Origin of the sequence: Afipia birgiae 34632 (assembly GCF_000308295.2) — a bacterium.
GTDB lineage: Bacteria > Pseudomonadota > Alphaproteobacteria > Rhizobiales > Xanthobacteraceae > Afipia > Afipia birgiae.
The window spans coordinates 733762-789915 of record NZ_HG326652.1 but is presented as its reverse complement, the minus strand read 5'-3'; the positions used below and the strand labels follow the sequence as shown (position 1 = coordinate 789915).

Sequence of the window (56154 nt, the reverse complement as noted above, 5' to 3'; positions counted from 1 at the left end):
TTACCCCTGCCGCCGGCAAGTACGTCGCCAAGCGACACGGCGCAACGTTCGATCTCGCCAGGTTGAAAGCCGATCCCGCATACAACGCCGCATTTGGCGCCGCCGAACTCGGCGGCCTGATCGAAGACTATCGCGGCTCCTACATCATGACCTTTGCCGGCTACAACGCCGGACGCGGCAGCGTACGCAAATGGATCGAGCGTTACGGCGATCCCCGCGATCCCAAAGTAGACGCGGTTGATTGGGTCGAGAAAATCCCGTTCTCCGAGACCCGCAACTACGTCCAGCGCATCATGGAAAACGTCCAAGTGTACCGCTCACGGTTCGGCGGCGGCAGCAAGCTGCTGATCGAGGCCGATTTGCGCCGGGGCGCGGGTGTGGAATAGGTTTGGGCCGGTACTTTCCACTCCGTCATCCTGAGGCGCGAGCCGCATTTGCGGTGAGCCTCGAGGGATGAACGTTCAAATCCATCTCAGCATGGCGCGCCGCCCTTAGAGGCCTTCACTGCGCCAAGGCTCCTCAGGGTGACGGCAAATGCTCCAATCATTCCGCGACGTCTACTGCCAGTCGGCCGACGGGCTGAAACTCCATGCCAAGATCATCGGCCCTGACGACAGCACGGCGTTGCCGGTGCTTTGCCTCCCCGGCCTGACGCGAACCACCGACGATTTCGATGACATCGCCCGCGCCATTGCCACCGATCCCGCCAAACCACGCAAGGTCGTGGCCGTGGATTATCGCGGGCGTGGCCTGTCGGACTACGATCCTGATCCCGCCAAATACGCAGTCCCCGTCGAACTTGGCGACGTGCTGACAATCGCGGCCTCACTCGGAATCTCCCGTGCGATTCTGCTTGGCACATCGCGGGGCGGCCTCATCTCGATGGCGCTGGCGGCGGCGCAGCCGCAGCTTCTGGCCGGCGTCATCCTGAACGACATCGGTCCTTCGCTGGAGATGGGCGGATTGATGAAGATCAAGGGCTACATCGCCAACCCGCCGCCGAGACAAACGTGGGATGAGGCCGCACGCGGCCTGAAGGAGTTGTTTGCCAGTGCGTTTCCGTCGCTCAGGGACGCCGAATGGATGGCGTGGGCGCGCCGCGCGTTCCGGGAAAAGGCAGGTGGCGGGTTGGAGCGAACCTACGACCTGAAACTCTCGCATACGCTCGACGGATTCGATCCGGCCACTCCGCTGCCGCAGGACTGGGAGCTTTTCGACAAACTCGCGGGCGTTCCGCTGATGCTGATTCATGGCGGACTGTCCGACCTGCTCTCACGGCAGGGCGTTCAGGACATGGTCGCGCGGCGGCCAGACATCGATCTCGTCACGGTCGCAGATCAGGGCCACGCGCCGCTGCTGGCGGACAAGCCCACCATGGACCGCATCGTCGCGTTCTGCGCGCGGTGTGATGGGGCTAAAACCTAACCCCATCACCATTCTCGACGGTAGCTGGCAGCTGCTCCGCTCGTCCCCGCGAAAGCGGGGACCCATTCCTGAGGTGCTGGATTCCCGCTTTCGCGGGAATGAGCGGAGAGAACGTCCTGCACTTCAGACAAAAAAAACCCCCGGCAGTTTCCTGCCGGGGGTTCTTTTAGTTCAGGTCGTAATCGCCATTAGGCGATTGCGATTACCAGGTGCGGCGAACGCGGAGGTTGCCGGACCAGATGCCCTGATCCTTGTAGTCGTACGTGCCGGCTGGCTTGAACACAGCGGAGGTGCCAGCAAAGTTACCGGCAACCAAACCCTGCGAACCGGTGTTCGACTGGTCGAGGTTGGTGTACATCACTTCGCCCGAGAACGTCAGGTTGCGAACGGGGGTCCAGGCGGTACGGGTACCAACCTGCCAGATCGCGAAGTCAGGATTACAGGTGTAACCGTTGAGCTTCGCAGACTGAAGAGCCTGGGCCGCGCAAATACCGGCCGAAGCGTTGGTGTTGTAATCGATGCGCGTGTAGCTGCCGAACACGCTGGTTTCCCAATTCGGGGTCCAGTTGTGAACGTAAGCACCGCGGAAACCCCAACCGGTGGTCTTCTCGAGCTTGCTGCCGGTGGTATAGACCGCGTCAGCGAGCGTCAAAACAGCGAGGCTCTGATAGCTGCCAGCGAACGACGCGCTGCCGAACTTGTCGAAGTTGTTGCCGGTCACGCCGCCGATGAGGTACTTCATCGCACCGTCAGCATAGGTCGCATCCAACGACAGCTTGTCGCCAGGTCCGGTCGGCAGGTTCTTCAACTGAAGGCCGCCCGAAATCGCGAAGCCCCAAGCATCTTGCGGAGCGCCATTCGGCTCGACCGGAGCAGCGCCGCCAAGACCAGCGTAGTAGTTGGCATGGACGTTGTGCACAGCACCCGACAGCTGAGCGGTGAACGCAGCCTGGTCGATCTTAACGTTACCGACGAAGTCTGGCGCCACGTTTCCGCCGTACGAGTTGGTGTACGCACCGGTGATGGCGGTAGTGCCAACAGCCGCGTTCGCAGCGAGCGAAGCGTTGATCAACTGAGCGCGGTTAATGACGCGGTTGTCTTCAACACCCAACTGAGCTGACACGCCGTTGCCGAACTGCCACGTGTAGGCGATCTGGTTGATGCCAGTCGCGTTGTCGTAGCCGCCGAGCAGGAACGCGGTGTTGTTGTTGGCGGCGTAAGCACCCCATGGGGTCTGGAAGCCTGAGACAGCCTTACCGAAGGTGAAGCCGGCGAACTGAACGAAGCCGTAGTCGACGGTCAGGTTACCCGCCGACGGACCGGTGCCGGTCGAATGTTCGAAGTTGCTCGACCAGTAGGTACGAACAACACCGTATTCGGTGGCAGTGCGGGTGTCGAGGTTCAGCTGAATGCGGGAGCGGGTCGTGAAGTAGTCCGAATTGCGGCTGCCCGAACCAAACACACCAGAACCAGCGGCGTTAGCGCCCGCAGGGCCGGTGCCTTCATTCCAATTTGGCCCATTGTAGTTGTTGGAGTTGATGTTCGCGTCAACCTGGACGTAGCCGCCCAGCTTGATGCAGGTGTCAGTGCCGGGGATGTAGTAGAAACCGGCGCCGTAAAGGGAGCAGATCTTCACGTACTGAACGGCTTTCGCCTTGACGGGAAGATCGGCTGCCTGTGCCCCGGCGGACGCTGCGATGATCGCAGCCGAACCCAGGATAAGGCTCTTAATGTTGCTCATAAAACCTCCAAGTTTTGCTCTTTAGGGAAGGTTCCGGGCCGGTGGTGTAAGTCACACCACTTGGTTGGTTCCCTTAATCCCCGCTAACCGCCCGGTCGCCTCGCGCTTTCGGACACTCCCGCTGAACGCGAGCGACTTAAGCGAAACTCCCAAACGGGACGACCTCGGGATGCCCCCCTCCGTCGCTTCGACGACCATTGCCCAACAGTCGTGAACACACAACAAAAGACCGCCTTGAAACGGTACGGTTCCGGCCGTTTTTAAAGAGGTGTTGCACAAATGGCACGCAACCTGTTGCTGGCATCCCACACAAGCTGTTGATATTATTTGTTTTTTACAGAAGCCTCGGAATGTTCCGCGAGATGGCCATTGTGGCAGCGCACACGTCACCGGGTGCGATGCCGCTGTGAATTGCGCGAATCGGAAGCGCCTGAGAACGACCTTCGATGCCCTGTGTTTAGGCACTCGATTCCGGCGAAACCGGCGCCTGAATGAGCTCTTGTTCCCGCACTTGAGGGCGAGAATGGCCGTTCTTCGCTGCGGCGGATGCCTCACCGGCGTCAATTAAGGCACAACCGCGACGGGACACGCCTGCCGAGCGCGACGGTCGCGACATATAAAGGCAGAAAGAACATAAAGGCAGAAAGAACGATCCGAAGGCGCCTGAGGCAAACACAGGCTTTATAAAAGTCAGCAGCGACTTGCGGCGCGTCATCGTGTGAGGCATATCGAGCCTGTGGAGACGTGGCCGAGCGGCTGAAGGCACTCGTTTGCTAAATGAGCATACCTTGAAAAGGGTATCGAGGGTTCGAATCCCTCCGTCTCCGCCACCTCGAAATAAAATCGGGAACGCCGCCGCGCTGCCGTTTGCTGCAAGCAGCCTGAGCAGGTTCCGGGATTTGAGTTGGAGGGCCGCACGTAAGCACCGCGTCGAGCGCGGGCATCATGGCCCGCGTCTCCGGGTGGCTCCGGCATCAAAAATGAAGAAAAGTTAGATCCTCTGCTATATTCTGTTCTCGCGGGCGATTTTGGAAAACCGCCAAGGAGAGAAGTTGGTGGATACTCCGAGCACTTCACGTTGGGCAGGGCGCAGCATTACGGGATTGGTCGTTCTCTACCTGTTATTCGACAGCATGATCCGGATCGCGAAAATGGAGGCCGCCGTGCAAGGCGCCGAGCGGCTAGGGTTTCCGAACAGTCTCATCGTATCGATCGGAGCGATCGAACTCGTTTGCATTGTGCTCTACGTGGTCCCGCGCACTGCGGTGCTCGGTGCAATTCTGCTCACAGGCTATCTCGGTGGCGCAACCGCAACCATCTTGCGTTTGGAGAACTGGTGGTTTCTCCTGCCGATCGGCCTTGGCGTGATGGTCTGGGGCGGATTGTACTTTCGAGAGCCGAGATTGCGTGCACTCATTCCCTTGTGCACCCGAGTCTAATAATAAGATCCCAATCACCGTCCTGCCGCGGAGATTAAACCAACCGGGAAGCTTAGTGCATCGCCATCCACGCCCGTGCTTCACGCTGAGCGGTTGCGATCTCGACATCGGACATCAGCCCGGCGACTTCCCGGCGCAGTGAGATGGCATCTACCCTGCCCTTGAGCGCGGCCAAATTGAACCATTTGTGTGCGGCGACGAGATCGATCAGGCCGTTTCGCCCGCTCGAATAGATCATGCCGAGGTCAAACAGGACGTCCCCGTTCGCCGCCTCCTCGACCGGCAGCGCGGTGCCGGTATCGATCGTTCCCTGAAACATCCTGGCTCTCCGATTTCCCACCGCGGCGAGCGCGGCTCCTGTCGATATTCTGTTTGACGCAACCGTTGCTTTTTCTGGCGCGTATTCCGCAAAACCGGTTTGCCAATTCTGCGGAATACGCGTTCGCCGTTTGCCGGCTTGTTGGGATGATATGACCCGTAAAATTTGAATGGCAGTTTAAGCATCGCGATGAATCGAACGTGAACGCAGCGATCGGGCGCGGCGCCGCGAATCGCAAAAACCAGCTATTTTCAAGCGTTACTCGGCAATCGAGACAATCGATTCACCTTCGTCTTTGGCGAAGCGATAACCATTGCACGCGGACAAGAGTCAGGGTGGCTCGCACAGTCGCGCTGGCGCAGGATGCGAACCGAAGCGGTCGCCGGGGTGTTCGCAGCCGGGACTCTTGGCGACCGAGACTCACGTCGAATGCGGACCTTGCCCACGCGGACAACGTCACGTCAGAGAGTCGGGATTGTTTTTCTGGTCTTGGGAGAGATCACCGCCGGATGCGCTCGAAAGAGGCAACGGCCGAGCGGCTCAAAAAAACGAGGGCGTCGGTGAACACGTCAGGACTGAGATTTCACCGGACCGCCTGCCGAGGCAGACCGCCGGGAAACTGCGAGGTCATCCCCCGCAACGAACGAAGAGTTCTTGAACTCTTCTGCCTGACCGTCTGGTCAGACCGTCTCGCCTGATGTCTCGCCGACACCCTCTTTCGTCGACTGGAGCCGCCGGTTCAAACTCGTTCTTGCGAACAGATCAGCCTGGCGGCTCTTGTGACGATGCCGGCATCATGTGCCGACAATTCCATAAGGCGTAGCCTTACTTCTTCTTCTTGGCGACCTTGCGGGTCTTCTTGGCAGTCTTCTTCACTGCCGACTTCGCCTTCTTCGCCTTCTTCGCTTTCTTGGCCATGTTGCCCTCCTAAGTTCGTGAGATGGCTTAATCGCTGTGTGCACTCGGGAATCGAAATGCACTTCATCTGGATTACACCAACGCACTCAAAAAAACAGTGTCCCGCTTAAGGAAGTGTTTACGCACAAGGCGCAGCGCGCGCTGCAAACACGAAACGGAAGCATCGCGACGCCTCTGCGTAACACTGCATCACGCGCAACAAACGCCTGAGAGACGCAGCATCGCGCATGAAAGAAGTGCCTGTGCCGCAGTCGTTTCTTTTATCGCGACACAACGCGCGTCATAACGCCTTTAAAACCGCGGATAACTCTGCGACTGAAAAAAAGTGCGTTCCGCGGACTCTGAGTCGCGATTTTTGGCAACAAAAATATTTTCTGGAAAATTTGGTTTTGGCGCGATCATCGCTCGCACCGGAGAACTTTTTCCGACTTTTTGCGAATCTGATTCGCAAATCGATTCCACGCCGCGAGAGGTTTTCATCGTCGTTGCGACGATGCCGAGCGCGCGTCGCAGCATCGAAACGAAAACCGAAACGCCCCGATGACGACACGCGGAAGCGACGTCGTGCGCGCCCGGCATCCTCGCGTTAACGATGTTCAGATGCCGAGCTTGGCCTTCAGCAGGTCGTTCACTGCCTGCGGGTTCACCTTGCCGCCGGACGACTTCATCACCTGGCCGACGAACCAGCCCATGAGCTGCGGCTTGGCGCGCGCCTGCTCCGCCTTGTCCGGATTGGCGGCGATGATGTCATCGACCAGCTTCTCGATGGCGCCGAGATCGGTGACCTGCTTCATGCCGAGGCTGTCCACCAGCGCACGCGGGTCGCCGCCTTTGGTCCAGACGATCTCAAACAGGTCCTTGGCGATCTTTCCGGAGATGGTTTCTTCTCCGATCAGGCCGATGATCGCGGCCATCTGCTCTGCCGAAACGGGCGAGGCGGAAATGTCCTGCCCTTCCTTGTTAAGGCGGCCGAACAGTTCATTGATGACCCAATTGGCGGCCAGCTTGCCGTCGCGGGCCTTGTCGGCAAGCTTGCCCAGCACCGCCTCGTAGAAGTCGGCGCTTTCGCGCTCGGCGACCAGCACGCTGGCGTCGTAAGGCGTCAGCGCGAAGTCGGCGATGAAACGTTCGCGCTTCTCGTCGGGCAGTTCGGGCAGTTTCGCTTTCAGTGCGTCCACATAGGCCGCGGTGAATTCCAGCGGCAGCAGGTCGGGATCCGGGAAATAGCGATAGTCGTGCGCTTCCTCCTTGGAGCGCATCGACCGGGTTTCACCCCTGTTCGGATCGTACAGCCGGGTTTCCTGATCGATGCTGCCGCCGTCCTCCAGGATACCGATCTGGCGGCGGGCTTCATAATGGATAGCCTGCCCGATGAAGCGGATCGAGTTCATGTTTTTGATTTCGCAGCGCGTGCCTAACGGCTCGCCGGGCCGCCGCACCGAGACGTTGACGTCCGCGCGCAGATTTCCTTTCTCCATATCGCCGTCGCACGTGCCCAGATAGCGCAGGATCGAGCGCAGCTTGGCGACATAGCCCTGCGCTTCTTCGGCCGAGCGGATGTCCGGCTTGGACACGATTTCCATCAGCGCTACGCCGCAGCGGTTTAGATCGACAAGCGTCATCGTCGGATTCTGGTCGTGCAGCAGCTTGCCGGCGTCCTGCTCCAGATGCAGCCGCTCGATGCCAACGGTCACGCTCTCGCCGCCGGGAAGATCGACGACCACCTCGCCCTCGCCGACGATCGGCGACTTGTACTGGCTGATCTGATAGCCCTGCGGTGAATCCGGATAGAAATAGTTTTTCCGGTCAAACACCGAGCGCAGATTGATCTGCGCGTTCAGCCCGAGCCCAGTGCGTACCGCCTGTGCCACGCACTCCTCGTTGATGACGGGCAGCATGCCGGGCATGGCCGCGTCCACCAGCGAGACATGATCGTTCGGCGCACCGCCGAATTCGGTCGAGGCGCCCGAGAACAATTTGGAATTGGAGGTCACCTGGGCGTGGATTTCGAGCCCGATAACCATTTCCCAGTCGCCGGTGGCGCCTTTGATGAGCTTTGAAGGTTTGACAGGTGCGTTCATGGGAGGGCTCTGGGTAGGGTCGCGTTCTCAGGTGGCGGTTCATATCGAAAAGCGTTGAAATATTTGAGCTTTTCTTCGTGGAACGAGAGTTTTTAGCAGCCCTGTGGCACCGCGTCGAGAGAGGCTCCGCCCGGTCTCGATCTCGCCAACCGATCCCGCGAGCGACACGAGTGAAGCGAACTTCGGACTCGGAACACTAGAACGACCCGAACACCGACCCCAAAGCGATAACCGCGGCCAGCGCAATCAGCGCACCAGCGATGCCGACCATGACGATATCGAGATAGCTTTCGCGATGCGTCGATCCGCAAACGGCAAGCAATGTCACCACCGCACCGTTGTGCGGCAAACTGTCAAGCGTGCCAGAGCCAATTGCCGCCACCCGGTGCATCAGCGCCGGATCGATGCCCTGTTCCGCCGCTATGCGCATGTACGTACTGCCGAGCGCATCGAGCGCAATCGTCATGCCGCCCGACGCAGAGCCGGTGAGAGCTGCAAGTATGTTGGTCGCAACGGCAAGCGAAACCAGCGGCCCGCCTCCAATTGAAAGGACCCAGTCGCGCACCGCCGCAAACGCGGGCAGCATTGCGACAACGGCTCCGAAACCCACAAGGCTGGCCACACTGAAGGCCGGCAGGACGGACGCATTGGCCCCGGCATCCATGCTGAGCCGCAGGGCCGGCAACCGCCGGCGATTAACCGCGATCAGCGTCGCGATCGCAGCCGCAAGCGCGACCGCGACCGACCAAACGCCGGCCACCGCAGACAATGAAGAGCTGCCCCAGCGCTCTTCCCCCAGAAAGGAAAAGTCGAGCCGTGGCAGAATGACCAGCGACATGAGAAGATTGACGCTCACCACCACAGCGAGCGGAAGCACAGCCACACCGATCGGCACCACGGCATCGGTATGGTGGCCGTGACCGATTTCCGCAGGGTCGAATTCCCGCGCAGTCGTCGCTCGCTCGCGAATCTTCTGATCGTCGGCGGCCAGCTTTGGAGCCGTATCGGCACCGGCGCCGTAGCCCTCGCCGGACCGGCGCGCAGCCGCCTCGGCACGGGCGAGCCACCACAAGCCAAACCCCAGCATGATGGCCGAGGCAATGATACCGAGTCCCGGCGCGGCAAACGGCGTGGTGCCGAAGAACGGCATCGGAATCGCGTTCTGAATCGCAGGCGTGCCCGGGAATGCCGTCATCGTGAATGTCGAGGTGCCGAGTGCGATCGCGGCCGGCATCAATCGCCGTGGAATGTTGGCCGCGCGGAAAAGTGCCTGTGCCATCGGCGCCAGCACGAAGAACGCGACGAACAAGCTTACGCCCCCATAAGTAACAATCGCGCCTGCAAGCACCACCGCCAGCATGGCGCGGCGCGGACCCAGCTTCTCTGTCATGAAGCGAGCAATCGCCTCGACCGAACCACTGTCGTCCATCAGTTTTCCGAACAACGCGCCAAGAAGGAACAGCGGAAAAAACTGTGCGAGAAACTGCGCCGCACTGCCCATGAAGGTCTGGGTCCAATGGGCCAGCAACGGCTCTCGTGACACCGCTGCCGCGACAAGCGCCGCCGCAGGCGCCAGCAGGAGCACACTCCAGCCGCGATAGGCGAGCCAGATCAGCAATCCGAGCGCGACGAAAATTCCCAGGAGGCCCATGGTTCAGACCTCGTCCAGCAGACGATCCAGATCGAGCGTGGATCGCTTGCCTACATCCGGGCCATGGGTCGCAAGGAAGGCTTCGGCAGCACGTCTTCCCTCGTCACGCAGCATCGTCAGGAAATCCCATTCCGCGTTGAATTTCGATGATGCGCCAAGCTTGTCGATGGCTGTGCTCGAGATCAGGTGGATGCGCATTCCTGCCCACAATGCCCCTTCCCCGGTGCCGGCATCGACGACCTGCCGCAGCAGGGCGATCATGCGCAGTTCCTTCAACAGCGTGGCGTTGAAGGAGACCTCGTTCAGCCGATCGAGAATCTCGCGTGCCGAGCGTGGTGTGCCCTCCCGTTCGACCGGGTTCACCGCGACGAGTAACGTATCCTGCGATTTGCATTCCCGCACCAATGGGGTGATGGTTGGATTGCCCGAGTAGCCGCCATCCCAATAGGCCTCACCGTCGATCTCGATCGCCTGAAACAGCGTCGGCAGACAGGCCGACGCGAGCAGGACGTCAGGGGTCATCTCGGCATTGCGAAAGACACGTCCGCGCCCCGTGCGAACATTGGTTGCCGTGACGAACAGGCGAATGGACGACTTCGCCACGCGTTCGAAATCAACGCACTCGGCCAGAATTTCCCTGAGCGGATTGGCGCCTCGCGGGTTCAGGTCGTAAGGCGAGAACAGCCGCGCCGCCATATCGAAGGCGACAAAGAATGGCGAGTTGTCGAGTGTCCATCTGCCCAGCAGAATATCCAGAGGGCTGCGCCGAATGGGACTGAACCGGGCGGCGTAGGAGACACGTTGCCAGAACAGTTCGAGGGCAGTACGCGCGCCTTCCGCTCCGCCTGCGGCGTACCCGTCCGCTAGGACCACTGCATTCATCGCACCGGCGGAGGTCCGGAAATGCCGTCGATCCGGAGCCATGGTTCCTTGAGGAGCCGGTCGAGCACGCCCCAGGTGAAGGCGCCATGAGAACCGCCGCCCTGGAGCGCAAGGTCGACCAGAAGTGTATCGCGAACGGTATCAGCGGAAGCCTTAGAGGGGTCCAGCGACATCTGTCCTCCTGCACGAAGTACGACGTCCATCGCTCAGCCGCGTCTTGCACGCTCAGCTTGCAATGAAACGGTCCCGCAGCCTACCTCGAAAAGTTGAACGTCGCCGGACTGACCTTCCTACAAACCCGCCGCAAAACTGCGGAATGTCGGACTCGCCCGCAGCGCATCGCGCCCCGCCTCGATGACGCTATCGACTTGCTCCGGCGGCAGTTGGAAGCGCGTCGGGACCCGTTCAAGCTCGGCGGCGCGAGACTGATCGAGTTGATCGAAGCCGATCCGGCCGACATAGAATTTGACATCGCGGCAATTCCAGCCTGGGCCTACTCCGTATTTTGCGCGATCCGCGGCCGACAATCCACAGCGCCACCGCACCAGCGCGGCCTGCCAATCGGTCATGGTGGCGCTGAACGCCGTGAAACTGCCAGCGACGCTGGCATCGATAGCAGTGTCGGCGGCGGCCTTGACGAGATCCGCTCCGGTCGGCCCCTCGACGGTATTGATCCAGTTGCCGGACAAACCGGTCTTGGCGTCGACCACCAGAATCAGAGCACGCCGCAGTTTCACCGCCTGTCGCGGGCTAAGCGGTCCATACGGCGTATCCGACGACAGCCGTGCGATAGTCATGCCGGCCAGGCCATAGTTGTCGACCAGGCCGCCATCAAGCAGCTTGATGTAAGGCATCGAACCATCGTGATAGCGGCTGATCGCCTTGGCGAACGAGTTCAGCATCGGAGGGGCGTTGGAATTGTCCCGTGCCCGCACGACCCACGGCGGCAGCCGGTCATTACACTTTCCGGGGAACGTCTGGATCACGACCGGCGCGAACGCCACCGGGACCGCCGCCGAAGCCGCAACCGCGTTCGCGAGCGGATACTCCGACAGATTGCTGCACATGGCGCCGAATGCCACCGCACCGAACACGAATGGTGTCCTGTTATAAATGTCGGAGGCATTGATCCAGACCTGCGGCCGGCTCGTGAGGCCCAGGTCTCGAAATGTTGCCCCCTGAAACAGATTGGCGTCGAGCCAGCGCGGAAATCCCGTGGAGTCGTTGATGCCGCCGGCAACCGCGCGGGAGAGAGTCGCGAGAGTGAGATTTGTCTGCAGTCCCTCCTCCGCATTGCGCAGCAGGAACCGCTCGCGAAAATCGGCAAGAGCAGCCCGCTTCCGCAAGCCGTAATAAGCCGCCGTGACCGAACCGCCTGATACACCGGAGATGAACTCGACCCGATCAATCATCGATCCCTGCGCGCCGCGGACCGGAATACGCTCCATCTCCTGCAGCACGCCAAAGGAAAACGCGGCGGCGCGGGTTCCGCCGCCTGAAAAGGACAGCCCAACGACCGTGTCCTCAGGGCTTGTCGTCTCGCCGAAGCCGATATTTCCTCTGTCCGCGAGGTTGTCGGATCCGGGCAGATTGACCGGAGCATTCTGAATCGACGCGCAGCCGAGCAATATGCCCGACACAAACATCACACTGACAAGAGGCCGCACCCAACGCATCGATCACCGATCCCACCGGCCGTTATGGCCCCCGGCGGTTAATGAAGACATACCGCCGCCGATCAGGCATTGGCCACCACAACGGTGAAATCAAGGCGACGGTATCCGGTCTGCCACCGAAGCGTTACGTCCACCACTTCCTGGCGGTGAAGTGTCCCGCCGACTGCTCGATAACTTCGCCGAGCGAGAACAGCGTTTCCTCGTCGAACGGCCGGCCGATCAACTGCAGCCCAAGCGGCAGCCCTTGCACGTCCTTGCCCGCAGGCACGGCGATGCCAGGCAATCCCGCCATATTCACGGTCACCGTGAAGATGTCATTGAGATACATCTCGATCGGATCGGCCTTGCCCTTTTCGCCGATGCCGAATGCCGCGGATGGCGTCGCCGGCGTCAGGATGGCATGAACGCCCTTGGCGAACACATCCTCGAAATCCTTTTTGATCAGCGTGCGGACCTTCTGCGCGCGTAGATAGTATGCGTCGTAATAACCGGCTGAGAGCACGTAGGTGCCGATCATGATGCGGCGGCGAACTTCCGCTCCGAAACCTTCGGCACGGGTATTCTCATACATCTCGACGATGTTGCGGCCGTTGACACGCGCGCCGTAACGCACGCCGTCATAGCGAGCGAGGTTGCTTGAGGCTTCGGCTGGCGCAACAACATAGTAGGCCGGCAGCGCGTACTTGGTGTACGGCAGGGAGACCTCGACCAATTCTGCACCTGCTGCTTTCAACCAATCGGCGCCCTGCGCCCACAGCTTGTCGATTTCGCCGGACATGCCGTCGAGACGATATTCCTTCGGAATACCGATCTTCATCCCCTTCACCGACTTGCCGATGGCGGCCTCATAGTCCGGCACGGGATGATCGACGGACGTCGTGTCCTTCGGATCGTGACCGGCCATCGACCGCATCAGGATCGCTGTGTCGCGCACCGTACGCGCAAATGGTCCAGCCTGATCGAGCGACGAGGCAAACGCCACGGTGCCCCAGCGCGAGCAGCGGCCGTAGGTCGGCTTGATGCCCACGATGCCGGTGAACGCCGCTGGCTGACGGATCGAACCGCCGGTGTCGGTGCCGGTCGCGCCGAGACACAGATTGGCCGCGACCGCCGAAGCCGAGCCGCCCGACGAGCCGCCAGGAACGAGGTTGGTATCGGAGCCTTCGCGCCGCCACGGATTGATTACCGGCCCGAACGCCGAAGTCTCGTTAGACGAGCCCATCGCGAACTCGTCGCAGTTCAGCTTGCCGAGCATCACCGCGCCATCGCGCCAGAGCTGCGAGGTGACAGTGGATTCGTAAGGGGGGATGAAGTTGCCGAGAATCTTCGAGCACGCCGTCGCCCGCACATTCGTAGTGGCAAACAGGTCCTTCACGCCGAGCGGGATACCGGCGAGCGGACCCGCGTCACCCTTGGCGATGGTCGCATCCGCGGCACGCGCCTGCGTGCGCGCCTGCTCCGGTGTCTCAAGCACATAGGCATTGAGCACGCGGGCCTTTTCCATCGCGGCCAGATGCGCGTCGGTCAACTCAAGCGCAGTGAAGGATTTCTGCGTCAGCCCTTCGCGGGCATCGGCGAGGGTCAGCGAAGTTAGGTCAGTCATTCATTCTTCAATCGGGTCGCAGTGAAAAGGAGACTTGTTCTTTTTGGCTTTGGATGCCTCGGCTTCGAGCATGTCGATCACCGCGTCGATGGCCTTGTCGGGATCGACATTCTTTCCCTGCCGTTCCATCTCATCAAGATAGGTCATGTAGGCCGCATAAGCCTTCTCGTCGCTGCACAGCAGGCACATGGCATTTGCCTCGGGGTTATTCGACGACTTTTGGCACCAGGAAGAAGTGATCCTCGGTCGCAGGCGCATTGGCGAGAATCTTCCCAGGAATCTCGCCGTCGCTGACAACGTCCGCGCGCTTCTTCATCTCCATCGGCATCACAGAGGTCATAGGCTCGACGCCTTCAATATCGACCTCGGTCAACTGCTCGACGAAGGCCAGCATCGCATTCAATTCGCCTTGCAGATGCGAAACCTCGTCTTCCTTGACGGCGATGCGTGCAAGGTGCGCAATCCGGCGGACGGTGGCGGCATCGACTGACATATTTCTGGAGACTCCGGACGGCTCTATTCAGCCGCCCTCATAGAACATTCGGCGCGGATCGCCAACGTCAAATAAGTCGCGAGGGCAATGCCCTCAATAAATTAGTGAAACAATGTCAATAGCTTGCAGAATTCGCCGACGCGAATACCATAACGCTCACGTCACCCGCGCCCCCCTCCCGCATCACATCGAACGGAGAATGGTTTTCCTCCGCGAACAAGGTAATCGCGCACTGGATGTGTTCGACGCCCTGCCCGGTCGTGGTGAACGGCAACAGCAGACGCTCGTAATGCACAGTCTCGCCGCCCGCATTCTGGACCGGCGTCGATGTGAATGCCGGAATGCGCTGGTCCACCACCGTCCGGTACGCCCTCAGGCCGCGTTCGCGCACAGCAGGCGCCATCACCTCGTCGAGGAACAGACCGGTGCAATCGCGGTTGTGCATCTTGCTGAAATCCGCGCCCTGAAACCGGATCAGGTAGGAGGGCTTGCCGTCGCGCCAGACCACATCCAGCATCATCAGCTTGTCGCGGACGCGCTCGAGATCGTAGCCTTGTCCGGCTGCGATGTCAGGCAGTTCGGCAGCACCCTTCCAGCGCTCCCACAACTTGAGCATTCCTATCTGCTGGACGCAGCGAATATGACTGCGGCCTTCGAAATCTGGCAAACCTTGATGATCCAACGGAAGTTCCAGCGAGCAGGATACGAATGGCGCGGCGGCGCGTGACTAGCAAGCGCCGTGGGCATTAACAGTCCGCCTTTGGCTCTATTTCGATAGAGCCCGCAGGCGGTCGAGCGCTTCGGCAGCCAGCGTGCGCGTGAGGTCCGCCGCACCGAGCTGGCGCCCGAGCGCCACAGACTGGCCGGCCCAGAGATTGGTGAAATCCACCCGTCCGAGTTTCTCGGCTGCCGCCTTTAGCGGGCCCAGCGCCGTAGCGGCGTGCGGAAACACCGGTGCGTCCGGGGATACCGGGCCGACCTCGCGCATCACCCGATTGACGACGCCACGTGCGGGACGCCCGGTCATGACGTTGGTGATGACAGTGGACTCATCCGCAGCTCCCGCAAGCGCTGCCCGGCCACCGGCGCTGACCTTGGATTCGGGCGTTTGAAGGTAGGCTGTACCGATCTGTACCCCCGCAGCCCCCAGCGCGAGCGCCGCAGCGATCCCTCGCCCGTCAGCGATCCCGCCTGCGGCGATGACCGGCACCTTCACCGCATCCACGACCTGCGGCACCAATGACATCGTGCCCGGCTGCGAAGCGATGTTCTCGGTCAGAAACATTCCGCGATGACCGCCAGCCTCGGCGCCCTGCGCAATGACGGCATCGGCGCCGTTCTGTTCGAGCCAGACTGCTTCCTTGACGATAGTCGCGGAGCCGATGACGATGGACCCCGCCGCCTTGACGCGTTTCAACAGCGCCTTGTCCGGCAGACCGAAATGAAAGCTCACGACCTCGGGCTTCAACTCCTCGACCAGTTCGCACATCTGCGCATCGAACGGAGCGCGATTGGCCGCTTGAATGGTCATACCGGGATCAAGCCCGAGTTCCTTGTAGTAAGCCTCGAGCCGTCTGCGCCACCCGGCTTCGCGGGCCGCGTCGGCATCGACCGCCGTGTGGCAAAAGAAATTCAGGTTTAGCGGCGCGCCGATGCGCTGGCGGAAAATGCTGACCTGCTCGCGCGCTTTCTCGACCGAGATCATCGCGCAGGGCAAGGATCCGAGCGCCCCACCCTCCGCGGCGCCGATCATGACATCGACGTCCTGGACTCCGGCCATAGGCGCCTGGATAATCGGAACATCGATCTTGAAAAGGTCGAGAAGTCTGCGGTCGGGCCACATGGTTTCGCTCCCTTATCCAAACACCGCGCCATAGTGATAGGGCGGAATTTCAACCAGATCAGCGAGCTTCAACCCGCTCGTTTCGACCGCCTCGGTAGTCTGTTCCGGAGACAATCTCAATTCACCTTTCGGCCCGCGCGGTTCACCCAGGACCACGGTTTCTTCGCGCGGGCGCCGATGCCAGTTGACGATCGCAAAACGACCGCCAGGATTCAGGACCGCGCGAACAGCACGGGACAAACGCGGCCGATCGGGAACGCCGTGAAAGGCATTCGCCATGAATACAAAGTCAGTTCCACCCGAAACCAGACCGGCAAGTTCGTAGGCGTCGCCTGTTACAAAGTCACAGTTGGTCACGCCGCTTTCGGCCAGGCGACGACGCGCCACTTCCAGCAGGTCGCGGTCGATATCGATGGCGACCACCTGATGCGCAATCTTCGCAATTTGCAGCGTGAACCAGCCGTCGCCAGAACACAGATCGATCACCTTCATGCCTGGTTTGACCCCGACTGCGGTCAACACGCCGACGGGATCGGGCCACAGCGCCTCCCACCAGCCGGCGTCCGGCATTTCGGTGCCTGTGAAAAATCCGGGAGGGTTGTCTGTCATCTCAAGCACCCGCTCCCTGCCTGAACTGCCCGCGCCGCAAGGCGACCACCGCCCAGATCGCCTCGACCACCCCATGCGCCCAGCAAAAAGCCGTAAGCCGAGCCGAGCGCACAGGCCGCTGCGAAGCCGAGCACGAACCACGGACTGCGGTCCTCAAATGCATAACAGACCAGCATTGTCGTGACGGCGAACAATCCGAATAACGTGAGCCCGACCATCTCTTCATCCTATTCCCGCTTTGCAACGCTTGTATCCTGCGTGATAAGCGAAGCAATGCCTGCATCCATTTTACCGCTGATCGAGGCCGCCGCACTCTGGCCCGCACGAGGGGCCCTGATCGGGCTCGATCTCGGCACCAAGACCATTGGCGTTGCCGTGTCCGATCCCGACCGAAAGCTCGCCACCGGCATCGAGACGATTCAGCGCAAGACCTTCACCGCCGACGCCGCGCGGCTGCTAGCGCTGTCCGGCGAGCGCCATGTCGTGGGCTTCATTCTCGGGCTCCCGATCAACATGGATGGCAGCGAAGGACCGCGCGCGCAGTCGACGCGCGCGTTCGCTCGGAATTTCTCCAGACTGACGGAGCTTGCCATCGGCCTGTGGGACGAACGCCTGTCCACCGTCGCGGTGGAGCGCGAACTGATCGACATGGACATGAGCCGCGCCAAGCGCGCCAAGGTGATCGACGAGCACGCGGCGATCTTCATCCTGCAGGGTGCGCTGGATCGGCTCGCAACGTTGCGCAAGGCATCGGGAGAGCATTGACCGATGCTGACAATTATTGCGGCAATCGTGCCGATCTTCCTGCTGATCGTGACGGGCTTCGTTCTGCGGCGCGTTCTTATTAAAGAAGAATCTCATTGGGTCGGCACTGAGCAACTCGTCTACTATGTGCTGTTCCCGGCACTTCTGTTTCGGACACTCAGCCGTGCAAAGCTTGCGGAGGTTCCGCTGCTCGGTGTCGGCGGCGCGCTGCTGATTGCCGTACTGTTGATGGCGGCGCTTTGCCTCATGTTGCGGCCGGTCCTGATGAGGCGGCTTGGCGTGAGCGGCCCGTCGTTCACCTCGATCTTCCAGTGCTCCTGCCGGTGGCAAACCTATGTCGCGCTGGCGGTCGCCGGAAACCTGTACGGCGAAGTCGGACTCACCCTCGCCTCTGTGGCGATGGTGGCGATGATCCCGATTTTGAATATCATGGCAGTCTGGGTGCTGGCTCATTACGCCTCGCCCACACGGCTGTCATGGTCGCGCATTCTTCTCACGATCGCGCAAAATCCCTTTATCTGGGCCTGCGCACTCGGACTGGCCGCCAACCTGACCGGTTTGACGCTTCCGAAATGGATCGATGAATTCATCGATGCGCTCGGTCGCTCGTCGCTCGCGCTCGGACTGCTCGTTGTCGGCGCGGGGCTTCAGCTCCGGGGCGTCCTGCGTCCGGACCCGCCCGCGATACTATCGTGCATTCTGAAGCTGGTTGTGATGCCCGTCATGGCAGTATCGCTCGGCCTTGCGTTCGGACTTTCGGGTGCAAATCTTGCGATCGTCGCCTGCTGCGCCTCTGTGCCGACAGCGTCGAGCGCCTATGTTCTGGCACGGCAGATGGGAGGCGATGCTCCGCTGGTTGCAGAGATCCTGACGATGCAGACAGCGCTCGCCATCGTCACGATGCCCGCGGCCATTGCGCTAGTGACCTGACCTGATTTTCAGGAGTTGTTCGCCAGCCAGATGGTCTGCACCGTGGCAGCAAGATTATTAAGGCCGTGCAGGATCACCGGTAGCCATGTCGAGTTGCTGAGATAGCGCAGATAGCCGAGCAGCAATCCGATGGAGAAGACCTGCGCGAGAAAGAACCAGTTGTACTGCAGGTGCATCAGGGTCCACACCGCAGACGATAGCAGGATGGCGCCGGCGGGGCGCAAGAAGGATTCCGACCAGCCGCGATAGAGAAATCCGCGGGCGAAGAATTCTTCGGTGATCGGCGCAGCTACGCAGAACGCAAACACCAGAAGCCACAGCGCGCCGTCGGCCCGCGCAGATTTCAACACGTCGACCATGAATCCCGGCGAGGACTCGCGCCCTGCCACGCGGCTGATCACTTCCCACGCCACCATCAGCAGAACCAAGCTCGCCACACCGGCTGCCAGCATGGTCCACGATGTCGAGCGCAATGCCAGATAGTCGGCAAAGGGCGTCCGCGACACCCGCGTCGCTATCCATAGCATGATGAGAATGGCGGGCAGTCCCATGATGACCGACAGCGAGATAATCCGTCCATTCGAGAGCAGCGCGGTCAATGAACTGGTATCGAGTGGCCCGTCACCGGTGATCAGAAGCCACCCGACCACCACGGCCTGCCCGGCGAACATCGCTCCAAACAGCGCAAGCCCCCACAGGCTGGTTCCGACAAACTTCCAGACTCGTGGCTCGCGGCCCGGCGGCGACACAGGCGCAAGGCCGGCGGGGCTTTCAGCGGCAGTCATGGTCTGATCTCCAGCTTATTGATCGCCTCGGAACCGATTTTGAATTGCAGTCATTAAAAAAATGACCCATTCCGCCATCTCAAAACGACGCGATCCTGTCATTGAACCGCAGGGGCTGAATGCTTCGTCGCAATCACTCCCTCGCAAATGGATTCAAGCCGGCAAGGCACGGTCCAGCAGGCCGCGAATGTCGTCGTTGGGGAGATCGACCGCGCCGTAGAGGGCACCGTGGTCCGCAGCAAGACGCGTCGCCGCAAACAGTTCGGCATGTTTTGGCGATATCTCATGGAGCGCGGCGGCGGCGGCAACCAGCGCAAGCTTCTCCACCGCGAGCCGCGCGACGCGCTCGGCGTCAGGCTGGCGAAACGACTTCGCGATGAAGCCCACCGCTTCGACCACACCTGGAAGGCCCTTGGTCTGGTCGACCAGACCACGCAAAACATCCGCCGCAGCGTCTGCTTCGCGTGACAGCGCGCGCAGCACATCGAGGCACATCACATTGCCCGAACCTTCCCAGATCGCGTTGACCGGCGACTCGCGGTAATGCCGCGCCAGAATGCCCTCCTCGACGTAACCGTTGCCGCCGAGGCACTCCATCGCCTCGTAGAGGAATCCCGGTGCGCTCTTGCAGGTCCAGTATTTCACCACCGGCGTCAGCAGCCGCATATACGCCGCTTCCGCCTTATCAGCGGGGGCGCGGTCGAACGATCTGCAGAGCCGCATCACCAGCGCGGTCGAAGCTTCCACATGCAGCGCCATGTCGGCGAGCACGCTGCGCATCAGCGGCTGATCTGCAAGATGCTTCTGGAACACGCTGCGATTGCGCGCGTGATGAAGCGCATGCGCGAGCCCCGAACGCATCAGCCCCGCAGAGGCCAGCGAACAATCCTGCCGGGTCAGCGAGACCATTTGGATGATTGTCGGAACCCCGCGTCCCTCTTCGCCGAGCCGCAGCGCATAGGCATTTTCGAATACCACTTCCGATGACGCGTTGGAGCGGTTGCCAAGCTTGTCCTTCAGCCGCTGGAAGTAAATGCCGTTGACCGACCCATCCGGCGCGAAGCGCGGCATGAAGAAACAGGTCAGTCCGCCTTCCGCCTGCGCAAGCACGAGGAACGCGTCGCACATCGGCGCCGACATGAACCATTTATGCCCGGTGATACGGTACGCATCACCGTCACGCACCGCGCGCGTGATGTTGGCGCGCACATCCGTGCCGCCCTGCTTCTCGGTCATACCCATGCCCATGGTCATGCCGCGCTTGGTCCACCACGGCGCGAAAGCCGGATCGTAAGAGCGCGTGCCGAGCACCGGCATCACCTTCGCGCGCAATGCAGGATCGACCGACAGCGCACCGACCGCGGCACGCGTCATGGTGATCGGGCACAGGTGCCCGGTCTCGACCTGCGCGGCGATAAAGAATTTCGCGCCGCGCACGACTTCGGATGCGCCGCCCGCGGCATCGCCGTTTTCATTCCATGTCGAATTGTGAATGCCGGCGTGGGCACTGTGCGCCATCAACTCGTGATAGGCCGGATGGAATTCGACCTCGTCGCGGCGAAAGCCGCGCGCATCGAAGGTCTTCAGTTTCGGCGTGTTCTCGTTGGCGACGCGGCCGCGCTGCGCCATCGCCGCGGAGCCCCAATGCCTGCCGAAGTCGGCAAGTTCCGCTGCTGCCGCCTTCCCGCCATTGACCGACACGGCCTCCGCGAGCGGGCAGTCGAGGGAGAACAGGTCAACGTCCTCAAATGGAGGCGATTGGTTAAAGACATCGGTCGTTGCGGACAAGGACAATTGAGCCATGAGTCGTTCCCGGAAATGAGAACGACAGGCTATACTGGAACGCGGCGCGTTTCACGTCACCGTTACGAAATGTTGGGTGTGGCCCGATCTTCGCCGACGGGCGGTTCCGGCTTTTCCTTGGCCTGCGGAAGGTCATCATAACCCCGACGGCTGCTATAGAACGTCAGCGCCATCAAACCGAAACCGATGATAAGCGAGAAGAAAACTCCCAGTCCCATCGCGATATAGCCGTGGATCGACATCTGCACGTCGGCGTGTGACGTCCAGCCCTGCCATGCCCACCAGATTGTCGCTGCAAGGATGGCGAGAAGAATCGCCGTGATCGTTATTCCGCCCCTGCTCATGACGAGGCCTTTCCGGGTCAGGTGCGCTGGGTCGCGCACCTCTTCGGAAGAGCTATAATCGAGCGGCCAAAATTCAACCCCACACGCGCCGCAATTATCGCTTCGCCACCGGAAAATCGAACGTTGCATTGCCCGGCCCCGGCAGCGAAAAGTGCCACCATTCCAGCCGGAAATTCGAGAAACCCTGCCGCGCCATCGCGGACACAAGGGTCTCCCGCCATTTGCGCTGCTGCGGTGTGATCACCTTCGAGCCGGTATGCGCCTTCTCGTCCGAGCAATCGTAGCCGGCGCCCATGTCGACGCTGCTGTCCGGCGCGCGACGATGTTGCGATTCCGTGCAATCACCATAGTCGGCCTTCGGATCGAACGGCGCGACCTTTGACACGGGCAGTTGTACCAGCGTGAGGTCCACCGCCTTGCCGGTCGAGTGTCCGGAATGTTTGGCAATATAGCCTAAGCGAAAGAGATCGGCTTTGCGCATCCTCGGGTTGTAGCGCCGCTGCGCCGGCATCTCAGAGCCGTCCTGCGCCCACGCGTACATGTCATCCACCGCGCGCTGCGGCCGATAGCAGTCGTACACCTTGAGCGAGAGTCCGCGCGGCTTCAGATCCTGCTGCACGCGTTTCAGCGCCGCTCCAACACGGCGGGTGACAATGCACTCGCCCGCTTCGTAACCGTTCAGCACGCGCCCGACGAAATTGTTCGCCGTAGCGTAGCGCATATCCTGAATGATGGTCGGGTCGATATCGCGCAGATAGACAAAGCCGGCGGGCACCGGCTGCGCGACCGCAGCCGACGTCCCGAGGCCCACGAGCAGGATTGCGGTTGCAAGTTTCATGATCCGGCGTCCGATATCGTCATGCCGAGGAAGCCCGGCCATGACGGCGAAAATACGATAGGTGCAATGTTCCACAGCACGCTTTCGACCCGTTTACCCTGCCCGGACATGAGCGGGGGAAAACTCCGCAACCGCCGAATCCGCCTTGCTCCCCCGGGCAAGTCTGCCTATAGCTCTTGCTTTAATGACAACTGCATCGAAATCGAGTTTTGTCCTCGGACACCGGCATTTGCTGGGCATCGAGGGCCTTTCCGCGGCCGACATCAGCGGCCTTCTGGACCTGTCCGAAGAGTTCGTCGAACTGAACCGGCAGGTCGACAAGAAGCGCACCAATCTGCGCGGCCGCACCCAGGTCAATCTGTTCTTCGAAGCCTCGACGCGAACCCAGTCCTCGTTCGAGATCGCGGGCAAGCGGCTTGGCGCCGACGTCATGAACATGTCGGTGTCGTCCTCCTCGATCCGCAAGGGCGAGACGCTGATGGATACCGCGATCACGCTCAACGCCATGCACCCGGACATTCTGGTGGTACGGCATCATGCGTCCGGCGCGGTGGAACTGCTCGCCCAGAAAGTCGACGGTTCGGTCATCAATGCCGGCGACGGTGCGCATGAACACCCGACGCAAGCACTGCTTGACGCACTCACCATCCGACGCAACAAGGGGCACATTGAGGGCCTGCTGGTGGCGATCTGCGGCGACGTGTTGCATTCGCGGGTCGCGCGCTCCAACATCATCCTGCTCAATGCCATGGGCGCTCGCGTGCGCGTGGTTGCGCCCTCCACGCTGTTGCCGCCCGGCATTGAGCGCATGGGTGTCGAGGTGGCGCGTGACATGCGCGAAGGACTTGACGGCGCGGACATCGTCATGATGCTGCGGCTGCAGCGCGAGCGCATGAACGGCTCATTCGTGCCGTCGAGTTCGGAATACTTCCACTATTACGGGCTCGACCAGAAGAAACTCGGCTATGCCAAGCCCGAAGCGCTGGTGATGCATCCCGGGCCAATGAACAGAGGCGTCGAAATCGACTCCATCGTGGCGGACGGCGCGCAGTCGCTGATCCGCGAACAGGTCGAAATGGGTGTGGCGGTGCGCATGGCGGTGCTTGAAGCGCTCGCCCGCAACCTGCCCAACGCGTAACTGGTGCGCTGAATGCGAAGTTCCTGCGGCCGATGCGGCGAGTTCTTTCAGGAACTTCGCATTCAAAAGCGCACCAGAACAATTATGGATACTCGTGTCCCTTTGGTTCTGGCGTTCGTAAGAGCAGCCGCTGAAAAGGGATACGAACGCCAGAACCGGGACACGAGATGAGAACAGACCGCCGCCCCATCCTCCTCGCCAACGCCCGCCTGATCGATCCGTCGCGGGATCTCGACGGCCCCGGCGATGTGCTGATCGCCGACGGCACCATTCGCGATGCACGGCGCGGCATCGGCGCAGCCGGCGTGCCCGAAGGCACAGACATTATTAATTGCGCCGGCAAGGTCGTGGCCCCAGGCCTCGTGGACATGCGCGCCTTCGTCGGCGAGCCAGGTGCAGGCCATCGCGAGACCTTTGCGTCCGCGAGCCTCGCAGCAGCTGCGGGCGGAATCACCACCATTGTCTGCCAGCCCGACACCAAGCCCGTGATCGACAATTCCGCGACGGTGGATTTCATCCTCCGCCGCGCCCGCGATACCGCCATCGTCAACATTCATCCCATGGCCGCACTGACCAAGGGCATGAAGGGCGAGGAAATGACCGAGATCGGCCTGCTCAAGGCGGCCGGCGCGGTCGCTTTCACCGACGGTGACAGAAGCGTGATGAACGCGCTGGTGATGCGCCGCGCGCTGACCTATGCCCGCGATTTCGACGCGCTGATAGTCCATCACACCGAAGATCCGAACCTTGTCGGCGAAGGCGTGATGAACGAAGGCGAGTTCGCGTCGCGGCTTGGCCTGTTCGGAATTCCCAATGCATCCGAGGCCATGGTGCTGGAGCGCGACATGCGCCTCGTGGCGCTGACCGGCGGACGTTACCACGCAGCTTCCCTCACCTGCATCGACTCGCTCGACGTTCTCAAGCGCGCCAAGGACGCCGGTCTCGAGGTCAGCGCCTCAGCCTCGATCAATCATCTCGCGCTGAATGAAAACGACATCGGCCCCTATCGCACCTTCCTGAAACTGTCGCCGCCGCTGCGCACCGAACAGGATCGCGCCGCGCTGGTCGCCGCCCTCGCCTCGGGCCTGATCGACGTCATCATGTCGGATCACAACCCGCAGGACGTCGAGGTGAAGCGTCTGCCGTTTGCCGAAGCTGCCGCCGGCGCCATCGGCCTGGAGACTATGCTGTCGGCAGGTCTACGTCTCGTTCACTCCGGCGAAATCGACCTCAAGACACTCATTCGCGCCATGTCCACCCGCCCCGCCGAACTGCTTGGCCTGCCCGGCGGCTCATTGCGTCCGGGGTCGCCCGCCGACGTGATCGTGATCGATCTGGATACGCCTTGGGTGCTCGATCCGGCGGACCTCAAGTCCCAGTGCAAGAACACGCCATTCGACGAAGCGCGGTTCAGCGGCCGCGTCGCGCGCACCATTGTTGACGGCCGCACCGTCTATGAACATGTATGAGTGCGGCCCACCGCCGCGCTTTTAACTTTGACGACGTGTGAGGCGATATGAGCGGTTTCCTGACGGCCTTTGCTCTCAGCTTCGTGCTGGCCTTCCTGTTCGGCTATCTCTGCGGCTCGATTCCATTCGGGTTGATCCTGACGAAACTCGCAGGCACGCCGGATCTGCGCTCGATCGGCTCAGGCAATATCGGCGCGACCAATGTGCTGCGCACTGGCAACAAGGGCCTCGCCGCCGCGACGCTGCTTGGCGATATGCTGAAAGGCACGATTGCCGTCATCGTCGCCGGACATTTCGGCGGCCCTAACGCCGCGATTGCCGCGGGCGTCGGCGCCTTCGTCGGTCATCTTTTTCCGGTGTGGCTGAAGTTCAAGGGCGGCAAAGGCGTCGCGACCTATATCGGCGTGCTGCTCGGATTGTTCTGGCCCGCCGCGCTGGCGTTTTGTGCAATCTGGATCGCGGTCGCGCTGATCTTCCGCTACTCGTCGCTGGCGGCACTCGTCGCAAGCGTCCTGGTGCCGGTGATGCTGTTCTGGGCGCAGCATACGGCGCTCGCCGCCGTCTTCGCGCTCATGACCGCCGCGCTGTGGATCATGCACCGCGCCAACATCCAGCGGCTGATGAACGGCACCGAAGGGAAGATCGGAAAGAAGGGGTAAGCCCAATTTTCACAGGCCCATTGTCACTCTTTACCAAGGTGTCGCAAAGCTCCCGCTGAGCCGGGTAACGCAGCGACCGGAGGTGGAAGCAAAGGACCAGAGGGACTAAATTCTCACTGCGCCAACTACGCTCTCTCAGTAGCGCAGCGCAGGCGTCAAGGCGGTTAACCCGCCTTCAACTTTCTCGCCTTCCGAAGATCTGCGTTGATGCGCGTCTGCCAACCGTCGCCTGTCTTGCGATAGGCTTCCAGAACATCGGCATCGAGCCGCAGCTTGATCGCCTCTTTCGGCTTGTCGAGTTTCGGCCGCCCGCGCGAACGGACGATCTCTTCAACGATATCCTTCAGCGTCGTGCCGGGCGGATACTTCTTGGCGCGCGCGAAATCGGCTTCGGTCCATTCCGGATTGTCGTCATCGAAAACAGGCTCATTCTTTTTGCGGGGCATATCGTTTCATCTCCTTGGTATGGGCCCGGCGAAGACTGATGGCGCGGACATTGCCGCCCCGCACTGTGAACACGAGACAGTAAGCAAGGCCGTCGATAAACCCGTAAGTCCGATGCCGGACTTCATTGTAGTTAAACCGCGCATCTTCGACCCTTGCCACGCCAACGATATCTACAGCACGAGCCAGCGAGATGCCGTGCTTGCGGATGTTCTCTGCATCCTTGGCCGGATCGAACTCGATCCTCATATATTATTGTACCCCCAATAAATCAAGCATCAAATTGGAAATCAAAGTGGCCTGCCAATAACCGAATGAGAAATCTTGTTCATTACCCGCTCTTGCGCAACACTCCCCTCCACGGGGGCCGCGTGGACATCAAGACTTCAGCCACGACCAGACTGACCGACGCGCAGCGCATCGACTGGCTGCGGCTGATCCGTTCCGACAATGTCGGGCCGCGCACCTTCCGCTCCCTCGTCAATCATTTCGGCAGTGCACGCGCAGCGCTCGATCGCCTGCCTGATCTCGCCCAGCGCGGCGGCGCCTCCAAGGTTGGCCGAATCTGCACACAGCTGGAGGCGGAGCGCGAGATCGATAGCAGCAAGCGGATCGGCGTCGCCCTGATCGCTCCGGGTGAGTACGGCTATCCGCCGCGCCTTGCCTTGATCGACGACTCCCCGCCGCTGCTCGGCGTGCGCGGCGTTTTGAATGTCCAGACCCAACCGATGATCGGCATCGTAGGCTCGCGCAACGCATCCGGTGCCGGACTGAAGTTCGCGCAGACCATCGCGCGCGATCTCGGCAGCGCCGGATTTGCAATCGCCTCAGGGCTAGCGCGCGGCATCGATCAGGCCGCGCATCGCGTCACGCTCGATAGCGGCACCGTCGCGGTACTGGCGGGCGGACATGACAAAATCTATCCGGCCGAGCATGAAGACCTGCTGGCCGCGATCATCTCGTCAGGCAGCGGCGCGATTTCCGAAATGCCGCTCGGCCACGGCCCCCGCGCGCGGGATTTTCCCCGCCGCAACCGGCTGATCTCCGGCGTCTCGCTTGGAGTCATCATCGTCGAGGCCGCGCATCGGTCGGGCTCGCTGATCACCGCGCGCTTCGCCAATGAACAGGGCCGCGAGGTGTTCGCCGTGCCCGGCTCTCCGCTCGATCCGCGGGCAGCGGGGACAAACGACCTGATCAAACAGGGCGCGACGCTGGTGACAGAAGCCGCCGACGTCATCAACGCGGTTCAGCCGATCATGGGCCGTCCAGTCGAGTTGCCGATGAGCGAGCCCGAAGACGGCCGGCCAATGGACGACGAGCCCGCCGCCAGTGACCGCGCACGTATTCTCAACCTGCTCGGTCCTTCGCCCATCGGCATCGACGATCTCATCCGCATGACGGATGTGTCGCCCGCCGTGGTGCGCACCGTCCTGCTCGAGCTTGAACTGGCAGGACGGCTGGAACGTCACGGCGGCGGGATCGTCTCATTGCTCTAGAGAAAGGCCGTTATTCCGGATGACCGTGCAAAGCGCGGTCGATCCGGAATCTCGATGTGACAAATGAGGAATTCGACGAGATTCCGGATTCGCGCGTTTCACGCACGCCCCGGAATGGCACCTGTAACCTTATCATCCCCGATAGATCGGCGCGCCGGCGGGAGATGCCATCGAACCGCCATCGACGAAGATCTCCTGCCCCTGCACATGCGCCGCGTCGTCCGACGCGAGGAACAGCACGGTCTTCGAGATGTGGTCGACCTCGCCCATCCGTCCGAGCGGCGTGCTGGCGGAGATGCGCTTTTCGAGCATCTTCTCGGCTTCAGGCGTCGCGATACCTGGCCCCCAGATCGGCGTGCGCGTGCCGCCGGGCGAGACCACGTTGACGCGGATGCCGCGCGGCGAAAGTTCGGACGCCATCACGCGCGCCATCGCGCGCACGCCGGCCTTGGTCGCCGCATAAGCCGAGTAGCCGGGATTGCCGAGTACCGAAATCACCGAGCCGTTGAGAATGATCGACCCGTTGTCGTTGAGGTGCGCGACTGCCGCCTGCACCGTGAAGAACACGGCGGTGAGATTGGTCTTGATGACGTTCTCGAACGCCGCGAGCGTGGTGCCGCCGACCGGCGTGTTGCCGGCGATGCCCGCATTGGCAAACACGATGTCGAGCTTGCCGAACTTCTTCACCGCCTGCGCGACTGCACCTTCGAGCTGCGCGACATCGGTGGCGTCGGCTTTGATGCCGAAACCGTTTGGCCCCAGTTCCGCCATTGCGGAATCGAGTCTGGCCTGATCCCGCCCCGTGATCGCCACATGGGCCCCTTCGGCTACGAAAAGCTTCGCCGTGGCGAGGCCGATACCGCTGTTGCCGCCCGTGATGAGTGCCGTTTTGCCCTTTAGCCTCATGGAACGCTCCTGTTTTGATCGACTTGGTTTCTGGTTTCATAATGAAACTACACTTGCTGAATAGGACCTCTGGTTCTATAATGCAACCACAATCTCGTGAACGGAGGTCAGGCCGTGAAACGCAAGAGTCTTCAGGGCGATCTGTGCCCTATCGCGCGGACGCTGGACGCCATCGGCGACTGGTGGTCGCTGCTGATCATCCGCGATGCGCTTATCGGCGCGCGGCGCTTCAGCCAGTTTCAGAAGAATCTTGGAGTTGCGAAGAACATCCTGACCGTGCGGCTGCGCTCTCTGGTGTCGCAAGGCATTCTCGAGGTGCAGCCGGCATCGGACGGCAGCGCTTATCAGGATTATGTGCCGACAGCGAAGGCGCGTGCGCTGTTTCCGGTACTGGTCGCCTTGCGGCAGTGGGGTGAAGAATACGCCTTTAAACCAAGCGAAACTCGCAGTTCGTTGGTCGATCGAAGGGACGGATTACCGCTCGGCAAGTTGCGGATCCTCGCCCATGACGGCCGCGCACTGGACCAAGCGGACACGAAGGTCGTGGCTCCGGCGTTGGCCTAGAATTTGCCGGGCGTGAGCCGCTGCCTGACGAATTCATCCGCTTCGAGCCGCGCCATGTCGAGCAGGTGCGCCAGCATGTCGAGGCGGTGGCGGCGCGAGAGCTGCGCCAGTTCCGCAACAGCCTCCGAAATGACGCTTGCCGCTTCAACCGGACCGCCATCCCTGGCGAGTGAATCGGTCCGCAACACATCACTGTGACTGTCGCGAGCGGCCATCCGGCCCCCTTCCAAACCAAGGGAATTTGTCCATTTAAGTGTATTTTACAATTGTACACGCATATGGAGCGCAACCACAAGTATGCATTACATACAACCTATACGAGCATTTCGACTTCAAAACAGGTCTCCTCACCAGATCCCGATTTGACAGCGGACCACCTTTTACCCATGTATCGGGCAAGCCAGCCTGATGGAATCTTGCGATTCCGGCCCGCGTATCCCCTATAAGTTATTGGAATCAAATGAATCTCGTCATTGTCGAGTCGCCTGCGAAGGCCAAGACGATCAACAAGTATTTGGGCTCGGGCTACGAGGTTCTGGCCTCGTACGGCCATGTCCGCGACCTTCCGGCCAAGAATGGATCGGTCGATCCGGACGCCAATTTCCAGATGATCTGGGAAAACGATCCCAAGGCGGCTGGCCGCCTCAACGATATCGCCAAGGCACTTAAGGGCGCGGACAAGCTGATCCTCGCAACCGACCCTGATCGCGAAGGCGAGGCAATCTCCTGGCATGTCCTGGAGATCATGAAACAGAAGCGCGCGCTCAAGGACCAGAAGATCGAGCGCGTGGTCTTCAACGCCATCACCAAGCAGGCCGTCACCGAGGCCATGAAGAATCCGCGCGAGATCGACGGCGCGCTGGTCGACGCCTATCTGGCGCGCCGCGCGCTCGACTATCTGGTGGGGTTCACCCTCTCCCCTGTTCTCTGGCGCAAGCTGCCCGGCGCGCGTTCCGCTGGCCGGGTGCAGTCCGTCGCATTGCGGCTGGTCTGCGACCGCGAACTCGAGATCGAAAAATTTGTCCCGCGCGAATACTGGTCGCTGCTGACCACGCTGGCGACTCCTCGCGGTGAATCCTTCGAGGCGCGCCTCGTCGGAGCCGACGGCAAGAAGCTGCAGCGCCTCGATATCGGCACCGGCGCGGAAGCCGAGGATTTCAAAAAGGCGATCGAAGCCGCGAATTTCACCGTCTCCGCGGTGGAAGCCAAGCCGGCGCGCCGTAATCCGCAGTCCCCGTTCACGACATCGACGCTGCAACAGGAAGCCAGCCGCAAGCTCGGCTTTGCGCCTGCGCACACCATGCGCATCGCCCAGCGTCTGTACGAAGGCATCGACATCGGCGGCGAAACCACCGGTCTCATTACTTATATGCGTACCGACGGCGTGCAGATCGATCCGTCTGCCATCACACAGGCCCGCAAGGTGATCGGCGAGGACTACGGCAAGGCTTACGTTCCGGATTCCCCGCGCCAGTACACATCCAAGGCAAAGAACGCACAGGAAGCACACGAAGCTATCCGCCCGACCGACCTGTCGCGCCGTCCTTCATCGCTGAAGGCAAGGCTCGATAACGATCAGGCCCGGCTTTACGAATTGATCTGGATGCGCACGGTCGCGAGCCAGATGGAATCCGCCGAGATGGAGCGCACCACCGTCGATATTACGGCGAAGGCCGGCGCGCGCGTGCTTGAATTGCGCGCCACGGGTCAGGTCGTGAAGTTCGACGGCTTCCTCGCCGTTTATCAGGAAGGCCGCGACGACGATCCCGAGGACGAAGACAGCAAGCGCCTCCCGGTGATTAACCAGGGCGAAGCGCTTAAGCGCGAAAGCCTCAACGTCACCCAGCATTTCACCGAACCGCCGCCGCGTTTCTCGGAAGCCTCGCTCGTGAAGCGCATGGAAGAACTCGGCATCGGCCGCCCTTCCACCTATGCGTCGATCATTCAGGTGCTGAAGGATCGCGGCTATGTGAAGCTCGAGAAGAAGCGTCTGCACGGCGAGGACAAGGGCCGCGTCGTCGTGGCCTTCCTTGAGAATTACTTCGCGCGCTATGTGGAATTCGATTTCACCGCAGATCTCGAAGAAAAGCTCGACAAGATTTCAAACAATGAAATCTCGTGGAAGAAGGTGCTGGCGGATTTCTGGAAGGACTTCATCGGCGCCGTCAACGATATCAAGGACGTCCGCGTCACCGAAGTGCTCGACGTGCTCGACGCGATGCTCGGCGAACATATTTACGAGCCGCGTGCTGATGGCGGCGATCCCCGCCAGTGCCCGAGCTGCGGCAACGGCAAGCTCAATCTGAAGGCCGGCAAGTTCGGCGCTTTCGTCGGCTGCTCGAACTATCCCGAATGCCGCTACACACGGCCTCTCGCCGCGTCGAGCGGATCGAGCGATCGCCCGCTGGGCAAGGATCCGGTGTCTGGCCTTGAAGTTGCTGTCAAGGCCGGACGTTTCGGCCCATATATCCAGCTCGGCGAGCCTAAGGACTACGGCGAGGACGAAAAGCCGAAGCGCGCGGGCATTCCGAAAAACATGTCGCCCGCCGACGTTGAACTCGAACTTGCGCTGAAGTTGCTGTCGCTGCCGCGCGATATCGGACCGCATCCGGAGGACGGCGAAGTGATTACCGCCGGCATCGGACGTTTCGGTCCGTTCGTGCGCCACGGCAAGACCTATGCAAGCCTTGAAGCAGGCGATGAGGTTTACACCGTTGGTCTCAACCGGGCTGTGACGCTGATCGCGGAGAAGGTCGCCAAGGGGCCGAGCCGCCGTTTCGGCGCCGATCCGGGCAAGCCGCTCGGCGAGTATCCCGCACGCGGCGGCACCATCATGGTCAAGAGCGGCCGTTACGGCGCCTACGTGACCATCGACGGCATCAATGCCACCATCCCGAGCGACAAGACGCCGGAGACCATCACGCTGCCGGAAGCCATCGCGCTGATCGAGGAGCGCGCGGCCAAGGGCGGCGGCAAGCCGAAGCGCGCGGCCAAGAAGGCTGCGAAAAAGCCCGCGAAGGTCGCTACCGCCACAAACGGTGCCGCCGAATCCGAGGCGCCTGCGAAGAAGCCTGCCGCCAAGAAAAAGGTCGCCGCGAAAAAGGCTGCGCCAAAGAAAGCCGCAGCCGAACCCGTCTCGCTGAAGGATGCAAAGGCCAAGGCGGAAGTCGCGAAGGTCGCGGCGGCCAAGGTCGCCAAGATCGCGGAAAAGAAGAGCGCCGGTAAAGCACGCGGATAATGAAAAAGAAAAGCGACGCGACAACTGCCTTTCCCGACAGAGAGAGCATTGTTGCGTTCGTCAAGGCGCAACCTGGTGAAGCCGGGACACGCGAACTGGCGCGGCATTTTGGATTGAAGAACGAATCCCGCGCGGCGCTGCGGCGCATTCTGCGCGAACTCGCCGACGAAGGACTGATCGCCAAGCAGGGCAAGAAGGTCCACGAGGTCAAGGCTCTTCCCCCAACCATTGTTGCAGACATCACGGGCCGCGACAGCGACGGCGAGTTGATTGCTTCCCCGGCCGAATGGCTTGAAGAAACAGACGGCCCTGCCCCGGTCATCCGCATCCATGTCCCGCGCAAGGCCGCATCCGGTACCGCTGCGGGCGTCGGCGACCGTGCGCTGCTGCGGATCGAGAAGCCCGACAACAAGCATGAAAAAACCTATCGCGGCCGTGTCATCAAGCTGCTCGACAAAGCCAGAAACCGCGTGCTCGGAATTTTCCGTACGCTGCCGAATGGCGACGGACGCCTGATCCCGATCGACAAGAAGCAGGTCGGCCGCGAACTGGCGATCACTGCCGCCGACGCAAACGGTGCGCAGGACGGTGATCTGGTCAGTGTCGAACTGATGCGCTCGCGCGGTTACGGACTGCCATCCGGCCGGGTGAAGGAACGCCTCGGCTCGCTCAAGACCGAGAAGGCTGTGAGCCTGATCGCGATCCACGCACACGAAATTCCGCAGGAATTTCCCGCCGACGTCATCCGGGAATCCGAAGCTGCCAAGCCCGCAACGCTTGCGGGACGCGAGGACTGGCGCAATGTGCCGCTCGTCACCATCGATCCACCGGATGCGAAGGACCACGACGATGCGGTCCACGCGGAATTGGACAGCGACCCGAGCAACAAGGGCGGCTACATCGTCAACGTTGCCATCGCCGATGTCGCGTTCTACGTGCGCCCGCAATCGCCGCTCGACCGCGAGGCGCTCAAGCGCGGTAATTCGGTCTACTTCCCAGACCGCGTGGTGCCGATGCTGCCCGAGCGCATCTCCAACGATTTGTGCTCGCTGAAGCCCGGCGAGCCCCGCGGCGCTCTCGCCGTGCGCATGGTGATCGACAAGGACGGCCGCAAACGCTCGCATACCTTCCATCGCGTGCTGATGCGGTCGGCCGCAAAACTGAACTATGCGCAGGCGCAGGCCGCCGTCGATGGGCGCCCCGACGACACCGCCGGCCCCCTGCTCGATCCAATCCTGAAGCCGCTCTATGACGCCTACGCGCTGGTGAAGCGTGCGCGCGACGAGCGCGATCCCCTCGATCTGGATTTGCCGGAGCGCAAGATTCTCCTGAAAGCCGACGGCACGGTGGACCGCGTGGTGACGCCGGAACGACTCGACGCCCACCGGCTGATCGAAGAGTTCATGATTCTCGCCAACGTCGCGGCGGCGGAAACGCTCGAGAAGAAAGCGCTGCCGTTGATCTATCGCGTGCATGACGAGCCGACGGTGGAGAAGGTTCACAACCTTCAGGAATTCCTGAAAACCCTCGACATCTCCTTTGCGAAGACGGGCGCATTGCGCCCGACGCTGTTCAACCGCGTGCTTGCCCATGTCAAAGGCCACGACTCGGAGCCGCTGGTGAACGAGGTGGTGCTGCGCTCGCAAGCGCAGGCGGAGTACTCGGCGGACAATTACGGCCACTTCGGCCTGAATCTCAGGCGTTACGCTCATTTCACATCGCCTATCCGGCGATACGCAGATCTTATCGTGCATCGCGCGCTGATCCGCGCACTCGGACTTGGCGAAGGCGCGCTGCCCGACACCGAGACGTTTGAAACACTGAGCGAGGTGGCTGCGGCAATTTCGCTCACTGAGCGCCGCGCGATGAAAGCCGAACGCGAGACCGCCGACCGGCTGATCGCGCATTTCCTTGCAGATCGCATCGGCGCGACGTTCGAAGGGCGAATCTCCGGCGTCACCCGTGCAGGACTGTTCGTAAAACTGACCGATACGGGCGCCGATGGCCTCATTCCCGTGCGCACGCTCGGAAGTGAGTATTACAACTACGACGAGACCCGCCACGCCCTGATCGGATCGCGCAGCGGTGCCATGCATCGATTGGGTGACGTCGTGCAGGTTCGTCTGGTAGAAGCTGCCCCGGTGGCTGGCGCGCTGCGGTTCGAATTGCTGTCCGAAGGACGGACTGCTCCGCGCGGTGGCCGCATGCGCGATAGCCGCGCCGGTAAGCCGCACACAGGCGGCAAGACTCGGCCAGGCCGCGACAAGAAGGACGGAAAGAAATCGCGCAAGCCTTCCCGCAAGGCGCGCAAATCGAACAAGAAGGGCTAGTGCCTTTCAAAGGAGCCGTTATGGAAAGCCGCACAATGCCCGCCGCGACGTGGACATCGACATCTCAATCGCTGCCCAAGCGCGATCTCTGGCAGGCGATGGCCCGCGGCTTACGCTGCCGCTGCCCGAGCTGTGGCGAAGGCAAGATCTTTCGCGCCTTCCTGAAAGTGGCCGACAAGTGCCCGGCCTGCGGAGAGAACCTGAGCCATCACCGCGCCGACGATCTGCCCGCCTATCTCGTGATCGTCATCGTCGGGCACATCATTGTGCCCATTGCGCTCTGGATCGAGACCAACTACGCGCCATCGATGCTGCTGCAACTGGCGTTCTACTTGCCCTTCACGCTGGTCTCGTCGCTGTTGCTGTTGCAGCCGGTCAAGGGTGCAGTGGTAGGATTGCAGTGGGCGTTCCGCATGCATGGCTTTGACGAAAGCCGGCCCGAGGGCGTCGAGGAAGGCACCATTGCGAAGCTGGTGAAATGAGCGAGCCTGAGAAAGAAGAGAAGGAAGACGACAGTCATCCTTACCGCCGCCCGAAAGATGCCGCGACGCTGATTCTCGTTGATCGCAGCGGAAGTGTGCCCAAGGTTCTGGTCGGCAAACGGCATGACAAGGTCATCTTCATGCCGGGCAAGTTCGTGTTCCCCGGCGGACGTGTCGATGCCACCGATAACCGCGTTCCGGTCGCGGCGGACATTCCGAAGGCTCTGGAAAAGAAACTGACCGGCGGCAGCCCGAAGATCGCGCCAGCTCGGGCTCGGGCGCTGGCCGTCGCAGCCATTCGCGAAGCCTGCGAGGAAACCGGGCTTTGTCTGGGACGGCAAGTCGCGCGTATGAACGGCGCAGCGGCGAAGCTCACCGGCGAGTGGAGGCCGTTCGCCGACGCCGGGCTGCTGCCCGACCCGTCCGGACTGTTCCTGATCGCCCGCGCCATCACTCCGCCCGGCCGGGTCCGGCGGTTCGACACACGGTTTTTTACCGCCGACGCATCGTCGATCGCGCACCGGGTTGAAGGCGTCGTCCATGCCGATGCCGAACTTGTTGAGCTTGTGTGGGTCGAGCTTGGTTCGCTGTCTCTCGCGGATCTTCATCAAATGACGAAGATGGTGCTGCGCGAACTGGACAAGCGCCTCGCACTGGGCCCGCTATCGCATGCGGCGGAGGTGCCGTTTTTCCACTTCTACGACGGCAAGATGCAGCGGGACGTCATCTGATTCTGCCTCCGGTGGAACAGTCCTCCTGCATCAGCGCCGTGATTGCAGAGGCCTGACGTTGTCATGACGACCGCCATTGCACCTGAACTGTCGGTCTCGGAATGGCTCAACGCAGCCACGCCGCTCACGCTTGCAGGTCTTCGCGGGCGCCCCGTTCTGATCCACGCCTTTCAGATGCTCTGTCCCGGCTGCGTATCGCACGGGACGCCGCAAACTCAACGCGCGCACGACATGTTCAGGAACACGGACTTGCAGGTCATCGGTCTGCATACCGTCTTCGAGCACCACGAAGCCATGAAACCGGTGTCATTGAAGGCGTTCGTTCACGAGAACAAGCTCACCTTCCCGATCGGTGTGGACACACCCGGCGAAGACACGCCGATTCCCGTGACAATGGCCAATTATGGCATGCGCGGAACCCCGACCATGATCCTGATCCGCCGGAACGGCACCGTGTATCATCACGGCTTCGGGCAACAGGACGACATGGCGGTCGGCGCAATGATTGCCTCGGTGCTGACAGACACCTGACCAAAGCGGGGAGTTGCGGTTTCAAGCCCCCGCGCGGGCTGATATGCTGGCCACCGACGGCGGCGGAACGCCCGCCAGGGATGAGCGAACCACAATTGTATGCGTACCGGCGCCGCCATATCGGTCGCCGCACATGTTGCGGCCCTGACAGCGTGTCTTGTGCTCGCGGGTGTGCGCCCGTTCGACCCGACGACCGCGGAAGCCATTACCGTCGATATCGTCACGCCCGAGGAAGTGCCGCCGCTTCCAAAGGAACCTGATAACTACGACTTCCCGACGCTTTCGAACAAAGATCAGGAACAGGCTGCTGCGGAAAGAAAGCAGGCTGCGCAGGAAACGCCGCAACAAGCGGCGCCGGAACAATCCGTAAAACCTGCCCCCGCTCCGCCCTCAAAGCCAAAGCAGGATTCGCAGCAGGCGGCGCTCAAGCAGCAGCCCGCCGAACCAGAGCAGCCTCAACCGCAGGCACAACCTCAGCAGCAGGCGCAGCCCCAACAACACCCCCCGGCACAGCCTCAGCAGGAAGTGCCGGTGGCGGCCCCCGACATCACAAGCAAGTTCGGCATGATGTTCACCCTGCCGGACGCCGGAGCAGCCGGCGACTTCGACGCCAAGGCGACGGCAAAGGCGAATATTTCCAGCGAGGATGCCGCAGCTCTACGCGCCCATCTCAAGAGTTGTTCGATCCTGCCGAAATCGGTGACGCCTTCCGACAATGTCCGGATCGTGCTGCGCGTGGCGTTTCAACGTGACGGCAAGCTCGCGTCGGAACCGCTTCTGATCGAAGCCAGTGCATCGGAAAAAGGTCCAGCTCTGATGCGCAGTGCGATGGATGCGCTGGACAAGTGCCAGCCGTACGCCATGCTGCCGGCTGATCGCTACGATCAGTGGCGCATGCTCGATCTCAGTTTCTCGCCGCAGGATTTCAAGGGCGGATAACCCGTCGGGAAAACTGCCCTCCCGCAGGGGCTGGACGATTTCGCCGACCTGGTGGTTCCGGAACTGCAGCGGCGTGGCATCTTCCGCAAGGACTACGAAGGCCCCACGCTCCGCGAAAATCTCGGCCTGCCATAGCCCAAAAACCGGCTTTTCGAGCCTGCCGGGGCTTTGAACGCGGCTGAATAGCCCTTCAGGCCCGTCGAACCGAGGCCCTTCGCGGGGCGAAATCCGGGGTATCCGCTTTTCGGAATATTGCGCCCTAAAACCTTGACTTTGGGGCGTTCGAAGCTAGGTTGCGCCCCAAATGCAGCTCGATTTGTCGGGTCTGCGCGTGATTCCTGACATTCGAGGTTCTGAACATGGCCAAAGCGGTCACCATCAAGGTCAAGCTCGTTTCCAGCGCGGATACCGGCTTCTATTACGTCGCCAAGAAGAACTCCCGCACGATGACCGACAAGCTCGTGAAGAAGAAGTACGATCCGGTCGCGAAAAAGCACGTCGAGTTCCGCGAAGCCAAGATCAAGTAAGTATTTCAATTACTTATGCACGAAAACGGGGCCTTTCGGCCCCGTTTTTCGTTTTTGGCGGTCCTCTCTGGCCGAGCACTGCCCCGCCATCAGTGGGATAGCAGGACCCAGCACGGCGGATTCGCGAGAATCGATCGCGTGGCTCCGCCCAGAATGAATTCGCGCAGTCTGGAGTGGCCGTAAGCGCCCATGACCAGAAGGTCGATGCCACGGGACACAACATAGGCCTCCAGGAAACTGCCGATTGAATGCTGATCGGTTTTCTTGACGTCTTCATGGATGGCTTCAATTCCAAAGCCTGCCAGGTACTCCACGAATTGCTGCGCCTGGGCGGATGACAGCGGCTTGTCGTCCGTCGCCGTGAACGCCCTCACCGTCTTTGCACGCCGCAGAAACGGCAACGCATCGGCCACGGCGCGCGCGGCCTGACGACTTCCGTCCCACGCAACGGCAACGGTCAGGATTGCCGTCGCCAGCGGCCGCACCGGCTCCTCCGGAAAAATCAGAACCGGGCGGCCCGACTCGAAGATGATCTGTTCGGCGAGATCAAGCTGGTCTTCGGTATCCTTCCTGAGCGGCTGAACGGTGACATGATGCAGCCGCGCCGACTCCACCAAGTTCCGCGTCATGTCATAAGGCGCCCTGCGCTCCAAGCGACAGCGATGCATCACATTATGGCGGGCGGCGACCTCCTCGAAACTATGGACGAGCTGTTGCGCATTGACTGCGCTCTTTCTTGCTTCCCGTTCGAGAAACTCCCCCATGTGCGCGCCTTCGAAGTAAAGGCCCATTTCAATTTCGACCTCATACACCACCGCCGAAACGCGCTGCGTAATCGTCGAATGATTTCCGCTCCGGTTTCCTGACGACAAAAGACTCTCGCTCAGGCGGAACACCGACTCGATTGCAGCCTTTGTTGTCGGCTTCGGATAGCTGACAAGCGGAAGCAAGAAATCCCTGATGGCCATGATGATCTCCTTTTGACCGAGCCTAACTGGTGGCGGGATCTGCCGGCTTGATATGGCTCCCATCCGTGAAAGCCTGCGGCACTATTGCTGCACTTGATGTGAATCAAGGTGTTCAGACGAGAAGCGGTCAGACTGAATTCGTGAGTGCCCGTTCGGGCCACATCGGTCCCATCAGAGCGCACAGGTGATCTTATGAGAGCGCATCACATCATGACCCGCAAAGTCATCAAGGCCGCGCCCGGTGATTCGATCACCGATGTTGCAAGGCTCATGCTTGACAACCATGTGAGCGGCCTTCCTGTTGTCGATTTGAAAGGTGCGCTGGTGGGTATTGTCACCGAGCGCGATCTATTGCGCCGACGGGAAATCGGCACGCAGCGCAAGAGACCGCGCTGGCTCGATTTCATTCTCGGCCCCGGATATCAGGCTGCGGAGTATGTCCAGACCGCCGGACGCCGCGTTGATGAGATCATGACACGCGATGTTCAAACCGTGACCGAGGACACCCCGCTTTCTGACGTCGTCGCCATCATGGAGAAATATCGCGTCAAGCGCGTCCCCGTCATGAACGGCAACAAGCTGACCGGAATCATCAGCCGCCAGAATTTCGTCCGCGCTGTCGCGGGCCTCACGCGTGACGTCCCCGATCCCACCGCGGACGACGCACATATCCACGCCCGTATTCTCGCAGAGATCGATCGACATGATTGGGGGCCAGCCGGACTGGAGGTCTTTGTCCGAAACGGTGTCGTCGACATCTGCGGCGTCATCACGGACGACCGCACGCGGCAGGCCATTGTCGTCGCGGCGGAGAATGTCGCGGGCGTCAAACAGGTTCACGATCACCTGGGTTGGGTCGACCCCATGTCAGGCACGTATTTCGGGTCCGAAGAAGACAGGACGAAAGCGAGTTAGGCCGCGGCAGCGACCACGCGGTTTCGGCCATCGTGCTTGGCGCGGTACAGCGCCTGGTCCGCGCGCTTGAGGACGGCGCTGATCGCCTCGCCCTTGGTTTCCAGGGTCGAGATGCCGATCGAAATGGTCACCTCGATACGCTTAGCGCCCTTCTCGATAGCGAACGGTTCCCCGGCGATGGAGCGGCGAAGCCGTTCGGCGACCATCCCCGCCACATGCAGGTCGGTCTCCGGCATCACGATGACGAACTCCTCGCCACCGAAGCGGCACGCGAGATCGATTCCGCGGATCGACTTGCGGATTCGCACGGCAAACTCGCGCAATACATCGTCGCCCGCATCGTGGCCGTAGTTATCGTTGATCGATTTGAAGTAGTCGATGTCCAGCATCATCAGTGCCAGTGGCTTGGCGCGCATGGCCGCCTGCTCTGCCAGCGTCGCAAGATGGCTTTCCATGTAGCGGCGGTTATGCAGCCCGGTCAGCGGATCGGTGATCGCCATTTCGATCGAGTTCTGCACGTTGTCGCGCAGGTGATCGGTGTAGCGGCGCTTGCGGATCTGGGTACGTGCGCGCGCCAGCAGTTCGTTCTTGTCCACCGGACGCAGCAGGTAATCGTTGACGCCGATTTCGAGCCCGCGCAGCAACCGCGCATTGTTGTCGGCGTCGGCAATGGCGAGAATCGGCACGCTGCGTGTCCGCTCCAGCGAACGCGCCTGGCTGCAAAGCCGCAACCCGTCGAAATTCTCCAGACCTAGCGACACGATCAGCAAATCGTAGTTGCCATCGGCGGCATGAAATAGCGCTTCGGCCGGGTTGGCTTCAACATCGACGCTATGTTCGGTGGCCAGCACAGGAGCCAGCCGCTCGTAGGACGATGGCCTATCATCGACCAGCAACACGCGCCCACCCCTGCCGGTATCAGCGACCGCGTCGCGCTCGGGGGCGTTGACGCCAATTTCCAGCGACGTGATCGCGCGCATGCGCAACTCGTCGGTCATCATCTTCAGCCGCGTCAGCGATCGCACGCGTGCGATCATCACGACGTCGGACACCGGCTTTGTCAGGAAGTCATCGGCGCCGGCGTCGAGCCCGCGCACGCGGTCGGATGGACTGTCGAGCGCCGTCACCATGATGACGGGAATGAAATGGGTTTTCGGATTCGACTTCAGGCGGCGGCAGACTTCGAATCCGTCGATGTCCGGCATCATCACGTCGAGCAGCACGATGTCGCATTCCGCGCGCTCGCAGATATCAAGCGCCTGCGTGCCGCAATTCGCCGTCACGACGTCAAAATATTCCGCGGACAGACGCGCCTCGAGCAGCTTTACGTTGGCGAGAACATCGTCAACGACCAGAACGCGCGCGGACATCAAACTCTCCTAGCCGACAAACCGTCGAACCGTCTCAATAAACTTTCCAACCGAAATCGGCTTGGATAAATACGCCTCGCACCCGCCTTCGCGGATACGTTCTTCGTCGCCCTTCATGGCAAAAGCCGTTACCGCGACCACAGGGATCGCGCGCAATTCGACATCCGCCTTGATCCAGCGTGTCACGTCGAGACCGGAAACCTCGGGAAGCTGGATATCCATGAGAATGAGATCGGGCCGGTGCTTGCGGGCGAGATCGAGTGCTTCAACCCCATTACGCGTGCCGACTGTCTGATACCCATGAGCCTCCAGCAGATCGCGGAAGAGCTTCATATTGAGCTCGTTGTCTTCCACGATCAGGACGGTTTTGGCCATCCTGGCCCTCCAATTCCCGCAAAATGCCCGTACGTGCTGAAACCATTGAATTCGCCACGCCACCGTGACTCGGGCATGATGGACTCAAAATAGAGACGATAAGTTACGGAAAGGCAAACGCGATCAATGACAAAAGGCCCATCGACCCCTCAGGAAGTAGCTGAATTTGTTGCGATTCAGGCCCTCTCCTTCCTGGCTTCAGACCCTGAGCGATTAGGGATGTTCCTGACCGAGAGCGGTATTGGCCCGCAGACCCTTCGAACCTCGGCCGCCGACCCGAAATTCCTTGCCGGCGTACTCGATTTCATCGTGCGTGATGACGCGACTGTGAAAGCCTTTGCCGATGCATCGCAGCTGACGCCGCAGGCCGTCGCCAACGCGCGCGAGGTGCTGGACCCCCGCTGGGAGTGACGCTTTGAGCGACCGTCCGCCAGCCGACCTGACAGGATTTTGCCGCGACTGCCTGGCGGACGCAGCAGCGAAGGCGATGCGCTGCACGGAATGCGGCTCCCCGCGCCTTATCCGCCATCGCACCCTCGGCACTCTGACACTCGCGCATATCGATTGCGACGCGTTCTATGCAACCGTCGAGAAACGCGACAACCCGGACATCGCCGACAAGCCTGTCATCATCGGCGGCGGCAAACGCGGCGTGGTGTCGGCGGCCTGTTATATCGCGCGCACCTACGGCGTGCGCTCGGCCATGCCGATGTTCAAGGCGCTGGACCTTTGTCCATCGGCTGTCGTGGTGCCTCCTGATATGGCCAAGTATGTCCGCGTGGGCCGCGAGGTTCGTCACGCGATGATGGCACTAACGCCGCTGGTCGAGCCGCTTTCCATCGACGAGGCGTTTCTCGACCTGAGCGGCACTGAACTGGTGCACGGCATGATGCCAGCCAAGGTGCTTGCGCGGTTCGCATCCCAGGTCGAGCGCGACATCGGCATCACCGTCTCGGTCGGCCTGTCCGTAAACAAATTTCTCGCCAAAATTGCATCCGACCTCGACAAACCGCGCGGCTTCGCGGCGCTCGACCAGGAGGAAGCGCGCGCGATGCTCGCAGAGCGGCCGGTCGGATTCATCTACGGCGTCGGCCCCGCCTCGCAGGAAAAGCTCTCGCAGCACGGCTTCCGCCTCATCAAGGATCTGCAGCGGGCGGACGAGATCGATCTGATGAAGCAGTTCGGCCCCGAAGGACGGCGGCTGTGGCGGTTGGCGCGCGGTATCGACGATCGCAAGGTCGTGGCCGATCGCGGAGCCAAGACGATTTCAAACGAAACCACGCTGGAATCCGATGTCCGTGATTTTCCGACGCTGGAGAAGATCCTCTGGCGGCTGTGCGAAAAAGTGTCCTCGCGCCTCAAGAGCGGCGATCTCTCCGGCTCGACCATCACGCTGAAACTAAAGACCGCGGACTTCCGGCAGCGCACCCGCTCCCAATCGCTTCAGGTTCCGACGCAACTCGCGACGCGCATTTTCGCCACCGTGCGCGAAATGCTCAGCCGCGAAATCGACGGCACCGCATTCCGGCTGATCGGCGCGGGTGTCAGCGCGCTCAAGCCCGGTGCGGAGGCGGATGATCAGGATCTGCTGGATCGGCGCTCCGCCCACGCTGAACGCGCAATGGACAATGTCCGCAAGAAATTCGGCAATACCGCAGTGATGCGCGGGATTGCGTATGACGGACCGGCAAAACCGGATTGACGGCTTCGCCGCCCTACTTGCAGGGCTTGGTTTCCTTGACGTCGATCTTGCCCATCGCGCCCGCGATGACGAAATCGTTGTAGTCCAGCGACAGTGCGCGGGAGACGCCGTCCTCGTACAATTCGAACGACATCGCGTAGATCGGCGTCTGTTCACCGGAATTGGATTTCGTCGCCCGGTCGTAGTAGCTGACCGTGACTGGCCACCGCGTCTGGGATTTGAACTTCTCGTTGGCGGTTGTGGCATCCGGCTTCGCGGGCGCTTTCGTCCCCGGAATCGGCTGCCCGATCACCGTGAGCGTGTTGTAGACCTTCTCGCCGTCGTCCGATCCGTCATAGATCACCAGTTCTAGCAGCGACTTGCCCGCGCGCGCGGCCTCGATGATCAGCTTGACCTGCTCCGTCGGAAACACCGCCCCTTCAATGGTGAAAGTCTTGACCTTGGGTTTCTTCAACTTGACCTTGACGGTCGTGCCCTCACGCTCCGCGATGCCATCGACGGATGTCGTGTCGGCGTCATTCATGCGGGTTTCGATCTTGAAGCGATAGCTCTTGCCCTCACCGTCTTCCCAACTGGTGGAGCGCAGATCGCTGATCGTGGTCTTGCTTTCACCGGCGTCGAGCTGTGACACCTGCCGGAATTCAGTGGTGTAACCCTCGCAGGCGCTGCCCGCGAAATTGTACAGAATGCGGCCGGTTGCGTTGCTGACGCTGGCATTGCCCCGCGACGTCTTCAGGCTCAGATCGTAGACTGCCTGGTGCGCGAGAAAGGCAACGCTGGGTGCAGCCAGCGCTGCGCCCGTGGCTGGCGCGAGAAACGCGGCAGACAACAGCAACGGAAGGGCAAGTGATCCACAACCTGAAATCCGGCGCGCGCGACGCATGGCGTCTCCTTGAGAGTTCGAATCAAAGCCATATTAACCGCTGCACGGGGCAGCAGTCGGCCCCGTTCAACAGAGTTTCACAAAACTGATGCGAAAAATGAGCCTTTTTTGAGGGGGTTCCACGACCGCCCGCAGTTGTGACTCGAGATCGAAGTCACCCCGGCCCTATACTCGAAATAGGTCGTCCGGACGTACCCCGCGGAGAAAACATGCACTCGCATTCTCTTGAAAACTGGACGCACGACCACGTCTTCCTTGGCGCGGCGCATGCGCGAAACGAGCGGCGCACCTGGCTCGTCGTCGGCCTGACCGTCGCCATGATGGTTGCCGAAATCATCGGCGGCACCATCTTCGGTTCGATGGCGCTGCTTGCCGACGGCTGGCATATGTCGACCCACGCAGCGGCCATCGGCATCGCCGCGCTGGCGTACCGATACGCGCGGCAACATGCACACGATCCGCGATTCGCGTTCGGCACCGGCAAGCTCGGTGAACTGGCGGCATTCACCAGCGCGGTCGTGCTGGCGATGATCGCCCTCCTTATCGCCTATGAAAGCGTGGTTCGGGTCGCTAACCCGGTCCCGATCGCCTACGGTGAAGCCATCGCGATCGCGGCAGTTGGGCTGGCGGTCAATCTCGTATCTGCGTGGCTGTTGCGCGAGGATCATGGCCATCGCGATCACGGTCATGCCCACGATCATCACGACAATGACCATCATGGCCACGAACATCACGGGCACCACCGCGACAACAATCTTAGAGCCGCCTATATGCATGTGCTTGCCGATGCCGCGACATCGGTGCTCGCCATCGGGGGCCTCTTTGCCGCCCGCGCCTTCAATTGGGTATGGATCGATCCTGTCGTCGGTTTCGTTGGAGCCTGCGTGATCGCAAGCTGGGCTTACAGCCTCATCCGCGACGCAGGCGCCGTGTTGATAGACATCGTTCCGGATGACGGTACGGAGCGCAAGATTCGCCAACTCATGGAAATTGACGGAGACAGAATCTCCGATCTCCATCTCTGGCAGATCGGCCCCGGCCATCGGGCTGTCATCGTCTCGATTGTCACCGACCGGCCGCAGGCGGTCACCGTTTACCGCGAACGCCTGGCGGCGCTTCGTAACCTGAGCCATGTCACAATCGAAGTTACGGCTTGCGAGAACCATGGACATGCCCGGGCGGCATAGCCCTAGCTGCCGCTGATAAATTGCGGAGCTTGCATGTGACGGCACGATAGGCGAAATATGACTCGCCCGTTCTTTGGCAATGTCGAACATCGTCTGCGGGCAAACATCAGAAAACATCGGGGACTGACATGGCGGGAACGGTTGAGCAGAAGTTGGGCGAGTTGGGCATCGTGTTGCATGAGCCAAATCCGCCTGTGGCGAACTACGTCGGATTCGTACGCACCGGAAATCTGCTGTTCGTCTCCGGCCAGGTCTGCAACACCCCTGAAGGCAAGCTGATCGCAAAGGGCAAGCTTGGGGCCAGCGTAACCACCGAACAAGGCGCTGCCGCCGCACGCGCCTGCGCCATCAACCTGCTGGCGCAGGTCAAGATGGCGCTCGGCGATCTCGACAAGGTGGCGCGCGTCGTCCGCCTCGGCGGCTTCGTCAATGCGACGCCGGATTTTCTTGAGGGGCCGAAGGTCCTTAACGGCGCATCGGATCTGATGGTGGCTGCATTCGGCGACAAAGGCCGGCATGCGCGCACCACCGTCGGCGTGGCTGCCCTTCCCTCGGACGCGGCCGTCGAAGTCGAAGGCATCTTCGAAGTTTCCTGACACCAATGACTGCGCGCGCACCCGGCTGGCTGACGGCGCGGCCGATCGCCCATCGCGGCCTGCACGATCGTGCGCGCGGCATCATTGAAAACATGCCCTCGGCGTTCGATGCTGCCATCGCCGGCAACTTCGCCATCGAGGTGGACCTCCAACCATCCGCTGACGGCGAAGCGATGGTGCATCACGATTACGCGCTCGGCCGACTCACACAGGGGACGGACGAGTTGCTTTCGCTGACGGCGGAGCAACTCAAGCAGGTCGGGTTCAAGCACACATCTGACCACATGATGACGCTCGGCGAACTCTGCACGCGCGTCGCGGGACGCGTACCGCTGGTGCTGGAGATAAAAAGCCGGTTCAACGGCGACCGGCGGCTAGTGATACGGATGGCGGAAGTGCTGGCTTCCTACAGCGGACCCGTGGCGGCTATGTCGTTCGATCCCGATCAGGTCACCGCGATCCGCGACCTGATGCCGGACCTGCCGCGCGGCATTGTCGCAGAACGTCATTACACCGATGGGGAATGGAAGCAGTTATCTGCCTCGAAAATTCGCGAGATGACCGGCTTGCGCCATGCCTTCCGCACCCAACCGCATTTCGTCAGCTATCGGGTGGACGATCTGCCGGCGCCGGCGCCGTGGATTGCGCGCAATATCTTCGGTTGCGCGCTCATCACATGGACTGTGCGAACGCCGGAACAGCGCGCACTCACCGCGCGATACGCCGACCAGATGACATTCGAGGGTTTCATCCCGGAGTAAGCCGAAAGGCGCGTTGCCAGATACTTGAAGTCATCCGCGCAAGAACCGATCTATACTCCTGAACGTTTTCGGTTTTTCTCACGGCCACGGTGCGCCTTCCCCTTGACGGATCTCGGCGAGATTACCCTTGAAGCAGTGTCATCGATCGGCCAGATCCCGGCCGACGAATGGAACGCCTGCGCCAACACGGATGGTGCGTACAATCCCTTTGTCTCACACGCCTTTTTTACCGCGCTGGAAACGTCGGGATCTGCCATCGCACGGACCGGCTGGGCGCCGCGCCACCTGGTGGCACGCATCGCGGGCCAGGTTGCGGGCATCGTGCCGTGCTATCTGAAAAATCATTCGCAGGGCGAGTACGTGTTCGACCACGGCTGGGCGGACGCCTACGCACATGCGGGTGGAAGTTACTACCCGAAACTGCAAGCCACCGTTCCGTTCACGCCGGCCACGGGGCCCCGCATGCTCGTACGCCCGGGCGACCACGCGACACGCGTGCGCGAAACTCTCGCCGCCGGGCTGATCGCGCTGTGCGGCGCGACGCATGCATCGTCCGTCCACGTCACCTTCGCCCAGGAAGACGAATGGGCGTTCCTCGCTAAACAAGGATTCCTGCAACGCACCGACCAGCAATTCCACTGGCGCAATAAAGGCTACGGGACGTTCGAGGATTTCCTCGCCACTCTGGCGTCGCGCCATCGCAAGGCGATCCGCCGCGAGCGCCGCGATGCCCTTGCGAACGGCATCACCATTCATCCCCTCACCGGCAGCGACATCACAACGGATGCGTGGGATGCATTCTTCGAATTCTATATGGAGACGGGCTCCCGCAAATGGGGACGGCCCTATCTCACCCGCGCGTTCTACACCATGGTCGGCGAAACCATGGCGAAAGACGTGCTGTTGGTCATGGCAAAACGCGACGGCAAATGGATTGCGGGTGCGATCAACTTCATCGGCTCCGACACGCTGTTCGGCCGCCACTGGGGCGCGATCGAACATCATCCATTCCTGCATTTCGAGGTCTGTTACTATCAGGCCATCGACTTCGCGATCCGGCGCGGATTGAAGCGCGTCGAGGCGGGCGCACAGGGCGAGCACAAGATTGATCGCGGCTACCTGCCGCAGACCACCTTCTCCGCGCACTACATTGCCGATCCGGCGCTGCGCCGCGCCATCCGCGAGTACCTCACCCGTGAACGGACCTACGTTCAGGAAACCGTGCGGGAGCTGACCGACGCCGGGCCGTTCCGCAAGGCGGACGCCGAAGACTAACATGGTTGGCGTTGTGACCGTCCCGCAAGCGGCCTAACCTGATCGGCGGATCACGCCGCTGCCGCAGGACACGCCTTGAGTTCAATCGCCGCCCGGACCCGCGAATTCCTGACGCGCCGCGCCTCTGAGCTGCGCCAGACCGTTCGTGTCACCATTGCAGTTGGCGCGGCTTATGCCGCCTACAAATCGCTCGGCCTGCAACAGGGCTATTGGGCCGTGTTCACCGTAATTATCGTGATGCAGGGCTCGATCGGCGGGACACTCGGCGCAGCCACCGAGCGAATGATTGGCACCCTTGCCGGAGCGGTCGTTGGCGGGCTGGCGGCGGCCTTTCATTCCAACACATCCCTCGGTATCGGCATCGCTCTCGTGCTTGTCACTGGCGCCACCGTATGGGGCGCTGCGGTTCGTCCGCAATTGCGGGTCGCGCCGGTCACCGCCGCGATCATGCTGCTGACAGAGCCCGCAGGCGCACCGGTCGAGCAATTCGTTCTCGACAGGATTATCGAGATTGGATTGGGCGGCCTGATCGGCGTGCTGGCGATGGTTCTGATATTTCCGGCGCGATCACATGCCGTCGTGGTGACCCGCTCCGTGGCCGTGCTCACGCGCATTCAAAAGCTGCTGCTATCGGAAGCCGATGCGCTTGAGCGCGGCGAAGCGCTGGTCCCTTCCACCGAACATCCAGCCTTGCGCCAGGCGCTCACCGCCGTCGAACAGGCCTTGAAAGATGCCGACAGGGAGCGCGCCTCGCGCCTTGCCGATCATCGCATTCCTCAAGCAATTCCACGCACACTCTGGCGCGTGCGCAACGATCTCGTCGCCATCGGCGGCGTGCTGCGGACACCTCTTCCGGCCCAGATCGCATCGACGCTGGCGCCTGCGGCGGCTCGCCTGCTGCGCGCCCACGCCGAGCTGACCGAACGATGCGCGACTGCGCTCAACGCGGTCGTTATTGTCTCGCGAAACGACGTCAGCGCGGCACATCTCGCCTTCACCGAAACATTTACCGGGCTGCGTCAATCCGGCGCGATGCGTGCACTCGATTTCAATGCGGTGGGGCGCGTTTTCGGCCTTGCATTTACACTGGACGGACTTCACCGCGACTTGACGAATCTCGCCGACCGGATCGATGAGATCGCAACCGGCATCCCGGAGCGCACACCGGATTTCTGACCAACGCGCCGCCTAAACAACCCGGCTTGACCGGGCCGCTTCGGACGGCGATTGTGAACCGCAATTTTTCCGGGGCCGACCATGACCGCTTACGACACCAACAACATCTTCGCAAAAATCCTGCGCGGGGAAATCCCGTGCCACAAGGTGTATGAAGACGAACACACCTTCGCTTTCATGGACATCATGCCGCGCTGTCCCGGACATACCCTGGTGATTCCCAAGGAGCCCGCCCGGAATATTCTCGACATTTCGCCCGAGAGTTTCGCCCATGTTGCGCGGACGGCGAAAAAGATCGCAGTCGCGGGCATGAAGGCCTTCAAGGCCGACGGTATTACCCTGCAGCAATTCAGCGAACCGGCCAGCGGCCAGGTCGTCTACCACCTTCACGTGCACATCATGCCTCGGGTCGAGGGCGTCGCCCTGCTTCCGCCGGCGACCCGCAAGGAGGACGTCAAGGTGCTGGAAGATCACGCCACGCGGCTGATCGCGGCACTGAACAACTGAGCTGCGAAGCTCGGCTCAGCCCATCCACCATTTGCCTGCAAGGACAACGATTTCACCGGCGACCACACCGGCGAAAACTGATTTGCGCGTCGCCAGATAAACGCCAAACCCAACGGCGGCGGCGCCATATCGGACAATGTCCGGCACGGTCGCCAGCGCGCCGGGCGGTGAAATCAAAATCTGAGCGATAACCCCCGCAAGGATTGCAGCGGCGACTGCCCTCACCCAGATCAGGAATTCCGAACCTTCGTCGATCCCGCCGCCGATCACGAGGCCGAGCACCCGCCAGACCTCGTTCGACAGGAAGCCCGCGAACAATAGCAGAGCGATGGCGTGCGTATCTCCAAGAAGGCCGCTCATGCTCGGCCCCTCAGACGATGGACGCCATAGGCAATCGTGCCGGCGGTCAGGCCGCAGATCATGATGTCAACACCGGTGTGCAGCAGTTGCACCAGTGGGTAAAGCGCAAGCCCCAACGCAAGCGCGAGCTTGTCCACCAGCTTGTGCGCATTGCGCGCCGTGGACAGCAGGAACGTCAGCGGCGTCAGCGCCAGAATTCCAGCCGACAGAATCGGCGGCAGGCTTGCCGCCAGGCCATATCCGAGAACGGTCGCGGCACAGCTCAGGAACACCAGCCCTCCGCCAAGCCCGTTTACGAAGGCAATCCGTCTCTCACGCGGCACGTGTGGCAACAGACGAAAGCTTTCGACCCAGACCGTCACCGCCACCAAATGCGCCGGCAGCGCGAGCTGGCGCATCTTCGTTTGCGGCGTTCGCAGCATCGGCAAGACCGAGACCACCATCGGCAACAGGCGGATGGCGCTGATAGTCACGGCCAAGGCGGATTCCAGCAGTGTCGCACCGGCATGTGACGTGGAAATCAGGATAATCTGCGCAGGACCGGCCCAGACCAATACGGTGGTAGCCACCGCCCACCCCAGCGTGAAGCCGGTGTCATGGGCGAATGCGCCAACCCCGATAAACGTGCCGAAAAGCACCAGCGCCAGAATCGACGACAGCGCGGATTTCACCCCGAACGCGAACGCCGCGAAGGAGCTTTGCCATTTCGGAGAATCAAGGGCGGGAAGTGCCAAGGAGCGTAACACCGGATGAATCATTTGATTCATCACGCGGGTGAAATGTCCTCGTCGTCAAGGGACCGGCGCTGCCAATTTTCGGGAGGCCGCACCGCTAAGACGCGGCGGCTTGCAGGGCCCGCCGGAAGCCAATGCTCGCCGACGAACGTGGCCGCAAACAGCGGCATCAAAATCAAATCGACGGTTCGCGCGCGGACGACGACAGCGAACCGAGAACGCACAAGGTTGCAAATGCAATACCGATAATTCCAAACGTCAGCACGAAAGCCTCCTCACAGAATGCAGCGAAACGTTTCGCTGCACGCGATCAGATGATTGGAAAACGGTTTCACAAAACTTAATCGAAAAGTGCAGCAATCCCGTTAGCATTTCGTTGAGCATAAAATTCTCCGCAAAGATTCAAATAATGCCTGCAATTATTGGGTTTCTTTTTGCATGCGATCGGGCTGCGACGTTAACCGTTACAAGAGATTCCTGGAATCTCCCCCGCATTCAGCACCGGCGCCGGTTAACCATGCCCCTGTGCGTTCTTCAGCACGATGCATGCTTGCCCTGCCCGTCTGATGCGATCGCACAACTCGTTGGCGGCAGAGCGCGTGTCGGCTCCCACCCGCACCTGATAGAACGGCCGCGTGCCGCGGCTCCGGAAGATCGAACTCAGAAGACTGGGGTCGCGATCGCCAATGATCGCACTCAGGCGCGTCATGGAACGCGCATACATCGCGAGCGCCCTGTCGCGAGAGAATCCGGCGGCAAGCTGTACGCCCCACGGCATCGCCGCGCCGAGCTTCACACGCTGCTCAAGTTCGGCGACAAAGGGATTTGGCGCACGTTTCAGCAACGCCATGAGTTCGCGGCAGCCCGTCGGCGGCGCGCGGTCCTTGATCGCGCCGTTCTTCCCGGCCGCGGCCCAGTTATCGACCGTCGTACCGGTGATCGCATAAACATAGTTTCGGGTCTCACTCGGCATATAGCCGGTTCCCGTCAGCCATTCCTGCACGCGGCGCGGTCCCGCATTATAAGCCGCGGCAGCCAGCCCAAGATTGCCGAATTGTTCCCGCAGCTCGTGGAGGAACTCTGCTGATTTTGGCAGAGCCTGCACGGGATCAAACGGATCGAGCAGTCGGCGCTCGGTCGCGGTGCCCGGCATGAATTGCGCAACGCCCTGCGCGCGCTGACCGCTGCGTGTAACAGGCCCCACCGCATCCGGCTGAAAGCGGCTCTCCTGCCAGATCACGCGCGCGAAGAACTCCAGCGGCAGATTATGCGCCGAGGCCGCGGATTCGATCATCAGGCACATTGTCTCTCGCGTATCGGTGTCTTTCGCATCCTTCGCAGGCGGGGCCGGTGGCGGGGCATCGGCGCCTCGTTTCGTTTCGGTGGCAACGGGAGGAGTTACGGGAATTCCCTGATCCAGAGCCTTAGGTTCGGATGTCTCCTGCGGAGTGTCTGGCGCCCTCGTGGGCGCAGGGTCGTCACCGCGCGCAATCTGAACCTTTGCCGTCAGCATCACGCCGACGGCCAGGCACAGTACCCAATGCAACGGAGCCCGCTGTCTCATCGCCACCAACTGCCACACGAGGATGTCGAAAAACGGATCACGCAAGCAATCGAAACAAACGAAGTCGGTAAAACCGCGACGGTTAGAGAACTTGCCGCGGATCGCTTATCCATCGGATGAGAATTGCCGGTCTCTCGCACGCCTATGCGGCGGATTCGTTTACGTTAACGGAGTCTTTCGATCGCTAATCATAGCCCCACCCGCGCGGCCAGCCTAAGGTTAGCAAACAATGAACTGCTGGGATGAGCAACGTGGTCGCACATATCGAGGCGGCGCAGGACGGAGCGATAGCCGCACCGCCCGCGGATATCCACGATCTCGCTTTGCTGGATGCACAGAATGATCCGGCGACTTCCGAACTCGCCGCAGACATCCATCCTGACATTCAAATTGACACTCCGCAGGAACCCACCCGCGACAATTTCAAACGAATAAGCCCGTTCAAACGAATAGGCCGGGGACTGCTGAGGCCACTGATCGCCGTAGCGACCGCTCAATATTTCATTGTCGCTGTGTTGGCGGGATTGGCTGCGTGGGCGATTGCCTCCGAGGCAGGCGAAGTGATCAGTGCAAAACTCGAGCCCGTGCTCGCGGCGTTAAAACGCTTCTGATCCAGCGCAAGCTGCAAAAAAGCCGGCGATCGTGAGATCGCCGACTTTTGCATCTGTTTGCGCGTCGCTCAGACCTTCATGAGCGGCGGCTTGGCTGGACCTTTCGGACCATCCCCACCCTTCGGCTTGCGCGGCGCGGCGCGCTTACGGGTGCCGGGCAGCTTTTCAGGCTTCGGGGTCACCGGCCCTTCGACGAACTCGAAACCGATCTTCTCGGCGCCCGCTTCGCTTCCCTCGTCCTTCACCAGGACGACGCGGACGTGACCGCCACCCTTCAGCTTGCCGAACAGAACCTCGTCCGCCAAAGGCTTCTTGATGTGCTCCTGAATGACACGAGCCATCGGCCGCGCACCCATCTGCTCGTCGTAGCCTTCCTTCACCAGCCATGCCTTCGCAGGCTCGGACAGCTCGATAGTCACGTCGCGATCCGCCAGCTGGGCTTCAAGTTGGAGCACGAACTTCTCGACCACCATGCCGATCACATCAGGATTGAGGTGCGCGAACGACACGATCGCATCGAGACGATTGCGGAACTCGGGCGCGAACTGCCGGTTGATCGCCTCGTGATCCTCGCCTTCCCGCTTGCTGCGCGTGAAGCCGAATGCGGCCTTCGCCATGTCGGCAGCACCCGCATTGGTGGTCATGATCAGGATGACATTACGGAAATTGACCTGCTTGCCGTTGTGATCGGTCAGCTTGCCGTGATCCATGATTTGCAACAGTACGTTGTAGAGATCCGGGTGCGCTTTCTCGATTTCGTCGAGCAGCACCACGCAATGCGGATGCTGGTCCACGCCATCGGTCAAGAGACCGCCCTGATCGAATCCGACATAGCCCGGAGGTGCGCCGATCAGACGCGACACCGTATGCCGCTCCATATACTCCGACATATCGAAGCGGATCAGCTCGACGCCGAGAGACGCGGCCAGTTGCTTGGCCACCTCGGTTTTGCCGACACCGGTTGGGCCCGAGAACAGATACGAGCCAATCGGCTTCTCCGGCTCACGCAGGCCCGCGCGGGCGAGCTTGATCGAGGCGGACAAGGCTTCGATGGCCTTGTCCTGACCAAATACGGTCCGCTTCAGGGTCGTCTCGAGATGCTTGAGCACCTCGGCGTCGTCCTTGGAGACAGACTTCGGCGGAATCCGCGCCATCGTCGCGATGGTTACTTCGATTTCCTTGATGCCAATGGTCTTCTTGCGCTTGTTCTCAGGCACAAGCATCTGCGCTGCGCCGGATTCGTCGATCACGTCGATCGCCTTGTCTGGCAGCTTTCGGTCATGGATGTAGCGCGCCGAGAGGTTCACCGCCGCCTCAATGGCGTCGTTGGTGTACTTCAGCTTGTGATAATCTTCGAAATACGGCTTGAGGCCCTTGAGGATGCCAATGGCATCTTCAACGGTCGGCTCATTGACGTCGATCTTCTGGAACCGGCGTACCAGTGCGCGATCCTTCTCGAAGTGCTGCCGATATTCCTTGTAGGTAGTAGACCCCATGCAGCGGATCGTGCCGGACGCCAGCGCCGGCTTCAGCAGGTTCGACGCGTCCATCGCGCCGCCGGAGGTTGCGCCTGCTCCGATGACAGTGTGAATTTCGTCGATGAACAGGATCGCATTCGGATGCGCTTCCAGTTCCTTGATGACCTGCTTGAGGCGCTCTTCGAAATCGCCCCGATACCGCGTGCCAGCAAGCAGCGTGCCCATGTCGAGCGAGAACACCGTTGCGGCGGCCAGCACCTCCGGCACCTCGCTGTCAACGATGCGCTTGGCGAGACCTTCGGCTATCGCCGTCTTGCCGACGCCGGCTTCGCCGACGAACAGCGGGTTGTTCTTCTGGCGGCGGCACAGCACCTGGATGGCGCGGCTGATCTCGGCGTTGCGGCCGATGACGGGATCGATCTTTCCGTCGCGCGCCTTCTTGTTCAGGTTGACGCAATAGGTTTCGAGCGCCTCGCCCTTCTTCTTTGAATCCTCATTGCCCTTGGCATCGGCTTCTTCATCGACGCCGCGCACCGGCCGCGCCTCGGAGACGCCCGGACGCTTCGCAATGCCATGACTGATGTAGTTTACCGCATCGTAGCGGGTCATGTCCTGCTCCTGCAGGAAATAGGCCGCATGGCTTTCGCGCTCCGCAAAAATCGCGATCAGCACGTTGGCGCCTGTGACCTCTTCGCGGCCGGACGACTGCACGTGGATGACCGCGCGCTGCACGACACGCTGGAACCCGGCCGTCGGCTTGGCGTCGTCGGAACCTTCCGCGACCAGATTCTCAAATTCGGTTTCGAGGTAGTTGACGAGGCTGCCGCGCAGCTTGTCGAGATCGACGCTGCATGCACGCATTACAGCGGCGGCGTCAGAGTCGTCGATCAACGAAAGCAGCAGATGCTCGAGCGTCGCATACTGATGATGCCGCTCATTTGCGATGGCAAGCGCGCGGTGCAGGGATTGTTCAAGGCTCTGAGAGAAAGTCGGCATTCGCGTCCCTTATGGCCCCCGCCACTTCATTCGATCGGTTGTCGTCCGGTCCGGTCTGATCAGTTCCTGCAACCTGTTTGCATTCTCATCGCCCCATCCGGTTCCCACGCCGAACGAGACTCAAATGCTACTTCTTTTCCATCACGCATTGCAAAGGATGTTGGTGTTTTCGCGCAAAGTCCATGACCTGCGTCACCTTGGTTTCAGCGATCTCGTATGTAAAAACGCCGCATTCGCCGATCCCGTGATGATGAACATGCAACATGATCGTCGTCGCGGCTTCAACGTCCTTGTTGAAGAACTTCTCCAGAACATGAACAACGAACTCCATCGGAGTGTAGTCGTCGTTCAGGATCAACACGCGGTAGAGGTTCGGGCGCTTGGTCTTGGGCTTGACCTTGGTAATGACGGACGTGCCTGCCCCCCCCGCCCCTCGCTGCCGCTATCATCCTTGCTCATTCGCGGGCGGGCGCTAGCGGTTTGTTCGCTGGACACCTTGGGCGCCGCGACTGGTTCCGGATATGAAGACGAGTGCAGCATGGCTTAAGAATTCAAAATCCCCACAAAGCGACCTTTCCGGCAACGAAAACGCCGTCGGATCAGATTAACAATATGGGTCGCCGTTCGCCCGCCCGCAAGCATGCCTTTGCTGGCTGGAATCGCGCCGGGAGAACCGCACGACGCCCGTACGGCAATGCCGGATGGTTAACGCAAGCGCCCAAAATCGCGCGAATTTCGTTATGAGGCGTTGAAGTGCTGTTGACAATACGAACCGATTGAGGGGCCGAAAGGTCCATTTCATGGGGCATTTTACGTAGATTGACGGCAACTTTTACCGCCCCTTCATTGCCCACTTCTACGACATGGCAGGACCCATTTTTGGTGACCGCAATGAACATTGCATCCATTTTCAAACGTTCCCGCACCTCAGGCCCCGGCTGTGCGGCTGGCGAATTGGTAAAATTCGAACGAAGCGGGAAACCCGATCTTCACGATGAAACCGCAGCCCCACGATCCCCGGCCGCCTACTTCTCAGGTGTACCCGTTATTCATCGCAACACTTTACTACCTCTTCACGCCTGCAGCCTATCTCGCGT

At 61.2% G+C, this 56154-nt stretch carries 56 protein-coding genes, 1 tRNA gene and 2 pseudogenes (1 of these 59 only partly in view); 28 read left to right on the top strand and 31 right to left on the bottom strand.

Annotated features, from left to right (window positions below):
* Both BN32_RS03810 and BN32_RS03805 read left to right on the top strand, forming a co-directional pair.
* Positions 1–386 carry the end of a lytic transglycosylase domain-containing protein gene (locus BN32_RS03810; protein WP_040425418.1) on the top strand. It extends 1816 nt beyond the left edge of the window, so the window shows 386 of its 2202 coding nt (coding positions 1817–2202); its start codon lies off the left edge, out of view; it ends in the stop codon at positions 384–386.
* A 148-nt stretch (positions 387–534) separates the two neighbouring features.
* Complete coding sequence (locus BN32_RS03805; RefSeq protein ID WP_019196777.1) at positions 535–1425, top strand: alpha/beta fold hydrolase; 891 nt, start codon at positions 535–537, stop codon at positions 1423–1425.
* A 202-nt stretch (positions 1426–1627) separates the two neighbouring features.
* Here BN32_RS03805 and BN32_RS03800 read toward each other — a convergent pair whose 3' ends face one another.
* The gene (locus tag BN32_RS03800; RefSeq protein WP_019196776.1) at positions 1628–3166 is read right to left on the bottom strand and encodes a porin; all 1539 of its coding nucleotides are present in this window, start codon (positions 3164–3166) and stop codon (positions 1628–1630) included.
* Between the two features lie 738 nt (positions 3167–3904).
* Here BN32_RS03800 and BN32_RS03795 point away from each other — a divergent pair.
* Together BN32_RS03795 and BN32_RS03790 are read left to right on the top strand one after the other, a co-directional pair.
* A tRNA-Ser gene (locus BN32_RS03795) sits at positions 3905–3996 on the top strand.
* Positions 3997–4221: 225 nt separating this feature from the next.
* Entirely contained in the window at positions 4222–4605 is a 384-nt protein-coding gene (locus tag BN32_RS03790) for a DoxX family protein (protein WP_040425939.1), read from the top strand.
* A 52-nt stretch (positions 4606–4657) separates the two neighbouring features.
* On the opposite strand, the gene BN32_RS03785 is transcribed toward BN32_RS03790, so the two are convergent.
* From BN32_RS03785 to BN32_RS03725, 12 genes and pseudogenes are all read right to left on the bottom strand, one after another.
* The gene (locus tag BN32_RS03785; protein ID WP_019196774.1) at positions 4658–4924 is read right to left on the bottom strand and encodes an SEL1-like repeat protein; all 267 of its coding nucleotides are present in this window, start codon (positions 4922–4924) and stop codon (positions 4658–4660) included.
* 1514 nt (positions 4925–6438) lie between these two features.
* Entirely contained in the window at positions 6439–7923 is a 1485-nt protein-coding gene (gene gatB, locus BN32_RS03775) for an Asp-tRNA(Asn)/Glu-tRNA(Gln) amidotransferase subunit GatB (protein ID WP_019196772.1), read from the bottom strand.
* A 196-nt stretch (positions 7924–8119) separates the two neighbouring features.
* Positions 8120–9574 carry a GntP family permease gene (locus BN32_RS03770; RefSeq protein ID WP_019196771.1) on the bottom strand — a complete coding sequence of 485 codons (1455 nt, stop codon included), beginning with the start codon at positions 9572–9574 and terminating at the stop codon, positions 8120–8122.
* Between the two features lie 3 nt (positions 9575–9577).
* A pseudogene (locus BN32_RS03765) lies at positions 9578–10629 on the bottom strand (patatin-like phospholipase family protein).
* Positions 10630–10746: 117 nt separating this feature from the next.
* Positions 10747–12132 (bottom strand): patatin-like phospholipase family protein, encoded by a 1386-nt coding sequence (locus BN32_RS03760; RefSeq protein WP_040425416.1) that lies wholly within the window; start codon positions 12130–12132, stop codon positions 10747–10749.
* Positions 12133–12256: 124 nt separating this feature from the next.
* Entirely contained in the window at positions 12257–13735 is a 1479-nt protein-coding gene (gene gatA / locus BN32_RS03755; protein ID WP_019196768.1) for an Asp-tRNA(Asn)/Glu-tRNA(Gln) amidotransferase subunit GatA, read from the bottom strand.
* Positions 13736–13924: a hypothetical protein gene (locus BN32_RS03750; RefSeq protein WP_019196767.1), complete on the bottom strand. Its 189-nt coding sequence runs from the start codon at positions 13922–13924 to the stop codon at positions 13736–13738.
* A gap of 16 nt (positions 13925–13940) precedes the next feature.
* Entirely contained in the window at positions 13941–14228 is a 288-nt protein-coding gene (gene gatC / locus BN32_RS03745; protein ID WP_019196766.1) for an Asp-tRNA(Asn)/Glu-tRNA(Gln) amidotransferase subunit GatC, read from the bottom strand.
* A 115-nt stretch (positions 14229–14343) separates the two neighbouring features.
* Positions 14344–14844, bottom strand: coding sequence for a PAS domain-containing protein (locus tag BN32_RS03740; RefSeq protein WP_019196765.1), 501 nt, complete (start codon positions 14842–14844; stop codon positions 14344–14346).
* A 150-nt stretch (positions 14845–14994) separates the two neighbouring features.
* On the bottom strand, positions 14995–16071 hold the full coding sequence (locus BN32_RS03735; protein WP_019196764.1) for an NAD(P)H-dependent flavin oxidoreductase: 1077 nt from the start codon (positions 16069–16071) through the stop codon (positions 14995–14997).
* A 12-nt stretch (positions 16072–16083) separates the two neighbouring features.
* On the bottom strand, positions 16084–16680 hold the full coding sequence (locus BN32_RS03730; protein ID WP_019196763.1) for a class I SAM-dependent methyltransferase: 597 nt from the start codon (positions 16678–16680) through the stop codon (positions 16084–16086).
* A gap of 1 nt (position 16681) precedes the next feature.
* Positions 16682–16898 (bottom strand): annotated as a pseudogene (locus BN32_RS03725) (hypothetical protein).
* 55 nt (positions 16899–16953) lie between these two features.
* Between BN32_RS03725 and ruvX the strand changes: the two are divergent.
* Both ruvX and BN32_RS03715 read left to right on the top strand, forming a co-directional pair.
* Entirely contained in the window at positions 16954–17445 is a 492-nt protein-coding gene (gene ruvX / locus BN32_RS03720; protein ID WP_019196762.1) for a Holliday junction resolvase RuvX, read from the top strand.
* Between the two features lie 3 nt (positions 17446–17448).
* Entirely contained in the window at positions 17449–18375 is a 927-nt protein-coding gene (locus BN32_RS03715; protein WP_019196761.1) for an AEC family transporter, read from the top strand.
* Between the two features lie 8 nt (positions 18376–18383).
* On the opposite strand, the gene BN32_RS03710 is transcribed toward BN32_RS03715, so the two are convergent.
* The 4 genes from BN32_RS03710 to BN32_RS03695 all read right to left on the bottom strand — a co-directional run bounded on the left by BN32_RS03710 (position 18384) and on the right by BN32_RS03695 (position 22145).
* Positions 18384–19160, bottom strand: coding sequence for a CPBP family intramembrane glutamic endopeptidase (locus BN32_RS03710; protein WP_019196760.1), 777 nt, complete (start codon positions 19158–19160; stop codon positions 18384–18386).
* Positions 19161–19313: 153 nt separating this feature from the next.
* Entirely contained in the window at positions 19314–20963 is a 1650-nt protein-coding gene (locus tag BN32_RS03705; RefSeq protein WP_019196759.1) for an acyl-CoA dehydrogenase family protein, read from the bottom strand.
* A gap of 62 nt (positions 20964–21025) precedes the next feature.
* Positions 21026–21307 (bottom strand): Asp23/Gls24 family envelope stress response protein, encoded by a 282-nt coding sequence (locus tag BN32_RS03700; protein ID WP_040425937.1) that lies wholly within the window; start codon positions 21305–21307, stop codon positions 21026–21028.
* A 94-nt stretch (positions 21308–21401) separates the two neighbouring features.
* Positions 21402–22145, bottom strand: coding sequence for a M15 family metallopeptidase (locus tag BN32_RS03695; RefSeq protein ID WP_051488479.1), 744 nt, complete (start codon positions 22143–22145; stop codon positions 21402–21404).
* Between the two features lie 184 nt (positions 22146–22329).
* On the opposite strand from BN32_RS03695, the gene BN32_RS03690 reads away from it, so the two are divergent.
* From BN32_RS03690 to plsY, 3 genes are all read left to right on the top strand, one after another.
* Positions 22330–23283 carry an aspartate carbamoyltransferase catalytic subunit gene (locus BN32_RS03690; RefSeq protein ID WP_040425414.1) on the top strand — a complete coding sequence of 318 codons (954 nt, stop codon included), beginning with the start codon at positions 22330–22332 and terminating at the stop codon, positions 23281–23283.
* Between the two features lie 167 nt (positions 23284–23450).
* Complete coding sequence (locus BN32_RS03685; RefSeq protein ID WP_019196755.1) at positions 23451–24752, top strand: dihydroorotase; 1302 nt, start codon at positions 23451–23453, stop codon at positions 24750–24752.
* Positions 24753–24799: 47 nt separating this feature from the next.
* Positions 24800–25411 (top strand): glycerol-3-phosphate 1-O-acyltransferase PlsY, encoded by a 612-nt coding sequence (gene plsY / locus BN32_RS03680; RefSeq protein ID WP_019196754.1) that lies wholly within the window; start codon positions 24800–24802, stop codon positions 25409–25411.
* 164 nt (positions 25412–25575) lie between these two features.
* Here plsY and BN32_RS03675 read toward each other — a convergent pair whose 3' ends face one another.
* Together BN32_RS03675 and BN32_RS03670 are read right to left on the bottom strand one after the other, a co-directional pair.
* Positions 25576–25857: a BrnA antitoxin family protein gene (locus BN32_RS03675; protein ID WP_019196753.1), complete on the bottom strand. Its 282-nt coding sequence runs from the start codon at positions 25855–25857 to the stop codon at positions 25576–25578.
* Positions 25838–26104, bottom strand: a complete 267-nt coding sequence (locus BN32_RS03670; protein ID WP_019196752.1) for a BrnT family toxin — start codon at positions 26102–26104, stop codon at positions 25838–25840. Before BN32_RS03670 ends, BN32_RS03675 begins: the two co-directional genes overlap by 20 nt.
* A 122-nt stretch (positions 26105–26226) precedes the next feature.
* Between BN32_RS03670 and dprA the strand changes: the two genes are divergently transcribed.
* Positions 26227–27351 (top strand): DNA-processing protein DprA, encoded by a 1125-nt coding sequence (gene dprA, locus BN32_RS03665; RefSeq protein WP_040425933.1) that lies wholly within the window; start codon positions 26227–26229, stop codon positions 27349–27351.
* A 132-nt stretch (positions 27352–27483) separates the two neighbouring features.
* Here the strand turns inward: dprA and BN32_RS03660 are convergent, their stop codons facing one another.
* Complete coding sequence (locus BN32_RS03660) at positions 27484–28257, bottom strand: SDR family NAD(P)-dependent oxidoreductase (RefSeq protein ID WP_040425413.1); 774 nt, start codon at positions 28255–28257, stop codon at positions 27484–27486.
* Positions 28258–28371: 114 nt separating this feature from the next.
* Between BN32_RS03660 and BN32_RS03655 the strand changes: the two genes are divergently transcribed.
* Positions 28372–28821 (top strand): winged helix-turn-helix transcriptional regulator, encoded by a 450-nt coding sequence (locus tag BN32_RS03655; protein ID WP_040425931.1) that lies wholly within the window; start codon positions 28372–28374, stop codon positions 28819–28821.
* Here BN32_RS03655 and BN32_RS03650 read toward each other — a convergent pair.
* Positions 28818–29036, bottom strand: coding sequence for a hypothetical protein (locus BN32_RS03650; RefSeq protein ID WP_019196748.1), 219 nt, complete (start codon positions 29034–29036; stop codon positions 28818–28820). The genes BN32_RS03655 and BN32_RS03650 overlap by 4 nt on opposite strands.
* 245 nt (positions 29037–29281) lie before the next feature.
* Between BN32_RS03650 and topA the strand changes: the two genes are divergently transcribed.
* The 7 genes from topA to rpmG all read left to right on the top strand — a co-directional run bounded on the left by topA (position 29282) and on the right by rpmG (position 37599).
* Positions 29282–32059, top strand: a complete 2778-nt coding sequence (gene topA / locus BN32_RS03645) for a type I DNA topoisomerase (protein WP_019196747.1) — start codon at positions 29282–29284, stop codon at positions 32057–32059.
* A complete protein-coding gene (gene rnr, locus BN32_RS03640; protein ID WP_019196746.1) occupies positions 32059–34389 on the top strand; it encodes a ribonuclease R in 2331 nt (776 codons plus the stop codon). The genes topA and rnr overlap by 1 nt, the downstream gene beginning before the upstream one ends.
* 20 nt (positions 34390–34409) lie before the next feature.
* On the top strand, positions 34410–34871 hold the full coding sequence (locus BN32_RS03635; protein ID WP_019196745.1) for a DUF983 domain-containing protein: 462 nt from the start codon (positions 34410–34412) through the stop codon (positions 34869–34871).
* A complete protein-coding gene (locus tag BN32_RS03630) occupies positions 34868–35602 on the top strand; it encodes an NUDIX hydrolase (protein WP_019196744.1) in 735 nt (244 codons plus the stop codon). Before BN32_RS03635 ends, BN32_RS03630 begins: the two co-directional genes overlap by 4 nt.
* A 63-nt stretch (positions 35603–35665) precedes the next feature.
* Positions 35666–36133 (top strand): peroxiredoxin family protein, encoded by a 468-nt coding sequence (locus BN32_RS03625; RefSeq protein ID WP_019196743.1) that lies wholly within the window; start codon positions 35666–35668, stop codon positions 36131–36133.
* A gap of 99 nt (positions 36134–36232) precedes the next feature.
* A complete protein-coding gene (locus BN32_RS03620) occupies positions 36233–37072 on the top strand; it encodes a hypothetical protein (RefSeq protein ID WP_019196742.1) in 840 nt (279 codons plus the stop codon).
* A 359-nt stretch (positions 37073–37431) separates the two neighbouring features.
* Positions 37432–37599 carry a 50S ribosomal protein L33 gene (gene rpmG, locus BN32_RS03615; protein WP_002712167.1) on the top strand — a complete coding sequence of 56 codons (168 nt, stop codon included), beginning with the start codon at positions 37432–37434 and terminating at the stop codon, positions 37597–37599.
* A gap of 89 nt (positions 37600–37688) precedes the next feature.
* Here the strand turns inward: rpmG and BN32_RS03610 are convergent, their stop codons facing one another.
* Complete coding sequence (locus BN32_RS03610) at positions 37689–38567, bottom strand: universal stress protein (RefSeq protein ID WP_019196741.1); 879 nt, start codon at positions 38565–38567, stop codon at positions 37689–37691.
* A gap of 192 nt (positions 38568–38759) precedes the next feature.
* Here BN32_RS03610 and BN32_RS03605 point away from each other — a divergent pair, with 192 nt between their 5' ends.
* Entirely contained in the window at positions 38760–39482 is a 723-nt protein-coding gene (locus tag BN32_RS03605; RefSeq protein WP_019196740.1) for a CBS domain-containing protein, read from the top strand.
* On the opposite strand, the gene BN32_RS03600 is transcribed toward BN32_RS03605, so the two are convergent.
* A complete protein-coding gene (locus BN32_RS03600) occupies positions 39479–40852 on the bottom strand; it encodes a PleD family two-component system response regulator (RefSeq protein ID WP_019196739.1) in 1374 nt (457 codons plus the stop codon). The genes BN32_RS03605 and BN32_RS03600 overlap by 4 nt on opposite strands.
* A 9-nt stretch (positions 40853–40861) precedes the next feature.
* Positions 40862–41227 (bottom strand): response regulator, encoded by a 366-nt coding sequence (locus BN32_RS03595; RefSeq protein WP_019196738.1) that lies wholly within the window; start codon positions 41225–41227, stop codon positions 40862–40864.
* 126 nt (positions 41228–41353) lie between these two features.
* Here BN32_RS03595 and BN32_RS03590 point away from each other — a divergent pair, with 126 nt between their 5' ends.
* On the top strand, positions 41354–41638 hold the full coding sequence (locus BN32_RS03590; RefSeq protein WP_040425411.1) for a DUF3572 domain-containing protein: 285 nt from the start codon (positions 41354–41356) through the stop codon (positions 41636–41638).
* Positions 41639–41642: 4 nt separating this feature from the next.
* Complete coding sequence (locus BN32_RS03585) at positions 41643–42929, top strand: DNA polymerase IV (RefSeq protein ID WP_040425409.1); 1287 nt, start codon at positions 41643–41645, stop codon at positions 42927–42929.
* A 13-nt stretch (positions 42930–42942) separates the two neighbouring features.
* Here the strand turns inward: BN32_RS03585 and BN32_RS03580 are convergent, their stop codons facing one another.
* The gene (locus BN32_RS03580; protein WP_040425407.1) at positions 42943–43812 is read right to left on the bottom strand and encodes a cell envelope integrity EipB family protein; all 870 of its coding nucleotides are present in this window, start codon (positions 43810–43812) and stop codon (positions 42943–42945) included.
* 209 nt (positions 43813–44021) lie between these two features.
* On the opposite strand from BN32_RS03580, the gene dmeF reads away from it, so the two are divergent.
* The 6 genes from dmeF to BN32_RS03550 all read left to right on the top strand — a co-directional run bounded on the left by dmeF (position 44022) and on the right by BN32_RS03550 (position 49314).
* A complete protein-coding gene (dmeF, locus tag BN32_RS03575) occupies positions 44022–44999 on the top strand; it encodes a CDF family Co(II)/Ni(II) efflux transporter DmeF (protein WP_019196734.1) in 978 nt (325 codons plus the stop codon).
* A 128-nt stretch (positions 45000–45127) separates the two neighbouring features.
* Positions 45128–45595 carry a RidA family protein gene (locus tag BN32_RS03570; RefSeq protein WP_019196733.1) on the top strand — a complete coding sequence of 156 codons (468 nt, stop codon included), beginning with the start codon at positions 45128–45130 and terminating at the stop codon, positions 45593–45595.
* A gap of 5 nt (positions 45596–45600) precedes the next feature.
* Entirely contained in the window at positions 45601–46356 is a 756-nt protein-coding gene (locus tag BN32_RS03565; protein WP_019196732.1) for a glycerophosphodiester phosphodiesterase, read from the top strand.
* Between the two features lie 102 nt (positions 46357–46458).
* Positions 46459–47631, top strand: coding sequence for a GNAT family N-acetyltransferase (locus tag BN32_RS03560; RefSeq protein ID WP_019196731.1), 1173 nt, complete (start codon positions 46459–46461; stop codon positions 47629–47631).
* Between the two features lie 75 nt (positions 47632–47706).
* Positions 47707–48807 (top strand): FUSC family protein, encoded by a 1101-nt coding sequence (locus BN32_RS03555; RefSeq protein ID WP_019196730.1) that lies wholly within the window; start codon positions 47707–47709, stop codon positions 48805–48807.
* 81 nt (positions 48808–48888) lie between these two features.
* The gene (locus tag BN32_RS03550) at positions 48889–49314 is read left to right on the top strand and encodes an HIT family protein (RefSeq protein WP_019196729.1); all 426 of its coding nucleotides are present in this window, start codon (positions 48889–48891) and stop codon (positions 49312–49314) included.
* Between the two features lie 15 nt (positions 49315–49329).
* Here the strand turns inward: BN32_RS03550 and BN32_RS03545 are convergent, their stop codons facing one another.
* The 3 genes from BN32_RS03545 to BN32_RS03530 all read right to left on the bottom strand — a co-directional run bounded on the left by BN32_RS03545 (position 49330) and on the right by BN32_RS03530 (position 51972).
* Positions 49330–49674: an AzlD domain-containing protein gene (locus BN32_RS03545; protein WP_019196728.1), complete on the bottom strand. Its 345-nt coding sequence runs from the start codon at positions 49672–49674 to the stop codon at positions 49330–49332.
* Positions 49671–50441, bottom strand: a complete 771-nt coding sequence (locus tag BN32_RS03540) for an AzlC family ABC transporter permease (protein WP_019196727.1) — start codon at positions 50439–50441, stop codon at positions 49671–49673. Before BN32_RS03540 ends, BN32_RS03545 begins: the two co-directional genes overlap by 4 nt.
* Before the next feature lie 478 nt (positions 50442–50919).
* Positions 50920–51972 (bottom strand): lytic transglycosylase domain-containing protein, encoded by a 1053-nt coding sequence (locus BN32_RS03530; RefSeq protein WP_040425926.1) that lies wholly within the window; start codon positions 51970–51972, stop codon positions 50920–50922.
* A gap of 242 nt (positions 51973–52214) precedes the next feature.
* Here BN32_RS03530 and BN32_RS03525 point away from each other — a divergent pair, with 242 nt between their 5' ends.
* Positions 52215–52583 carry a hypothetical protein gene (locus BN32_RS03525; RefSeq protein ID WP_019196724.1) on the top strand — a complete coding sequence of 123 codons (369 nt, stop codon included), beginning with the start codon at positions 52215–52217 and terminating at the stop codon, positions 52581–52583.
* A 68-nt stretch (positions 52584–52651) separates the two neighbouring features.
* Here the strand turns inward: BN32_RS03525 and clpA are convergent, their stop codons facing one another.
* The 3 genes from clpA to BN32_RS26685 form a co-directional block, all read right to left on the bottom strand.
* Positions 52652–55057, bottom strand: coding sequence for an ATP-dependent Clp protease ATP-binding subunit ClpA (gene clpA, locus BN32_RS03520; protein WP_019196723.1), 2406 nt, complete (start codon positions 55055–55057; stop codon positions 52652–52654).
* 127 nt (positions 55058–55184) lie between these two features.
* A complete protein-coding gene (clpS, locus tag BN32_RS03515) occupies positions 55185–55463 on the bottom strand; it encodes an ATP-dependent Clp protease adapter ClpS (protein WP_051488433.1) in 279 nt (92 codons plus the stop codon).
* A 193-nt stretch (positions 55464–55656) separates the two neighbouring features.
* Positions 55657–55965, bottom strand: coding sequence for a hypothetical protein (locus tag BN32_RS26685; protein ID WP_152343896.1), 309 nt, complete (start codon positions 55963–55965; stop codon positions 55657–55659).
* Positions 55966–56154 lie beyond the last annotated feature (189 nt).

What these genes read in the sequence shown, in the direction of transcription:
- BN32_RS03595 (WP_019196738.1), bottom strand. Translation starts at nt 41,227, where the DNA reads ATGGCCAAAACCGTCCTGATCGTGGAAGACAACGAGCTCAATATGAAG.
- BN32_RS03670 (WP_019196752.1), bottom strand. Translation starts at nt 26,104, where the DNA reads ATGAGGATCGAGTTCGATCCGGCCAAGGATGCAGAGAACATCCGCAAG.
- clpA (WP_019196723.1), bottom strand. Translation starts at nt 55,057, where the DNA reads ATGCCGACTTTCTCTCAGAGCCTTGAACAATCCCTGCACCGCGCGCTT.
- BN32_RS03605 (WP_019196740.1), top strand. Translation starts at nt 38,760, where the DNA reads ATGAGAGCGCATCACATCATGACCCGCAAAGTCATCAAGGCCGCGCCC.
- ruvX (WP_019196762.1), top strand. Translation starts at nt 16,954, where the DNA reads ATGCCTGCATCCATTTTACCGCTGATCGAGGCCGCCGCACTCTGGCCC.
- BN32_RS03730 (WP_019196763.1), bottom strand. Translation starts at nt 16,680, where the DNA reads ATGACAGACAACCCTCCCGGATTTTTCACAGGCACCGAAATGCCGGAC.
- BN32_RS03620 (WP_019196742.1), top strand. Translation starts at nt 36,233, where the DNA reads ATGCGTACCGGCGCCGCCATATCGGTCGCCGCACATGTTGCGGCCCTG.
- BN32_RS03715 (WP_019196761.1), top strand. Translation starts at nt 17,449, where the DNA reads ATGCTGACAATTATTGCGGCAATCGTGCCGATCTTCCTGCTGATCGTG.
- rnr (WP_019196746.1), top strand. Translation starts at nt 32,059, where the DNA reads ATGAAAAAGAAAAGCGACGCGACAACTGCCTTTCCCGACAGAGAGAGC.
- BN32_RS26685 (WP_152343896.1), bottom strand. Translation starts at nt 55,965, where the DNA reads ATGGATGCAATGTTCATTGCGGTCACCAAAAATGGGTCCTGCCATGTC.
- BN32_RS03685 (WP_019196755.1), top strand. Translation starts at nt 23,451, where the DNA reads ATGAGAACAGACCGCCGCCCCATCCTCCTCGCCAACGCCCGCCTGATC.
- BN32_RS03590 (WP_040425411.1), top strand. Translation starts at nt 41,354, where the DNA reads ATGACAAAAGGCCCATCGACCCCTCAGGAAGTAGCTGAATTTGTTGCG.
- BN32_RS03530 (WP_040425926.1), bottom strand. Translation starts at nt 51,972, where the DNA reads ATGAGACAGCGGGCTCCGTTGCATTGGGTACTGTGCCTGGCCGTCGGC.
- BN32_RS03565 (WP_019196732.1), top strand. Translation starts at nt 45,601, where the DNA reads ATGACTGCGCGCGCACCCGGCTGGCTGACGGCGCGGCCGATCGCCCAT.
- BN32_RS03700 (WP_040425937.1), bottom strand. Translation starts at nt 21,307, where the DNA reads ATGAGCAGGGGCGGAATAACGATCACGGCGATTCTTCTCGCCATCCTT.
- BN32_RS03675 (WP_019196753.1), bottom strand. Translation starts at nt 25,857, where the DNA reads ATGCCCCGCAAAAAGAATGAGCCTGTTTTCGATGACGACAATCCGGAA.
- BN32_RS03705 (WP_019196759.1), bottom strand. Translation starts at nt 20,963, where the DNA reads ATGGCTCAATTGTCCTTGTCCGCAACGACCGATGTCTTTAACCAATCG.
- BN32_RS03770 (WP_019196771.1), bottom strand. Translation starts at nt 9,574, where the DNA reads ATGGGCCTCCTGGGAATTTTCGTCGCGCTCGGATTGCTGATCTGGCTC.
- BN32_RS03660 (WP_040425413.1), bottom strand. Translation starts at nt 28,257, where the DNA reads ATGAGGCTAAAGGGCAAAACGGCACTCATCACGGGCGGCAACAGCGGT.
- BN32_RS03525 (WP_019196724.1), top strand. Translation starts at nt 52,215, where the DNA reads ATGAGCAACGTGGTCGCACATATCGAGGCGGCGCAGGACGGAGCGATA.
- BN32_RS03610 (WP_019196741.1), bottom strand. Translation starts at nt 38,567, where the DNA reads ATGGCCATCAGGGATTTCTTGCTTCCGCTTGTCAGCTATCCGAAGCCG.
- BN32_RS03735 (WP_019196764.1), bottom strand. Translation starts at nt 16,071, where the DNA reads ATGTGGCCCGACCGCAGACTTCTCGACCTTTTCAAGATCGATGTTCCG.
- BN32_RS03540 (WP_019196727.1), bottom strand. Translation starts at nt 50,441, where the DNA reads ATGAATCAAATGATTCATCCGGTGTTACGCTCCTTGGCACTTCCCGCC.
- BN32_RS03570 (WP_019196733.1), top strand. Translation starts at nt 45,128, where the DNA reads ATGGCGGGAACGGTTGAGCAGAAGTTGGGCGAGTTGGGCATCGTGTTG.
- BN32_RS03740 (WP_019196765.1), bottom strand. Translation starts at nt 14,844, where the DNA reads ATGCTCAAGTTGTGGGAGCGCTGGAAGGGTGCTGCCGAACTGCCTGAC.
- BN32_RS03650 (WP_019196748.1), bottom strand. Translation starts at nt 29,036, where the DNA reads ATGGCCGCTCGCGACAGTCACAGTGATGTGTTGCGGACCGATTCACTC.
- topA (WP_019196747.1), top strand. Translation starts at nt 29,282, where the DNA reads ATGAATCTCGTCATTGTCGAGTCGCCTGCGAAGGCCAAGACGATCAAC.
- BN32_RS03690 (WP_040425414.1), top strand. Translation starts at nt 22,330, where the DNA reads ATGACAACTGCATCGAAATCGAGTTTTGTCCTCGGACACCGGCATTTG.
- BN32_RS03695 (WP_051488479.1), bottom strand. Translation starts at nt 22,145, where the DNA reads ATGAAACTTGCAACCGCAATCCTGCTCGTGGGCCTCGGGACGTCGGCT.
- gatA (WP_019196768.1), bottom strand. Translation starts at nt 13,735, where the DNA reads ATGACTGACCTAACTTCGCTGACCCTCGCCGATGCCCGCGAAGGGCTG.
- BN32_RS03805 (WP_019196777.1), top strand. Translation starts at nt 535, where the DNA reads ATGCTCCAATCATTCCGCGACGTCTACTGCCAGTCGGCCGACGGGCTG.
- gatC (WP_019196766.1), bottom strand. Translation starts at nt 14,228, where the DNA reads ATGTCAGTCGATGCCGCCACCGTCCGCCGGATTGCGCACCTTGCACGC.
- BN32_RS03760 (WP_040425416.1), bottom strand. Translation starts at nt 12,132, where the DNA reads ATGCGTTGGGTGCGGCCTCTTGTCAGTGTGATGTTTGTGTCGGGCATA.
- BN32_RS03580 (WP_040425407.1), bottom strand. Translation starts at nt 43,812, where the DNA reads ATGCGTCGCGCGCGCCGGATTTCAGGTTGTGGATCACTTGCCCTTCCG.
- BN32_RS03635 (WP_019196745.1), top strand. Translation starts at nt 34,410, where the DNA reads ATGGAAAGCCGCACAATGCCCGCCGCGACGTGGACATCGACATCTCAA.
- BN32_RS03710 (WP_019196760.1), bottom strand. Translation starts at nt 19,160, where the DNA reads ATGACTGCCGCTGAAAGCCCCGCCGGCCTTGCGCCTGTGTCGCCGCCG.
- BN32_RS03800 (WP_019196776.1), bottom strand. Translation starts at nt 3,166, where the DNA reads ATGAGCAACATTAAGAGCCTTATCCTGGGTTCGGCTGCGATCATCGCA.
- BN32_RS03600 (WP_019196739.1), bottom strand. Translation starts at nt 40,852, where the DNA reads ATGTCCGCGCGCGTTCTGGTCGTTGACGATGTTCTCGCCAACGTAAAG.
- dmeF (WP_019196734.1), top strand. Translation starts at nt 44,022, where the DNA reads ATGCACTCGCATTCTCTTGAAAACTGGACGCACGACCACGTCTTCCTT.
- BN32_RS03550 (WP_019196729.1), top strand. Translation starts at nt 48,889, where the DNA reads ATGACCGCTTACGACACCAACAACATCTTCGCAAAAATCCTGCGCGGG.
- plsY (WP_019196754.1), top strand. Translation starts at nt 24,800, where the DNA reads ATGAGCGGTTTCCTGACGGCCTTTGCTCTCAGCTTCGTGCTGGCCTTC.
- gatB (WP_019196772.1), bottom strand. Translation starts at nt 7,923, where the DNA reads ATGAACGCACCTGTCAAACCTTCAAAGCTCATCAAAGGCGCCACCGGC.
- BN32_RS03785 (WP_019196774.1), bottom strand. Translation starts at nt 4,924, where the DNA reads ATGTTTCAGGGAACGATCGATACCGGCACCGCGCTGCCGGTCGAGGAG.
- BN32_RS03545 (WP_019196728.1), bottom strand. Translation starts at nt 49,674, where the DNA reads ATGAGCGGCCTTCTTGGAGATACGCACGCCATCGCTCTGCTATTGTTC.
- BN32_RS03625 (WP_019196743.1), top strand. Translation starts at nt 35,666, where the DNA reads ATGACGACCGCCATTGCACCTGAACTGTCGGTCTCGGAATGGCTCAAC.
- rpmG (WP_002712167.1), top strand. Translation starts at nt 37,432, where the DNA reads ATGGCCAAAGCGGTCACCATCAAGGTCAAGCTCGTTTCCAGCGCGGAT.
- BN32_RS03750 (WP_019196767.1), bottom strand. Translation starts at nt 13,924, where the DNA reads ATGTGCCTGCTGTGCAGCGACGAGAAGGCTTATGCGGCCTACATGACC.
- BN32_RS03630 (WP_019196744.1), top strand. Translation starts at nt 34,868, where the DNA reads ATGAGCGAGCCTGAGAAAGAAGAGAAGGAAGACGACAGTCATCCTTAC.